At 68.3% G+C, this 56,381-nt stretch carries 52 protein-coding genes and 1 riboswitch (1 of these 53 only partly in view); of the genes, 23 read left to right on the top strand and 29 right to left on the bottom strand.

Features of this window, described 5'->3' with window-relative positions:
• Window positions 1–296: 296 nt before the first annotated feature.
• Both BLQ73_RS17560 and BLQ73_RS17555 read left to right on the top strand, forming a co-directional pair.
• Window positions 297–1,079, top strand: a complete 783-nt coding sequence (locus tag BLQ73_RS17560; protein WP_218125904.1) for a FadR/GntR family transcriptional regulator — start codon at window positions 297–299, stop codon at window positions 1,077–1,079.
• Window positions 1,080–1,419: 340 nt separating this feature from the next.
• The gene (locus tag BLQ73_RS17555) at window positions 1,420–2,589 is read left to right on the top strand and encodes an NAD(P)-dependent malic enzyme (protein WP_093171572.1); all 1,170 of its coding nucleotides are present in this window, start codon (window positions 1,420–1,422) and stop codon (window positions 2,587–2,589) included.
• Window positions 2,590–2,941: 352 nt separating this feature from the next.
• On the opposite strand, the gene BLQ73_RS17550 is transcribed toward BLQ73_RS17555, so the two are convergent.
• The 11 genes from BLQ73_RS17550 to BLQ73_RS17500 form a co-directional block, all read right to left on the bottom strand.
• Window positions 2,942–4,414: an amidohydrolase family protein gene (locus BLQ73_RS17550; protein ID WP_093171537.1), complete on the bottom strand. Its 1,473-nt coding sequence runs from the start codon at window positions 4,412–4,414 to the stop codon at window positions 2,942–2,944.
• Window positions 4,415–4,692: 278 nt separating this feature from the next.
• Window positions 4,693–5,217: a hemerythrin domain-containing protein gene (locus tag BLQ73_RS17545; protein ID WP_093171536.1), complete on the bottom strand. Its 525-nt coding sequence runs from the start codon at window positions 5,215–5,217 to the stop codon at window positions 4,693–4,695.
• 106 nt (window positions 5,218–5,323) lie between these two features.
• Window positions 5,324–6,517 (bottom strand): carboxymuconolactone decarboxylase family protein, encoded by a 1,194-nt coding sequence (locus BLQ73_RS17540; protein ID WP_218125903.1) that lies wholly within the window; start codon window positions 6,515–6,517, stop codon window positions 5,324–5,326.
• Between the two features lie 48 nt (window positions 6,518–6,565).
• A complete protein-coding gene (locus tag BLQ73_RS17535; protein ID WP_093171534.1) occupies window positions 6,566–6,913 on the bottom strand; it encodes a helix-turn-helix domain-containing protein in 348 nt (115 codons plus the stop codon).
• Between the two features lie 266 nt (window positions 6,914–7,179).
• Complete coding sequence (locus BLQ73_RS17530) at window positions 7,180–8,187, bottom strand: radical SAM protein (RefSeq protein ID WP_093171533.1); 1,008 nt, start codon at window positions 8,185–8,187, stop codon at window positions 7,180–7,182.
• A gap of 86 nt (window positions 8,188–8,273) precedes the next feature.
• Window positions 8,274–8,735: a hypothetical protein gene (locus tag BLQ73_RS17525; RefSeq protein ID WP_093171532.1), complete on the bottom strand. Its 462-nt coding sequence runs from the start codon at window positions 8,733–8,735 to the stop codon at window positions 8,274–8,276.
• A 180-nt stretch (window positions 8,736–8,915) separates the two neighbouring features.
• On the bottom strand, window positions 8,916–10,805 hold the full coding sequence (locus tag BLQ73_RS17520; RefSeq protein WP_093171531.1) for an asparagine synthetase B family protein: 1,890 nt from the start codon (window positions 10,803–10,805) through the stop codon (window positions 8,916–8,918).
• On the bottom strand, window positions 10,802–11,341 hold the full coding sequence (locus tag BLQ73_RS17515; RefSeq protein WP_176955514.1) for an AfsR/SARP family transcriptional regulator: 540 nt from the start codon (window positions 11,339–11,341) through the stop codon (window positions 10,802–10,804). Before BLQ73_RS17515 ends, BLQ73_RS17520 begins: the two co-directional genes overlap by 4 nt.
• A 376-nt stretch (window positions 11,342–11,717) precedes the next feature.
• Window positions 11,718–12,557: a carbohydrate ABC transporter permease gene (locus BLQ73_RS17510; protein WP_093171529.1), complete on the bottom strand. Its 840-nt coding sequence runs from the start codon at window positions 12,555–12,557 to the stop codon at window positions 11,718–11,720.
• Between the two features lie 52 nt (window positions 12,558–12,609).
• Entirely contained in the window at window positions 12,610–13,560 is a 951-nt protein-coding gene (locus BLQ73_RS17505) for a carbohydrate ABC transporter permease (RefSeq protein WP_093171528.1), read from the bottom strand.
• A 46-nt stretch (window positions 13,561–13,606) separates the two neighbouring features.
• Window positions 13,607–14,866 carry an extracellular solute-binding protein gene (locus tag BLQ73_RS17500; protein ID WP_093171527.1) on the bottom strand — a complete coding sequence of 420 codons (1,260 nt, stop codon included), beginning with the start codon at window positions 14,864–14,866 and terminating at the stop codon, window positions 13,607–13,609.
• A 99-nt stretch (window positions 14,867–14,965) separates the two neighbouring features.
• Between BLQ73_RS17500 and BLQ73_RS17495 the strand changes: the two genes are divergently transcribed.
• Entirely contained in the window at window positions 14,966–15,757 is a 792-nt protein-coding gene (locus BLQ73_RS17495; RefSeq protein ID WP_245691160.1) for an IclR family transcriptional regulator, read from the top strand.
• Window positions 15,758–15,949: 192 nt separating this feature from the next.
• Here the strand turns inward: BLQ73_RS17495 and BLQ73_RS17490 are convergent, their stop codons facing one another.
• Window positions 15,950–16,768, bottom strand: a complete 819-nt coding sequence (locus BLQ73_RS17490; RefSeq protein ID WP_093171526.1) for a metallophosphoesterase family protein — start codon at window positions 16,766–16,768, stop codon at window positions 15,950–15,952.
• A gap of 465 nt (window positions 16,769–17,233) precedes the next feature.
• Here BLQ73_RS17490 and BLQ73_RS17485 point away from each other — a divergent pair, with 465 nt between their 5' ends.
• Window positions 17,234–18,385, top strand: a complete 1,152-nt coding sequence (locus tag BLQ73_RS17485; RefSeq protein ID WP_143020308.1) for a cytochrome P450 — start codon at window positions 17,234–17,236, stop codon at window positions 18,383–18,385.
• Window positions 18,386–18,444: 59 nt separating this feature from the next.
• On the opposite strand, the gene BLQ73_RS17480 is transcribed toward BLQ73_RS17485, so the two are convergent.
• Window positions 18,445–20,034 carry an alpha/beta hydrolase gene (locus BLQ73_RS17480; protein ID WP_143020307.1) on the bottom strand — a complete coding sequence of 530 codons (1,590 nt, stop codon included), beginning with the start codon at window positions 20,032–20,034 and terminating at the stop codon, window positions 18,445–18,447.
• A 565-nt stretch (window positions 20,035–20,599) separates the two neighbouring features.
• On the opposite strand from BLQ73_RS17480, the gene BLQ73_RS17475 reads away from it, so the two are divergent.
• Together BLQ73_RS17475 and BLQ73_RS17470 are read left to right on the top strand one after the other, a co-directional pair.
• Entirely contained in the window at window positions 20,600–21,490 is an 891-nt protein-coding gene (locus tag BLQ73_RS17475; protein ID WP_245691159.1) for a Fic family protein, read from the top strand.
• A gap of 163 nt (window positions 21,491–21,653) precedes the next feature.
• On the top strand, window positions 21,654–24,110 hold the full coding sequence (locus BLQ73_RS17470) for a Tex family protein (protein ID WP_093171523.1): 2,457 nt from the start codon (window positions 21,654–21,656) through the stop codon (window positions 24,108–24,110).
• Between the two features lie 58 nt (window positions 24,111–24,168).
• On the opposite strand, the gene BLQ73_RS17465 is transcribed toward BLQ73_RS17470, so the two are convergent.
• The 12 genes from BLQ73_RS17465 to BLQ73_RS17410 all read right to left on the bottom strand — a co-directional run bounded on the left by BLQ73_RS17465 (window position 24,169) and on the right by BLQ73_RS17410 (window position 34,437).
• Entirely contained in the window at window positions 24,169–24,483 is a 315-nt protein-coding gene (locus BLQ73_RS17465; RefSeq protein ID WP_093171522.1) for a gas vesicle protein K, read from the bottom strand.
• On the bottom strand, window positions 24,431–24,724 hold the full coding sequence (locus BLQ73_RS17460) for a gas vesicle protein (RefSeq protein WP_093171521.1): 294 nt from the start codon (window positions 24,722–24,724) through the stop codon (window positions 24,431–24,433). Before BLQ73_RS17460 ends, BLQ73_RS17465 begins: the two co-directional genes overlap by 53 nt.
• On the bottom strand, window positions 24,711–25,529 hold the full coding sequence (locus tag BLQ73_RS17455; protein ID WP_093171520.1) for a GvpL/GvpF family gas vesicle protein: 819 nt from the start codon (window positions 25,527–25,529) through the stop codon (window positions 24,711–24,713). Before BLQ73_RS17455 ends, BLQ73_RS17460 begins: the two co-directional genes overlap by 14 nt.
• A complete protein-coding gene (locus tag BLQ73_RS17450; protein WP_093171519.1) occupies window positions 25,519–25,986 on the bottom strand; it encodes a gas vesicle protein in 468 nt (155 codons plus the stop codon). Before BLQ73_RS17450 ends, BLQ73_RS17455 begins: the two co-directional genes overlap by 11 nt.
• Window positions 25,983–26,369 (bottom strand): gas vesicle protein GvpO, encoded by a 387-nt coding sequence (gene gvpO / locus BLQ73_RS17445; RefSeq protein WP_093171518.1) that lies wholly within the window; start codon window positions 26,367–26,369, stop codon window positions 25,983–25,985. Before gvpO ends, BLQ73_RS17450 begins: the two co-directional genes overlap by 4 nt.
• A 7-nt stretch (window positions 26,370–26,376) precedes the next feature.
• Window positions 26,377–26,658, bottom strand: coding sequence for a gas vesicle protein GvpG (locus BLQ73_RS17440; protein WP_093171517.1), 282 nt, complete (start codon window positions 26,656–26,658; stop codon window positions 26,377–26,379).
• Window positions 26,649–27,464 (bottom strand): GvpL/GvpF family gas vesicle protein, encoded by an 816-nt coding sequence (locus tag BLQ73_RS17435; protein ID WP_093171516.1) that lies wholly within the window; start codon window positions 27,462–27,464, stop codon window positions 26,649–26,651. The genes BLQ73_RS17440 and BLQ73_RS17435 overlap by 10 nt, the downstream gene beginning before the upstream one ends.
• A gap of 1 nt (window position 27,465) precedes the next feature.
• Window positions 27,466–27,864 carry a gas vesicle protein GvpJ gene (gene gvpJ, locus BLQ73_RS17430; protein ID WP_093171515.1) on the bottom strand — a complete coding sequence of 133 codons (399 nt, stop codon included), beginning with the start codon at window positions 27,862–27,864 and terminating at the stop codon, window positions 27,466–27,468.
• Between the two features lie 37 nt (window positions 27,865–27,901).
• Entirely contained in the window at window positions 27,902–29,101 is a 1,200-nt protein-coding gene (locus tag BLQ73_RS17425; protein WP_218125902.1) for an SRPBCC family protein, read from the bottom strand.
• Between the two features lie 6 nt (window positions 29,102–29,107).
• The gene (locus BLQ73_RS17420) at window positions 29,108–29,611 is read right to left on the bottom strand and encodes a hypothetical protein (protein WP_093171514.1); all 504 of its coding nucleotides are present in this window, start codon (window positions 29,609–29,611) and stop codon (window positions 29,108–29,110) included.
• A gap of 278 nt (window positions 29,612–29,889) precedes the next feature.
• The gene (gene secA2 / locus BLQ73_RS17415) at window positions 29,890–32,124 is read right to left on the bottom strand and encodes an accessory Sec system translocase SecA2 (protein WP_093171513.1); all 2,235 of its coding nucleotides are present in this window, start codon (window positions 32,122–32,124) and stop codon (window positions 29,890–29,892) included.
• Between the two features lie 282 nt (window positions 32,125–32,406).
• Window positions 32,407–34,437, bottom strand: a complete 2,031-nt coding sequence (locus tag BLQ73_RS17410; RefSeq protein ID WP_218125901.1) for a copper-translocating P-type ATPase — start codon at window positions 34,435–34,437, stop codon at window positions 32,407–32,409.
• Between the two features lie 426 nt (window positions 34,438–34,863).
• Here BLQ73_RS17410 and BLQ73_RS17405 point away from each other — a divergent pair, with 426 nt between their 5' ends.
• The 5 genes from BLQ73_RS17405 to BLQ73_RS34110 all read left to right on the top strand — a co-directional run bounded on the left by BLQ73_RS17405 (window position 34,864) and on the right by BLQ73_RS34110 (window position 41,545).
• Window positions 34,864–35,757 (top strand): DMT family transporter, encoded by an 894-nt coding sequence (locus tag BLQ73_RS17405; protein ID WP_245691158.1) that lies wholly within the window; start codon window positions 34,864–34,866, stop codon window positions 35,755–35,757.
• Window positions 35,758–35,975: 218 nt separating this feature from the next.
• The gene (locus BLQ73_RS17400) at window positions 35,976–36,722 is read left to right on the top strand and encodes a nuclease-related domain-containing protein (protein ID WP_245691157.1); all 747 of its coding nucleotides are present in this window, start codon (window positions 35,976–35,978) and stop codon (window positions 36,720–36,722) included.
• 297 nt (window positions 36,723–37,019) lie between these two features.
• Window positions 37,020–37,862, top strand: coding sequence for a DUF4253 domain-containing protein (locus tag BLQ73_RS17395; RefSeq protein WP_093171510.1), 843 nt, complete (start codon window positions 37,020–37,022; stop codon window positions 37,860–37,862).
• Between the two features lie 124 nt (window positions 37,863–37,986).
• Window positions 37,987–40,272: a WD40 repeat domain-containing protein gene (locus BLQ73_RS34115; protein WP_245691156.1), complete on the top strand. Its 2,286-nt coding sequence runs from the start codon at window positions 37,987–37,989 to the stop codon at window positions 40,270–40,272.
• Window positions 40,273–40,285: 13 nt separating this feature from the next.
• Entirely contained in the window at window positions 40,286–41,545 is a 1,260-nt protein-coding gene (locus tag BLQ73_RS34110; RefSeq protein ID WP_245691155.1) for a WD40 repeat domain-containing protein, read from the top strand.
• Between the two features lie 5 nt (window positions 41,546–41,550).
• Here the strand turns inward: BLQ73_RS34110 and BLQ73_RS17385 are convergent, their stop codons facing one another.
• Window positions 41,551–41,850: an NIPSNAP family protein gene (locus tag BLQ73_RS17385; protein WP_093171509.1), complete on the bottom strand. Its 300-nt coding sequence runs from the start codon at window positions 41,848–41,850 to the stop codon at window positions 41,551–41,553.
• Between the two features lie 377 nt (window positions 41,851–42,227).
• Window positions 42,228–42,358: riboswitch (cyclic di-AMP (ydaO/yuaA leader) on the top strand.
• Window positions 42,359–42,727: 369 nt separating this feature from the next.
• Here BLQ73_RS17385 and BLQ73_RS34105 point away from each other — a divergent pair.
• Both BLQ73_RS34105 and BLQ73_RS17375 read left to right on the top strand, forming a co-directional pair.
• On the top strand, window positions 42,728–43,669 hold the full coding sequence (locus tag BLQ73_RS34105) for a hypothetical protein (RefSeq protein WP_245691154.1): 942 nt from the start codon (window positions 42,728–42,730) through the stop codon (window positions 43,667–43,669).
• Between the two features lie 200 nt (window positions 43,670–43,869).
• Entirely contained in the window at window positions 43,870–44,754 is an 885-nt protein-coding gene (locus tag BLQ73_RS17375; protein WP_176955513.1) for an alpha/beta fold hydrolase, read from the top strand.
• A gap of 196 nt (window positions 44,755–44,950) precedes the next feature.
• Here BLQ73_RS17375 and BLQ73_RS17370 read toward each other — a convergent pair whose 3' ends face one another.
• Together BLQ73_RS17370 and BLQ73_RS17365 are read right to left on the bottom strand one after the other, a co-directional pair.
• Window positions 44,951–45,187, bottom strand: a complete 237-nt coding sequence (locus BLQ73_RS17370; RefSeq protein WP_143020306.1) for a hypothetical protein — start codon at window positions 45,185–45,187, stop codon at window positions 44,951–44,953.
• 320 nt (window positions 45,188–45,507) lie between these two features.
• Window positions 45,508–46,797: a DUF4032 domain-containing protein gene (locus tag BLQ73_RS17365; protein ID WP_245691153.1), complete on the bottom strand. Its 1,290-nt coding sequence runs from the start codon at window positions 46,795–46,797 to the stop codon at window positions 45,508–45,510.
• Between the two features lie 366 nt (window positions 46,798–47,163).
• On the opposite strand from BLQ73_RS17365, the gene ngcE reads away from it, so the two are divergent.
• The 6 genes from ngcE to BLQ73_RS17335 all read left to right on the top strand — a co-directional run bounded on the left by ngcE (window position 47,164) and on the right by BLQ73_RS17335 (window position 52,514).
• Window positions 47,164–48,618 carry an N-acetylglucosamine/diacetylchitobiose ABC transporter substrate-binding protein gene (ngcE, locus tag BLQ73_RS17360; RefSeq protein ID WP_093171507.1) on the top strand — a complete coding sequence of 485 codons (1,455 nt, stop codon included), beginning with the start codon at window positions 47,164–47,166 and terminating at the stop codon, window positions 48,616–48,618.
• 3 nt (window positions 48,619–48,621) lie between these two features.
• A complete protein-coding gene (locus BLQ73_RS17355; RefSeq protein ID WP_093171506.1) occupies window positions 48,622–49,536 on the top strand; it encodes a carbohydrate ABC transporter permease in 915 nt (304 codons plus the stop codon).
• Between the two features lie 3 nt (window positions 49,537–49,539).
• A complete protein-coding gene (locus tag BLQ73_RS17350) occupies window positions 49,540–50,448 on the top strand; it encodes a carbohydrate ABC transporter permease (RefSeq protein ID WP_093171505.1) in 909 nt (302 codons plus the stop codon).
• Between the two features lie 133 nt (window positions 50,449–50,581).
• Complete coding sequence (locus BLQ73_RS17345; RefSeq protein WP_093171504.1) at window positions 50,582–50,875, top strand: 4a-hydroxytetrahydrobiopterin dehydratase; 294 nt, start codon at window positions 50,582–50,584, stop codon at window positions 50,873–50,875.
• A gap of 160 nt (window positions 50,876–51,035) precedes the next feature.
• A complete protein-coding gene (locus BLQ73_RS17340) occupies window positions 51,036–51,632 on the top strand; it encodes a superoxide dismutase family protein (RefSeq protein WP_093171503.1) in 597 nt (198 codons plus the stop codon).
• Window positions 51,633–51,725: 93 nt separating this feature from the next.
• Entirely contained in the window at window positions 51,726–52,514 is a 789-nt protein-coding gene (locus tag BLQ73_RS17335) for an SDR family NAD(P)-dependent oxidoreductase (RefSeq protein ID WP_245691152.1), read from the top strand.
• Between the two features lie 18 nt (window positions 52,515–52,532).
• On the opposite strand, the gene BLQ73_RS17330 is transcribed toward BLQ73_RS17335, so the two are convergent.
• On the bottom strand, window positions 52,533–53,357 hold the full coding sequence (locus BLQ73_RS17330) for a spermidine synthase (protein WP_093171502.1): 825 nt from the start codon (window positions 53,355–53,357) through the stop codon (window positions 52,533–52,535).
• A 97-nt stretch (window positions 53,358–53,454) separates the two neighbouring features.
• On the opposite strand from BLQ73_RS17330, the gene BLQ73_RS17325 reads away from it, so the two are divergent.
• The 4 genes from BLQ73_RS17325 to lat form a co-directional block, all read left to right on the top strand.
• Window positions 53,455–55,002, top strand: coding sequence for a penicillin-binding transpeptidase domain-containing protein (locus BLQ73_RS17325; protein WP_093171501.1), 1,548 nt, complete (start codon window positions 53,455–53,457; stop codon window positions 55,000–55,002).
• A 65-nt stretch (window positions 55,003–55,067) separates the two neighbouring features.
• The gene (gene trhA / locus BLQ73_RS17320; RefSeq protein WP_093171500.1) at window positions 55,068–55,718 is read left to right on the top strand and encodes a PAQR family membrane homeostasis protein TrhA; all 651 of its coding nucleotides are present in this window, start codon (window positions 55,068–55,070) and stop codon (window positions 55,716–55,718) included.
• Window positions 55,719–55,727: 9 nt separating this feature from the next.
• Window positions 55,728–56,105, top strand: coding sequence for a PPOX class F420-dependent oxidoreductase (locus tag BLQ73_RS17315; protein WP_093171499.1), 378 nt, complete (start codon window positions 55,728–55,730; stop codon window positions 56,103–56,105).
• Between the two features lie 243 nt (window positions 56,106–56,348).
• A protein-coding gene (gene lat, locus BLQ73_RS17310) for an L-lysine 6-transaminase (RefSeq protein WP_093171498.1) crosses the window boundary here: on the top strand, window positions 56,349–56,381 show its start. 1,275 nt of this gene lie beyond the right edge of the window; only the first 33 of its 1,308 coding nucleotides appear in the window; the start codon lies at window positions 56,349–56,351; its stop codon lies beyond the right edge, outside the window.

The following is a 56,381-nucleotide window of genomic DNA, read 5'->3' as shown; positions in this document are numbered from 1 at the left end:
CCCGTGACCTGTCGGTTCTTACGTGCGCAACTCGACGACATTAGCCCCCTTTGGTAAAGTGGCTTTGCCGCTTGCACAGTAAACCGGGGATTTGAGCCGCGTCAACACCCATCTTCCCCTGCTTGTCGGCGGTAAGACATGAATCCATCATGGATTGGAAAACTGCTCGAAACGAGGGGGCTCGTGGGCATGGAGTTCTCGTCGGCTCGCATTGTGCGCAGAGTGCCGCCAGTGGTTTCCGGGGCGTTTCGCGTATGCCAGGGCGTCACGCCCGTGCCTGGGGGGACGGTCCTTCGGTGAAGGCGTCGAACGACTCCGTCGGCCGTGCGGGGCGCGGCCGTCCCGGCCCCGTGGACCTCGGCCCCGTCCGCCCGGTGACGGTGAGTCGGCTGTCGGAGCTCGTGGCCGAGCAGATCCGCGAGTTCATCGTGAGCGAGGACCTCGCCGAGAACACCAGGCTCCCCTCCGAGCGCGACCTCGCCACCCGCTTCGGCGCGAGCCGCCCCACCGTGAGCCAGGCGCTGCGCACCCTGTCGCTCATGGGGCTGGTCGAGATCCGGCCGGGCTCGGGGGCCTATGTCGTCCACCGCCCCGACCGCATCATCACCGCCTCGGTCAGCCTCATGCTGGACCTCGACAAGGAGTCGGTCTCCGACATGGCCGAGCTGCGGCTGTGGCTGGAGACGATGGGTGTCCGGGAGGCCGTACGGCGTGAGCCCGCCGGCGACCTCGACGAGGTCCGCACGGCGTTCAAGCGGCTGAAGGAGAGCGTGGGCGGCGGCACGTCAGCGTGGATCGCCGCCGACACCGTCTTCCACGCCGCCGTGGTGCGGCGCTCGGGCAACCCGTTCCTCACCTCGATCTACGAGAGCGTGCACATGGCGGTGATCCGCTACGAGTACGAGCCCTGGATCCAGGCGGAGCGCGTGCCCGCCTGGCTCAAGCCCAACGCCGCCTCCAAGCTGATCGCCATCCACGAGCCGATCATGAGTGCTCTTGAGGAGGCGGACGAGGAAGCGGCGGTGGCCGCGGTGCTCCACCACCACGAGGTGATGCTGGACCACCTGAAGCGGCGTTAAAGCAGGCCGTAACCCTCGTGAGACCACGTGTGCAGTTCGACGCGCTCCGCACGGGCGTCCACGACGTTGACCGCGTGCTCGGCGAGGAGCGCGGCCTGGTCGATCACACCTACCTCGCAGGTTAGCGCGAGGCCGAGGGCAGGGAGTGGGGAGCCGGGGCCCCACCACACGCCTTGTGGCCATGCCAATTAGCCACTAGCCTTTCATGTGACTCCGGCCAGACGTGCGCCCCCACCACTCATGCGACGGCCGTACACACGGCGGGGGTGTCGGCACGAGAGGTCGTCCCCATCCCCGTCAGCCGAGAGGACCCGTCCGAGTGACCCCCGACTCTTCCGCCATGCCCGATCCCGTCTTCACCCTCCACGAAGGCGGCAAGCTGGAAATCCGCTCCACCGTCGCCCTCACCGGGCCCGAGTCGCTCGCCCAGGCATACACCCCCGGCGTCGGCCGCGTCAGCGCCGCCGTGGCCGAGGATCGCGACCTGGTCTGGGACTACACGGCCAAGGGCTCCACCGTCGCCATCGTCAGCGACGGCTCCGCCGTACTCGGACTCGGCGACGTCGGCCCCGAGGCCGCGCTGCCGGTGATGGAGGGCAAAGCCGTCCTGCTGAAGGAGTTCGGCGGGGTCAACGCCGTACCGCTCGTGATGCACCGCCGCGACATCGACAGCTTCATCGACGCGGTCGCCTCCCTCGCCCCTGGCTACGGCGCGATCCTGCTGGAGGACATCGCCGCCCCCGACTGCTTCGAGATTGAGCGCAGGCTCCGCGACGCCCTCGACATCCCCGTCTTCCACGACGACCAGCACGGCACCGCCGCCGTCGTGCTCGCCGGCATGTTCTCCGTCGAGCGGCTCACCGGCCGCCCCCTGGCCGACACCCGCGTCGTCATGCTCGGCTCCGGCGCCGCCGGGTCCGCCTGCGCCCACCTGCTGCTTGAGGCGGGCGCGCAGGACGTCGTGTGCGTCGACCGCGAAGGCATCGTGCACACCGGCAGGAAGGGGCTCAGCGGCCCCAAGGCGGACCTCGCCGCGACCACCAACCGGGCCGGCCTCACCGGCGGCCTCGATGTCGCCCTCACCGGCAGCCACGCCGTCATCGGCGTCTCCGGCCCCGGCCTCCTGCCGCCGGACCTGCTCGCCCTCATGAGCGACGACGCGGCGGTGTTCGCGCTGGCCAACCCGATCCCCGAGGTGCTGCCGAGCGAGGTGCCCGGCAACGTGCGGATCGTCGCCACCGGGCGCAGCGACTTCCCCAACCAGATCAACAACGTGCTGGCCTTCCCGGGCATCTGCCGGGGCCTGCTCGACGTGCGCGCCTCCGCCGTCACCGACGACGTGATCATCGAGACCGCCCGCGCCATCTCGTCCCTGGTCGGCGAGGCCGACCTCGCCGAGGGCGCCATCATCCCGAGCGCGTTCGACCCGCGCGTCGTCCCCGCGGTCTCCAAGGCCGTCCGCCGCGTCGCCACCGCCTCCGGCGTGGCCCGCGTCAAGGGCAAGGCATAACAGCCAAACGCTGACCGAGGCAAAAGAGGGCGCCTAGGCGCCCTCTTTGTTTTTGTACGGCACAGCCAGGCAGGCCAGGGCCCGTATTGTTCAGCCCGGCTTCGACCTGGCGGCTCGCACGGACGGGACACCCACCCGCCGGCCATGCCGGGAGGTGGCCGGGCGCCGGCGCAAGCCGTATGCCTCTGACGGGCGAACCCGCGACGCATAGCCGCGACGCATAGCCGCGACGCATAGCCGCGACATGGCACGGCCGTCCTGGGAAATGACGCGAGCCGGGCCGCGACCGATGGACTAGGTCGCAAGCCTGGCTCGCGCCGTCGGGGGCGGGCCTGGGGGCCACAGGGTGAGGTCAGCCCGCGTAGGGGGCGCCCACGCGCTCCTGGGCGGCTTCGCCGTGGTCGGCGCCGAGGTCCTTGGCGGGGGCCACGCTGTCCCACGCGGCGCGGGCCTCCTTCGGCGCCCACCAGACGCGGCGCACGCCCTCGATCGGCGTGCCGCAGATGCGGGCCGCCGACTCGTTCACCATGGCCCGGATGCGGTCGTAGTCCACGTCCACCAGCCGGCCGTCGCGCTTGCGCACCTCGCCGTTGATGATGACGGTGTCGACGCTCTGCCGGTCGGTGTCGTAGACGACGTAGGCGGCGGGGGAGGCGTGGGTCAGGCCGAACTCGTTCTCCTTGATCAGGACGATGTCGGCCTGCTTGCCCGGGGTCAGGCTGCCCACCTTGTCGGCGAGGCCCAGGGCGATGGCCCCGCCGAGCGTGGCCTGCTTGAGGATGTCGGCGGCGTCGATCAGCGGCAGACCGGGGCGGCGGATCTCACCGCGGCCCTGCATGCGCTCGGTCCACATGTCGCTCGACCGCTGCATTTCGCCGGCCAGGCGGATCTGCGACAGCAGGTTGCCCGCGCCGAACACCACGCTGTCGATGCCGTAGGACACGTTGAGGCCGCGCCGTACGGCCTCGGACACGTGCCACCACAGGCCGTGGCGGTAGTCGGCGACGGGGGTGATGTTGACCGACATCCCGTTGGCCTGGAGCAGGTCGTACTCGTGGGAGCTGAACACCCGGCAGTGCGACGGCACCAGGTCGGAGCCGAGCACGCCGAGGCCGTGCAGCTTCGTCATGTGGTCCTGGGAGGTGGTGTGGATCGTCATGAAGATCCCGTTTTCGCGGGCGAACTCCGCCTCCCGCGTCAGCCACTCCCAGCGGTCACCGGCAGCCTTGACGAACGGTACGTCGGTGAGCGCCATGCCCGGGTACAGCAGCCCGTTGTTGTCATCGGCGAGGATGCGGTCGCGGGCGTCGAGGACGGTGGCGAGCCGCTCGGCGTGGGTCGACGGGTTGCCCTCCGCGCGCGAGTTCATCGTGGGCGCGTAGACGGTGCGCAGGCCGGCCTCGCGCGTGCCCCGGAGGGTCGCGTGGGAGTGCTCGTTGCTCGGCACGTCGTGGCAGTGGTCGATCGCCGTGGTGGTGCCACCGGAGACGGCCTCCAACGCGCCGACGTAGTTGGCGACGTACTTGTCCTGCGCGGTGTAGTTCAAGCGCAGCCGCTTGACGTTCGCCTGGTACTCCGGCCCGATGATCTCGACCGCTGTGCCTCGTACCGTCGTCTGCCACAGGTGGATGTGCGTGTCGATCAGGCCCGGGATCACGAAGGTGCCGCGGGCGTCGATGACCTCGTCCGCCGGTTCGTCGATATGCTCGGCGACCTTGGCGATGCGCGTGCCTTCGATCAGGAGGTCGCCTGTCTCGAAGTCACCAAGCTGGTCGTCCATGGTGAGGATGTGTCCGCCACGGATGAGGATTCGACGTTCGGCCATGGATGATCCTTTTCTTGGTAGTGCCAGACATATCGGGGGCAAGTGCTCCTAGTGCCGCGTCAGAGGGGGATGACACTTCCGAAATGCCCACTAGTGGCTAATTGGCATGACCACTAACGCGTCAGTTTGGCGGCCCACTCTGATCCTTGTCAAGGATTCCGCGCACGCCGAGAGCTGTGAAAAGGCCATGAAACCGCGGCCGGATGGCCCCGTCGGGGAGACCGCCTCAAGCGCCGGCCGCGTCCGGGCCTCGCGTCCCCGAGAGGCCGCCGCGGCGGTCAGCCGTAATGCCAGTCGGTCTCCATCCGCGCGAAGTAGGGGAACAGGCTCTGCTCCTCGAAGTCCAAATGCTTCTCAAGGTGGGAGGCGAGCTCGGCCATCATGTCCCGGAGCGAGTCCACCGAGGCCCGGTCGTCGGAGGACATCGCCTGCGCCGCCCGCGCGATCTCCCGGATGAGCCGGTTCACCTCGTCGTGCTCGGTCCGCAGGCGGGCGACGGCCTCGCGCAGCTCGGGGAAGCGGCGTGCCATCGTGGGCAGCATGCGGGCGTCCTCGACCGCGTGGTGCAGTTCCAGGCCCTGGCAGAAATACTGGCAGTGGTATTGCAGCTGCCACGCCAGGTCCGCCACGGTCAACCCCTTCACCACCCTGTCCAACCGCCCCGGGTCGACGGTGGCCAGGGACAGCTCTCCCAGGGCGTCCCGCAGCACGGCGACGTCGGCGCGCAGCGGCCGGTGCATGGCGAGCAGGTCGGAGATCATCTTCCGGCCGGTCGGTGTGGCGATCGCGAGGTCGTAGGTCATCGGTTCGCTCCGGAAAGGCGCCTCTCTGGATAGTTTGTTGTGCAACTAACTACTCCAGAGCGTCCGATGCTCTCGGCCATGGGGTCTAGGGGCGCTCGTCCCGCGCCTACCGCGGGACGCCGGCCCCGATCCACTCGCCGACCCGCCGCGCCGCCGTGAGGCTTGCCCACGCGGTGAGCTCGACCAGCGTCCGGTCCGCCTCGCCGCCGCCGCCCAACTCATCCCGGCACGCGGCCATCAGCGACGGTGGAACCCGGTGGGACGCCATTGCGGTCAGCAGCGCGAGCCGCCCCTGCGCGCGCTCCTCCAGGGGCAGCAGCGACAGCGGCTTGTCGATCCACGCGCTCTCGGGCCCCGGCGGCAACCCGTCCCACGCCGCGAGCGTCTCCAGAACGGCGTCGCGCACCGGCTCGGTCACCGACCGGACCGCCGCGCCGTCGACCACCGCGTACGCGCGGCCGAACGCCCCGGCGACCGTTTCCGCCGGCCGCGCCCAGCTCAGGTCGGGCGGCAGCGGAGCGTACGGCACCAGCCCCAAAGACAGCCCCGCCACCGGCGGACGCCGCGCCCTCGACGCCGCCACCCGCCCGATGAGCGCCATGAAGCGCGACCGCGCCGAGGCCGACAGCGCGAGTGGGAGCAGCGACTCGCCCAGGAAGACGTTGACCATGCGGGTGATGTAGTGGGACGCCACCGCCACCCCCGCCATCCCCGCCGCCCGCTCGGGGGACAGCGAGGCGAGAGGGGCGGCGGGCGGCGTGTCGGCCGGTGCGGCCGGTGCGGCGGGCGCGGGGGCGACCGGCGAGGCCGCCCAGGGCGCCGCCCATGACATCGGCGGCGGCGACGGCGTGTCGCCTGCCGCGCCGCCGCGCCGGCCGCTCGCCCACGCCCACGTGGACAGGTCCCGAAGGCGCGGGTCGGCGACCGCCGTGAGGTCGCCCCTGCGGATCGCCACGGCGTCGCGCCCGAAGCCGAGGCCGCCGATCACCATGCTGTGCACGTCCACGCAGTAGGGGCAGGAATTGGCGAGGGACACCCCGGCCGCGACCGCCTCCGCGGCGGCGCGGTCGGCGGGATCGGCCGCGAGCAGCGTCTCCCGCAGCAGAAGCCAGCACGCGGCGAGAGGCCCGGGCGCCGGTGAATGCAGCATGACCGGGGCCGCTTGCATGCCGAGGTCCCGCTCCATCTGCTCGTAGACGCGCGCCACGAGGCCCTCGGCCGAGCCGGGCGGGACCGGGGTGACATGCCGGACCTGTGCCGTCGATCTGCCCAGCGTCATCCGCGTGAGAAGCCTGCCCAATCCGCGCTCCCTCCTCGCCGTGCGGTCCCGTGCGTCAGGTGGCCTGTGTCACGGGGCCGGGACCGCTCCCCGGCACCGCCGGTATTCCGTGGGGGCCACCCCCACGGAGCTCTTGAAACGGGTGCTGAACGTGCCCACGCTGGTGTAGCCGACGCGGCTGCTGATGTCGGCCACGCTCAGTGAGGTGGAGAGCAGAAGCCGCTTGGCCTCCCGCAGGCGCACGTCTGTGAGGAATCGTCCCGGCGATACTCCGGTGACCTGCCTGAACATGCGGGAGAAATGAAATTTGCTGAACATCGCCGTTCGTGCGATGTCCTCTACCGTCAGTTGTTGACCAATATTCTTGTACATCGTGTCGATAGCCCGGTTTACGGCTTCCTCGATGCCCTCTCCCATGTATTTCTCCTGTTCCGTAGAGACGTCACGCGTAGCGGATCCGCGTCGGCGAACAGGCCGTCCGATGGTCACCGCTTATTCTGTCCGGCTGAACAGGTGCCGCGTTCGCTGTTCCCCCCAGAAGACGTTCCGTGAGAGCGAGAGTGAGAGTCGTGGCCAAAGCGCGGGGGAAGCTTGCCCCCAATGGTGAACAATGCCCCTAATGTCGGCGCAATAATCTGCGGATTGGAGAATTTCCGGGGACTATGCGGTGAACGGCACCCGCGTCACCAGCGGCCGGGAATCCGGTGCCCGCACGCGTTGCACCGCCCGTCGGTCATCCGCACCGCCTCCGTCGTCCACACCCCGCGCCGTACGGCCTCGGCCCCGCATCCCGGGCACCTCGTCGCCCGGCCCGTCGCCCCGAGGGCCCGCTCGACGTAGACGTGCCGCAGTCCGGCGTCGCGCCCGATCGCCACGGCGTCCCGGAGCGCCTCGGGACCGGTGGGCACCGTACCGGTCCTCTGGAACGCCGGGGTGAAGCGCAGCAGATGCCAGGGGATGTCGGCGTCGATCTCCGCGATGAGCCGGGCGATGCGCGAGAGTTGGCCGGGTTCGCTGCTGCATCCGGGGATGAGGGGCGTGCTCACCTCGACCCAGACGCCGAGCTCCACCATCGCGCGGATCGTGGTCAGGACCGGGCGCAGCGGCGCGCCGGTGACGCGGTGGTGGGCGTGTTCGTCGCCGGCCTTCAGGTCGATGTTCACCGCCGCGAGGGCCGGGGCCGCGAGCGCGGTCGTCTCGGGGGTGAGGAAACCGTTGGACTTCCACAGCACGTCCACCCCGGCCGCCGCGCCGTACTCGGCCAGCGCGAGCGTGAGCTCGACCGCGAGCGACGGCTCGGTGTAGGACAGGGCGACGCTCGCCCCCTCCGCCGCGGCCGACGCGACGAGGCCGGCGGGATCGACCGGCGTGGCCGCCCAGGGCAGCCCGCCCTCCCTGCCGAACTGCGAGAGGCGGTGGTTGACGCAGTAATCACAGCGAAAGGTGCAGCCCGGGGCCGCGATGGTCAGTGCCGTGGATCCGGGCCTGTAGTGATAGAACGGCTTGCGCTCGACGGCGTCCTTATGGCGCACCGACGTGGCGAAGGTCGCGGTCTCCATGAGGTCGCCGCGCCGGCGGCGCACCTGGCACCGCCCGACCTCGCCGTCGTCCAGCACGCATCGCAGCGGACATAGGGCGCATTGCAGGCGGCCCGCCTCGACCGTGAACAACCCTGCCGGTGTCCAGTCCATAGGCTCTCCAGCGTCAGCGGCGGACGTGGCGCGTTGGAGGCTATCGTGTCGGCCGGACACCGGCCAGGGTCGCCTGCGATCGTCGATCACCAGGCGAGGGCTCCGACCGCCGTGACGTTGGCGGTGAAGGCCGTCAGCGTGAGGATCGCGCGTGCGATGTTCCAGCGTTCCCACCGTTCGCGCGGGTCCGCGTGCCGCCAGTCGTCGGGGACGCCGTGAGGGCCGACGACGAGGATCGACTGTCTGAGACGGGCGCTTCGCGTCGCCGATATCACCATCACCGCACTCAGTGCGCCGACGGCGACCCCCAGGGCCGCTTGGACGTGCACGGCGTGGGACAGGAAGATCAAGGTGGCGTCGGCGAGGAGCGCCCCGCTCACGCAGAAGTTCTCCAGCGGTTCGAGCCGCCTCAGCCAGAACTGGTGCAGCTCAAGGTAGTCGGCTCCGTTCAGTCGGCGCACCCACGGCGTGCCGCCGACCACCGACCACAGCAGCATCCCGGACAGCACGCCGTTGAGCAGCAGAGCGAAAGGCAGCAGCACGGCCATGTCATCGTCTCCTCACGGGTTGCTCGACGGCGGCCTCGGGCATCGGCCTGACAGTCCTCGGTCTGACAGCTATCGGTCTGACAGCCATCGACCTGACACTGTGTTGCTCCAACGCAACCGCCCTTCGCATGTCGCATGTCGCATGTCGTACGTGCATGTCGCATGTCCGGATGCGGCCCGCTAGAGGAGGACCCGCACATTGAAACGTTCCAACCACTGGTTGACCTGCAGGACCATCTCCATGTCCGTCACGTCCACCCAGGTGCGTGACGCGATGATCGGCTCCTTGATCAGGCGCCTGGCCGCGGCCACGTCCAGGAGCGGCACCACGGGGGAGCCGCGGTCGGCCAGCACGTGGGCGAGTTGTCTGCGCAGGAACACGCCGTAGGCGGGGTGCCGCCCGATCGGGAAGTGGCTGGGCGCGCGCTCCAGAACCGAGTCGGGGAGCAGATCGGCCGTCGCCGCCCGCAGCAGGCTCTTGGACCTGCCGTCGAAGCATTTCAACGCCCACGGAACGTTGAACAGGTACTGGACCAGCCGGTGATCGCTGAACGGCAGCCGCAGATCGACGCCTTCGAAAGAGCTGGCTCCGTCGTCGAGCATGTTGTCGAGCTCCTGGAGCCCCTGCAGCCTCAGGAAGGAGATCTCCCGCATCCGCCGGTCGTGGACGTCCTCCCCCGGCAGCCGCGGCACCGACGCGAGGTCGGTCCGGCACATGTCCGCGCAGTAGGTCGGGATGTCGAGCCGGCCCAGCAGTTCCTGGGAGAACAGTCCGGTTCCGAAGGCAGGCGCCGGATATCTCATCCTCATCGCGGAAATCCAGGGATAGGTGCAGGCGCGCGATCTGCCACCGCCGTCTCCCCGGTCCCCCCGCTCCGTCCCGTCTGGTCCCTCGTTCGAGCCGAACACGACCTCATCGTTCGAGCCGAACACGATATCCGCCCGATGCCCGCCGAGCGCGGCGTTCGTGTGCCGGGACACGTGTCGGCAGAGCATCCGCAGCGACGCGGGGAACTGCGGCATCGCCACCGGCGTGTCCTGCTGCGCCGACACCGCGCTGCTGCGGGTCACGACATCGGTCAGAGCCGCCGTGTCGAGCGGCAGATAATGGTGCTCCGTACGCAGGTGGCGGGCCACCACGGCTGCGTGCGGCCTGTCCTCGGGCCCCCGGATCGGCCCCGGAATCGCGGGCCCCACATCGGCGTAGCCGGTGGTGAAGGTGCGCAGCCGCCCCGCGTTCCTCCGCCTCAGCACCGCCGCGGCCAACGCGGCCACCGCGGACGAGTCGAGCCCGCCCGACAGGAGCAGCCCGACCGAGGGATCGCCGCCGATCTGGTTCTCGACCGACGCCTCCAGCAGCTCCCGCACCTTGCGCACCGTCCGGTGGAGCCCGTCGTGGTGCGGCTCCGCGGCGACCTGCCAGTAACGGCACTCCCGCATGCCGGACCTGTCGAAGTCGACCCGACCGCCGGGCAGGACCCGGCGCAGGCTGCGGACGATTCCCGCTCCCGGCGTCGAGGTGTAGGCGAACAGCTCCCGGAGCCCGCCCGCGTTGACGACCGTGTCCGCCAGGGGATGGATCAGCACCGCCTTCGGCTCCGAACCGAACAGCAGCCCGTCGGCGGTCCGCTGGTAGTAGAGGGGCCTGGTGCCCAGGCGGTCGCGGAGCAGCGTGAGGCGCTGGTGGCGCGGATGCCACACGGCGGCGGCGAACATCCCCTCCAGGTGCTCGGCGCACGCCTCCCCCCACTGCAGGTAGGCGTGGCCCACCAGCTCCGGGTAGCCGGGGCAGCCGACGGCTCTGCCGTATCCCGAGAGCTCGGCGTGCAGCGACGCCGCGTTGGTCAGGTGGCCGTCCATCACCACCACGGCGCTGTCGCCCTGTGCGGCGACGATGGCCTGGCCGCTCCCGCGCGGGCCGCCGCGGGACCCGAGCAGCGCGTGCCGCCCGATCCAGACGTTCTCGGCCCCCGGCCCGCGCGCCGCGAGCGTCGCGAGCTGGGAGAGTACGGCACCGCGCTCGACGCTCAGGTCACGGTGGAAGTCCACCCACCCGGCGATTCCGCTCATTCATCCACCTTTCTGTGAGGTGCCTGCAACCCTCGCCCCCGGGCACACGCGAATACGGGCATGTCTCCCTGAATGCACAAGCGTTCGCATGCTGACGTCTTGTCTTGGTCCTGCTCCAGCAGGGCCCGGCCCTGGCCGGCGACCTGGAGGAAGAGGTCGTGGTCCAGTTGGCCCTCGTGCCTGGCGAGCACGTAGCCGGGGGAGCGGGTGATCAGCGCGACCTCGCCGGGCGCGGCCTGCCGCCCGCGGGGATGGAGGACTTTGCGCAGTTGGTAGATGTACGACTGGGCGGTCGTGACCACGGTGGGCGGGGGGTTGTCGCCCCAGAGCTCGTCGACCAACGCGCTGGTCGACACGATGTGATTGGAGCGCAACAGAAGCAATGCCAATGTTTGTCGCGCTTTCGGTGCGGTCGGGGTGCATACGGCATCTTCCTGGACCACCTCCAGAGAACCGAGTATCCGAAAACTAAGCAATTGTCCTCCCATTCGCTGACGCCGGTGAATCCCGGCGTAGCCCCCGATGATGAGCGTCATGAATGACATCTCAATCCACATGACCTCTGGCATGTGGAGTTGAAGGGTGATGCAGGGCTAGGGGCCTGTCGAACAGCGAGGATTCGCTGGTGAAGCGCCCCTACTATGGACTGATTTGCTCCCTGTTGTGATGGGGCACGCCAACATATTCAGGTGCCCTTGATCTTGTCTCGGTTGAATAAATTACGCGCCCTCGATATCTGTGAGGATAACCAACACGCGCTTCCCGCCGTAAAGTTTGGCGTTTTAATCCCGTGTCCAAGCTAGGCCATGGGCGGTCGCCGGCGCGGCGGCCGTGCCGTACGGCAATGCCGAACGGCGGGGCCCGGGCCGTCCTCCCGGGCCCCGCCGAACGGGGTTTCCACACGTGGGTGGGTCAGTCCTTCACGGCACCGCCGAGGCCGCCGATGAGTCGGCGCTGGACCGCGATGAAGAACACCAGCACAGGGATCGTCATCAGCGTCGAGCCGGCCATGATGCCGCCCCAGTCCATCTCGTCGGGTTTGAAGAAGACCAGCAGCGCCGAGGGCAGCGTCTGGTTGTCCTTGGCCGAGATGATGAACGTCCGCGCGAAGATGAAGTCGTTCCAGGCCGTGATGAACGAGAACACGCTTGTCGCGACCAGGCCGGGCGCCACGAGGGGGAACAGGATCCGCCACAGGATCACCGGCCGGCTCGCCCCGTCGATCATCGCGGCTTCTTCCAGGGCCTCGGGCACCGCCGCGACGAAACCGCGCATCATCCAGATGGCGAACGGCAGCGAGAAGGCCAGGTGCACCAGCACGAGCGAGCCGAGGGTGTTGAGGCCGACCCCGGGCACCACGGCGCCGAGGTCGCGCACCAGGAAGAACAGCGGGATGGTGAGCGCCTCGATGGGCACCATCTGCGCGATCAAGAACATGATCAGCACGGTGGTGCGCATGCGGAACTTGAACCGGGTCACCGCGACGGCGGCGAGGAAGGCCACCAGTGCGGACAGCAGCACCACCGCGAGGGCGACGCCCAGGCTGTTGAGGAAGTAGCGCCCGAAGTTCTCGCCGCCGAGCACGCGCTGGAAGTGTTCGAGGGTGGGGGCGAAGGTCCAGGGGCGCACGTTCAGCGACTGGATCTCACTGGCCGGCTTGAAGGCGGACAGGATCATCCAGTAAATGGGGAAGAACGTCACGGCGGCGGCGGTCACCGCCACCACGTTCGCGATCCAGCGTGCTCGGGTCACGGCATGCCTCGGAACACGGCGGTCGGCCCTGCCGGGGGCTGGATGGTCTGCGTCAAAGCTTCTCCCCCGATCGGTAGAGCGCGCGGATGTAGAACAACGTCACGACCAGCAGGATCAGCGTCATGATCACGCCGATCGCCGAGCCGAGCCCGTATTCCGACGAGCCGAAGGCGGTCTGGAAGGCGTAGACGTTGAGGACGAGGTTCTGGCCCGCGATGCCTCCGCCGTTCGTCATGACGTAGATCTGCGTGAAGATCTTGAAGTCCCAGATGATCGACTGGATGACCACGATCGTGATCAGGGGGCGCAGCATCGGCACGATGACCCGCCAGAACGTCTGCCACGCGGACGCGCCGTCGAGTGCTGCCGCCTCCAGGACATGCCCCGGGATGGCCTGGATGCCCGCGTAGAGCGTGACCATGACGAACGGGAACGAGTGCCAGACGACGGTGGCCCCGACGATGCCGAAGGTCACCCACTGGTCGTAGAACCAGTTGTACCCCTCGATCCCGAGCACTTGGTTCACCAGGCCGAGGTCGGAGTCGAACAGGAACATCCACACCGTGGAGCCCGTCATCGACGGCGCCGCCCAGGCCGCCATGGCCGCCAGCGACAGCAGCAGCCTCGGCACGCGCCCGGCACGGGTCAGCACGACCGCCAGAGCGGCGCCCACGGCCAGCGTGGCGACGACGAGCACGGCGGCGAACGCCACGGTGGCCGCCAGCACCGACCAGAACTTCTCGTCACCGAACAGCGTCGCGTAGTTCTCGAACCCGATGAAACTCGTCGGCTCACCGCCGCTGACCTGAGCCTGCCGGTAGTCGAAGACCGACAGTAGGCCGAGCATGTAGATCGGGTAGCCGAACAGCGGGAGCAGTACGGCTGCCGCCGGCAGCAGGTATATCCACGGCCGAAGGGCGCCACGCGCGCGCCGGGGCCGGGCCGTACCGCCCCGGCGGACCGGGTCGCGCCGGTCCGCCGGGGCCTTGAGGGCCGTCGTCATGCGCCGTTTCCGCGCGACCGGCGCGTGTTGTGGTGGGAGTGGGTGCTCACTGGCCGAACGCCGCCTTCACCGCGGCCGCGGCTTCGTCGGTGGCCTGCTCCACGGTGGCCTGCTTGGTGGCGATCTTCTGAAGCATCGTGGGGATGACCTTCTGGTTGTCGATCTTCACCCAGGCGGGAGAGATGGGGACGAACTTCGTTCCGGCCGACACGTGGTCCAGGAAGGGCTTGAGGAACGGGTCCTTGGCCGCGAGTTCGTCCCGGGCCGTCCCCATGGTCGGAAGGTTGCCCATGGCCTCGAACATCTTGATCTGGTAGTTCTTGCTCCCCAGGATCTGCAGGAACTTGACCGCCAGCGTGCGGTGCTTGGAACTGCGCATCACGCCGAGGTTGTTGCCGCCCGCGAAGGCCGGAGCGATCGAATCCTTCTTCGATCCGGGCAGCGGAATCACCGAGTACTTCCCGGCGGCGGCCCCGGCGTCCACGGCCGCCCTGTTGAAGTTGCCGACGATGCCCATCCCCGCCTTGCCGCTGGCGAACAGGTCGACGGTCTTGCCGCCGGTCAGGCTCGCGCACGCCTGCGGCGGGCAGTTGTCATCGCTCAGCAGGTCGGTGTACGCCTTGACGCCCTTGCGGGCCTCGGGGCTGTTCAGCGATTCGATCTCGCCGCCCGCGTCCCAGACGAAGGGCAGCGCGGCGAAGGTGTACTCGCCACCCACGGCGAGGCCGTACATATCCGGCTTCTTCTTGCGGATCTCCCGCGCGGTTTTCGTCAGCTCCTCCAGGCTCGTGGGCGGCTTCAGCTTGAGCTCGTCGAAGACATCGGTGCGGTAGTAGAGCGCGCGAACGCCGATGAACCAGGGGAGGCCGTACTGCTGGCCGTCGACGGTCGCCGACTTCTTCAGGTCGTCATTGATGTCCTGCGCCTCGGCCCACCCCTGAAGGTCGGCCGTCAAGTCCGCGAACCCCTTGGCCGCGGCATATTCCGCCAGGTCGGTATTGCCGTACTCGGCGACATCGGGAGCGCTCGCCGGGTCGTTGAACGCGCCTTTGAACCTTTCATGCCGGGCGGGAGACGTGGGGATGTAGCTGACGTCGACCTTTACGCCCGGGTTCGCCTTGGTGAACTCGGCGATGGCCTCGCCCACCACTTTCTCCTTCGGTGCGCGGTTCGGCTCGTCGAAGAGCCATACGCGCAGCGTTCCCGAAGACTCGTCGCCGCCGGTCGCCTGCGGCGCTGTGGACGGCGCGCACGCAGCCAGGGCCAGTACGGCAACGCCCGTCGCGGCCCACGTGATGAACCTCATCCCTAACCTCCTCCTATATGGCGGCAGACCCTAAAAAGCCATGACCTGTGACGGGAAGAGGGGATGGTATTTGTTGTGCAATGCACAATGATGTGTACGGTGACCCTCAAACAGGACGTCGCAGGACGTAATCAATCCGCATCGCTCCGGCGGGGCCTTGCCGTACTGGAGTACATCCGTGATCACGCAGGTGCCGGCCAAGGGCTGTCCCTGACCAGGCTCGCCGAGGCCACCGGCATGTCCAAAAGCGCGGTGCTCCGCCTGACCACGCCCCTCGTCGAGCTCAACCTGCTGGCCCGCGACCGCAAGAACGGCGCCTACCGCCTCGGCCACGGCGCCCTCCGCCTGGGACAGGCCTACCTCGCCACCTTCGACCTGCGCACCGTGGCGGCCGAAGAGGCGTACCGCCTGATGTGCGAAGTGCGGGAAACCGTCCACCTGGTCGTATACGAGCCGCCCCACGTCGTCTACATCGACAAAGTCGAACAGGAACCGATGGTCCGCATGGGGTCGCGCATCGGCAGCCGCGCCCCCGCCCACTGCACGGGCGTCGGCAAGGCCATCCTCGCCTGGCAGGGCGACGAACTCATCGAAGACGTCATCGCCGCCGGACTGCCCCAGCGGACCGAACACACCATCACCGACGGCGAACGGTTGCGCGTCGAACTCGCGCGGATCAGACAGCGCGGCTACGCCGTCGACGACCGTGAGAACGAACCCGAGGTGCGGTGCGTCGCCGCCCCCATCTTCGACCACGCCGACGCCGCCACCGCCGCCCTCTCCATCTCCGGCCTCACCTCCCGCATCACCGCCGCCCGCGTGCGCGACGTCGGCCCCCTCGTCGCCCAGGCCGCCCTGCGCATCTCCCGCGCCCGAGGCTCCACCCGCTGACGCCCCCGCCGCGCCCCGCGGCGGCCTATCCTATTTCGGCGGCCTTCTCGCATGCTTCGGTAACTGGATTTGAGAAACGGTGGGAGCGGTATGGCTCTGGCCAACGAGAAAATCCCGCTGAACGGTAAGGCTCACCCACCTGTTGAGCCCTATTTGCCCCTCGAAGAATTCTGACGCCGGGGCCTGCTCGGATCAGGCGGGTGGGGGCATGATCTGGCGGGGGAGGTAGGGGCCGGTGCGGTAGCGCCATTCGCGGTAGTAGCCGAGGGAGACCTCCTCGAAGCGGACGCCGTCGATAACGTAGGAGCCGGGGATGTGCAGGTGGCCGTAGACCATGGCCTCGGCGTTGTATTTGCGGTGCCAGTCGGCGGTGAGGGTGGTGCCGCACCAGAGGGAGAACTGCGGAATGCGGGGGAGTTTCACCAGCGACGGGTGCAGGGGGTAGTGGTTGGCGAAGACGACGGGAAGGTCGCCGGGCAGTTCGTTGAGCCGCTGTTCGGTGATGCGGATCCGGTCGTGGCACCAGGCGGTGCGGTCGGGGTGGGGGTCGGGGTGGAGCATGAACTCGTCGGAGCAGACGACGCCCGTCTTGTAGCAGTCGGCCAGCGCCTGCTCGACCGTCGTGCCCGCCGGGCGTAGGCTGTAGTCGTAAAGCAGGAACAGCGGCACGAGCACGAATCTGAAACCTTCGCAGTCGAGCGTCTCGTAAGGGTCCTCCGGCGTGAGCACCCCAAGTGACCTGCACATTTCCACGAGCCGCTCGTAGCGTTCCACTCCGCGCGCCTGAAGGGTGTCCTTGGGAGTGGTCCACAGCTCGTGATTGCCCGGTGCCCAGACGACGCGGGCGAACTTGCGGGTGAGCACGCCGAGGGTTTCGGCGATGTCGTCGGCCGTCTCCGCGACGTCGCCGGCGACGATGAGCCAGTCGTCGGGGGAGGGCGGGATGGCCTCCACTATGGGACGGTTCATCCGATGTGAGACGTGGAGGTCGCTCACCGCGAGCAATTTCATCGCAGGGCACCTTTCTGGCGACAGCGTGGAGGAGGATGGAGGTAGGGCCCATCATATGGACTGCCGTATTTCGGTCTCACCACATGGGGTCCGCTGACTCGCCTGTTATGTCGCCCCGGCGATTAAGGACATATCCCTTCATTCTGACTAGTGTTATGAGTGCGAGGTCCGGGTAATCGCATTCATGATGCCCGCCGTACCACTGGCGCGCGGGGTTCGGACCCCGCGTCGCGGGCATCGCGCGTGAGCCGCCCTCATGCCGTTCCCCTCGGCATCCGCACGTGGGTCCGACCACCTCACAGCGGGAGGAGACCGACTGTGACCACGCCCCAAACCACGCCTCAAACCACGCCTCAAACCACGCCTCAAACCACGCCTCAAACCACGCCTCAAACCACGCCTCAAACCACGCCCCGAACCGCCCCCCGACCCCGGCTTCCCTATCCGTTCACCGATCGGGAAACCGTGCTCGACGCGCCCAGCACACTGCTGTGGTGCCGCGAACAGCCCGTCATGCGCGTCACCCTGCCGAGCGGCGACGCCGCCTGGCTCGTGACCCGCTACACCGACGTCAAGGCCCTGCTCGGCGACCGCCGACTGTCGCGCGACCTGTCGCGGCCCGGCACACCGCGCATGTCCAAGGAGAACACCCTCTTCCAGGACCCCAACGTCAATCAGGATCCGCCCGACCACACCCGGATGCGCCGCCTCATCGCCCGGGCCTTCACCGCGTCGCGCGTCGAACGGCTACGCGCCTACACCGAGGGCATCGTGGAGGAGATGCTCGACGCGGTCGAGGAGAAAGGGCCGCCCGCGGACCTGCACGCCACCCTCACCTTCCCCCTCACCATCCGCATCCTGTGCGAACTCCTGGGGGTGCCGACTGAGGACCAGCGGGAATTCACCGCCTGGACGGACACCTACCTGTCGCTCGGCAAGTATCCCAAGGAACTGGTCGCCGCCAACAATGCCAAACTCGACGCGTACATCAACGCGCTCATCGATACCAAGCGCGCGAACCCCGGCGAGGACCTGATCAGCGGGCTCATCGCCGTACGCGACGAGGACAGCAGCCGGTTCAACGACTACGAGCTGTATTACTGGTCGAAATCCCTGCTGATGGGTGGGTACGAGACCACCGCCAACCACCTCGGCGCCTCGATCATCACCCTCCTCACCAACCCGGACGCCCTCGCCACGCTCCGCGAGGACCTCACCCTCGTGCCGCGCGCCGTGGAAGAGATCCTCCGCGTCCAGGTCGTGTTCAGCTCGATAGCCTCCCTGCGCTACGTCAAGGAGGACATCGAGGTGGCGGGCACCACCATCCCCGCCGGCTCCGGCGTCATCCTCGCCATGGAGTCGGCGAACCGCGACGAAACCGTGTTCCCCGACCCCGCCACCGTCGACTTCGACCGCCCGCCCCGCCCCCACCTGACCTTCAGCACCGGCCCGCACCACTGCGCCGGTTCGGCCCTGGCCCGCATGGAGATGCAGGTCGCGCTGACCGGGGTGCTGAGGCGGTTCCCCGGCCTCACCCTCGCCTGCGACCCCCTCGAACTCAAGCGCTCCAGCGGAGTCATGATCGAAGGATTCGAGGAGGTTCCCGTCACCTGGTGATCCGTACCTAGCGTCCCGGCCGGGGCGGGAGCGGGCCCCGGCCGGGGCGGGAGCGCGGCCTACCTGCCGAGGCCGGGGGAGTCCGGCCGCGGCGCCGACCGCGCCGCGCAGCGCGTCACCTTCGCCGCCGGCAGCGTGCCGTCCCGCAGGTAGGCGGTGACATGGGCGTCCACACACGCGTTGCCCGTGTAGGACACGCCGTGCTCGCCACCGCCGTCCTCCAGCACCAGGCGCGCCGCCGGAATCAGGCGCAGCGTCTCCACCGCACCCGCGTACGGCGTGGGCCCGTCCTTGGTCGACTGCACCAGCAGCGCGCTCTTCAACCCGTCGCCCTTGATCCGCACCGGGTTGCCGTTCCTCGCCGACGCGGGCCAGAACGCGCACGGCGCGTTCATCCACGTATTGCTCCACGTGGCGATGGGCGCGCGCCTGAGCGAACGAAGCGTGTCCTTGCGCCAGGTCGCCCAATCGCGCGGCCACCGGGTGTCCGCGCATTCCACCGCGAGATACATGGCGATGCCGTTGTCGCTCTGCCCGTTCTCCCCGAACTTGCCGATCGAGGACATGAAGAACGCCATCGCGAGGGCGTTGTTCTCGTTCCGCAGATACTTCGCCGACAGGCTCTCGGCCACCAGGGACCACACCGAATGCGTGTACGAGGTCTTCATCAGAATGTCGTCGAGTTCCTTCGCCCCGATGGCCTTCTCCACCGGCGACGCCTTCAGTCTCGCTCGCACCACGGCGTATTTCGCCCGCACGGCCGCAGCCGTCCGGCCCAGCCGGAACGTGCCATGGTGCTTGGCCGTCCACTGGAAGAAGTCGTGGATCCGGCCCTCCATGGCCGCGTTCTGATCGAAATTCGCTTGATACCAGACCCCACTCGGCCTCACCACGCTGTCGAGCACCATGCGGTTCACCCGGTCGGGAAACAGCGTGCCGTAGACCGCGCCGAGATAAGTGCCGTACGAGATACCCATATAGCTCAGCTTCGGCTGCTTCAGCGCCGCCCTGATGGCGTCCATGTCACGCGCCGTCGACGCCGTGTCGAGGTACGGCAGAAGCCACCCGAACCTCTTCCCGCACGCTGCCGCATATCCCGAGGCGCGCTTCCACAGGGTCTTCAGCGCCGCCGCCCCCGACGGCACCGGGTCGGGCTCGGGGGAGCGTTCGTAATTCCTGTCGCACGACAGCGCCGGCTTGCTCGGCGCCACCCCGCGCGGGGCGAAACCGATGATGTCGTAGCCCGCCACCGCTTCCGCGCCCTTCCCCCTGAACCACGTGTTCGGCGCGTCCAACCCAGACGCCCCCGGGCCGCCGGGATTCGTCAGCAGAATCCCCCGGTATTCACCCGCCGGAGCCGTCGCCTTCTTCCTGCTGACCGCGATCTTGATCTTCCGCCCCTCGGGCTCGGCGTGGTCCAAGGGCACCTCCACCTCGGCGCATTCCAACTCCCTCAACGCCACCCCGCTGCACGCCGCCCACACCGGGGCCGCCGGAACGTAGGCGTCAGCCGTACCGGAAGCGCCCGCCGTCGGCGCCGGTGCGGCCGGGCCGGCCGCGGGCGGCGCCGGGGCCGCGGCGCCTGCCTGGGCCGCCGCCGAGTGTGTGAACGCCACGGCCACGGCCGCGAACGCCGGAAGGAACCTCATCGTCACCTGTCCCCGTAAGTCCTGTCACTGATCGTCTTCATCCCGTGATAGCCCGAACCCCGGCCGCGGGCTCGCCCCTCTACCCGAGAATCGAAAAACCTTTCCCTTGACCGGATGGAACGGCCTCCCGGCGACCGGGGTGACGCCCGCGCCGCCGAGGTCGGCCGGGTTCGGGCAGCCTGAGACCGATGGCGAAGGTGACTGCCGAGAAGAGCGACAGCAGCACGAGTACGGTGATCGCGCCCGACGCGCCGCACCCTCCTCTGACCTGCGGAACGCCCCAGGCGGCTCCCGCGACAGGCCTAGTTTGATAAGTTCAATTGGGTGACTGTCCGGCTAATCAAACTGTCCGGTTTGCGCATTGATGGGGAGTTCTGTGGTTGGTAGGGGGCGTCCGAGCCGAGCAACCGTCTACACGAGACTTGACCGGGCCATTCGTGAGCTCCACCAACGCCTCGGAGGGCTGCCCAGCCCTCTTGAGGCACAGGAAATCTGGTCCGACATCTGGCACCTCGAAGCGCATCACTCCACCGCGCTGGAGGGAAACACCCTGGTGCTTCGGGAGGTGCAGACGCTGCTGGACCAGGGCCGGGCGGTCGGAGCCAAGTCCTTGCGGGAATACAACGAGGTGAAGGGTTACGGAGACGCTGCGAAGTGGGTCTATGGTCAGGCGCTGGAGCCTGAGGTCTGGAATGACGGGCAGCTCTTGAGCTTGAGCGAGCTGCGTCATATCCACCACACGGCAATGACAGCTGTGTGGGATGTCGCTCCCCACGCGGATGCCTCAGATCAGGAAGGGCCGGGCAACTTCCGTCAGCACGACATTCATCCCTTCGCCGAAGGGATGACGCCTCCGTCGTGGCCGTTGGTGCCAGGTGAGATCCAAGGCTGGGTAGACGAGGTCTGCGAGGTCGGCAGAAAACTTGAAGAAGAAGATCTCGGACACCCGCTACCTGAAGAGCTTGCCCGGCTGCACAATGGCTTCGAACGGATTCACCCGTTTATTGATGGGAACGGGCGTGCTGGAAGACTGGTTCTCAACCTTATCCTGGTGAGGCTCGGTTACCCTCCGATCATCATCTTCAAGAAGCAGCGTGATGCCTATCTCGCCTCCATGCGTCATGCCGACGCGGGGGACTACGGTTCCCTTGGCGAGCTGATCGCCCGCGCCATGGAGGACAACCTCAACCGTTTCATAGTGCCCAATGTGGCAGGCCCAGCCAGGCTGGTTCCCCTCGCTGCGCTGGCCAATGAAGAGTTCAGCATCCACGCTCTGCGCCAAGCCGCCCAGCGGGGGCGTCTCAACGCGGTCCAAGGGCACGATGGAGTGTGGAGATCTTCCCGCAAGTCCGTTGACGCCTACCGCGCCGACAAGCATAGATCAGCGGCTAAATCGAAAACCAAGGCTGCTGATCAGGATCGATCTCGTCCTTCGAGCTACGGCGGTGCTCCCTGAGAGGCGGGGGCTTTGGCGGGGGCGCAAAGGGAGGGAGCGGGCGGCGCGGAGGGCGTGACGCCGGTACGGTGACCCGGGGGCGCCACTGGAGGGGCGCGGGAGACCGGGAGCAGGTAGGGCGCTCTCCCCCCGGAACCATTGGTGAGAAGGCGGATCTTTCATCGTGACGATCTCGATTCATGAGCGTATCGCCGGGGAGCTCGGCGTGCGGGAGCAGCAGGTGGCGGCGGCGGTCGACTTGCTCGACGGCGGGGCCACCGTGCCGTTCATCGCGCGCTATCGCAAGGAGGTGACGGGCACGCTCGACGATGCGCAGCTGCGCACGTTGGAGGAGCGGCTGCGCTACCTGCGCGAGTTGGAGGAGCGGCGTACGGCGGTGCTGGAGTCGATCCGCTCGCAGGGCAAACTGGATGACGCTCTCGAAGCGCAGGTCATGGCAGCCGATTCCAAGGCTCGCCTTGAGGACATCTACCTCCCTTACAAGCCGAAGCGCCGCACGAAGGCCCAGATCGCCAGGGAGGCGGGTCTGGAGCCGCTGGCCGACCTGCTGCTCGGGGACCCGTCGCAGGACCCGCAGGGGGCCGCGGCGGCCTATGTGGACGCGGACAAGGGAGTGGCCGACGCGCCGGCGGCACTTGAGGGCGCTCGGGCGATTCTGGTGGAGCAGTTCGCCGAGGACGCCGATCTGATCGGCGCGCTGCGCGAGGAGATGTGGGGGAAGGGCCGCCTGGTGGCGGCCGTGAAGGAGGGCAAGGAGGAGGCCGGGGCGAAGTTCTCGGACTACTTCGACTTCCAGGAGCCGTTCACCAAGCTGCCTTCGCACCGGATTCTCGCGATGTTCCGCGGGGAGAAGGAGGAGGTCCTCACACTGACGCTCGACCCGGAGGAGGAGTCGGGGGAGAGCGCGCCCGCGGGGCCGAGCGGTTATGAGCGGCGGGTCGCGGAGAGGTTCGCGATCGCCGATCGGGGGCGGCCGGCCGACAGGTGGCTGACCGACACGGTGCGGTGGGCGTGGCGCACGCGCATCCTCGTGCATCTCGGCATCGATCTGCGCACGCGTCTGTGGCAGGCCGCCGAGGACGAGGCCGTGGGGGTGTTCGCCGCGAACCTCCGCGACCTGCTGCTCGCGGCCCCCGCGGGGACGCGCCCCACGATGGGCCTGGACCCGGGACTGCGCACGGGCGTGAAGGTCGCCGTGGTGGACGCGACCGGCAAGGTCGTCGCGACCGAGACGATCTATCCGCATGAGCCGCGCCGCAAGTGGGACGAGTCCATCGAGACCCTCGCTGCGCTCGCCGCGCGGCACGGTGTCGAGCTGGTCGCCATCGGCAACGGCACGGCTTCGCGCGAAACCGACAAGCTCACCGCGGACCTCATCAAGCGGCATCCGCAGCTCGGCCTCACGAAGGTGGTGGTCTCGGAGGCGGGCGCCTCGGTGTATTCCGCCTCCGCCTACGCCTCGCAGGAGCTGCCCGGCCTCGACGTCTCTCTGCGCGGGGCGGTCTCGATCGCGCGGCGGCTGCAGGATCCGCTGGCCGAGCTCGTCAAGATCGACCCCAAGTCCATCGGCGTCGGGCAATACCAGCACGACCTGGCGGAGACGAAGCTGTCGCGTTCGCTGGATGCCGTCGTCGAGGACTGCGTCAACGGCGTGGGGGTGGACGTCAACACCGCTTCGGCTCCGCTGCTGACGCGGGTGTCGGGCATCGGCGCCGGCCTGGCGGAGAACATCGTCGCCCACCGCGACGCCCACGGCCCGTTCCGGTCGCGCCGGGCGTTGAAGGAGGTTCCGCGGCTCGGCCCGAAGGCTTTCGAGCAGTGCGCGGGCTTCCTGCGCATCCCCGGCGGCGACGACCCGCTGGACGCCTCCAGCGTGCACCCCGAGGCGTATCCCGTGGTCCACCGCATCCTCGGCGGCACCGGCGGCGACATCAAGGGCCTGATCGGCAACAGCGCGGTGCTGCGCAAGCTCAAGCCCGCGGACTACGTCGACGACACCTTCGGCCTGCCGACCGTCACCGACATCCTGAAAGAGCTCGACAAGCCGGGGCGTGACCCGCGGCCCGCGTTCAAGACGGCGACGTTCAAGGAGGGTGTCGACAAGCTGTCCGACCTCACGCGCGGCATGCTCCTCGAAGGGGTCGTCACGAATGTCGCGGCTTTCGGGGCCTTCGTCGACATCGGCGTCCATCAGGATGGACTGGTTCACGTGTCGGCGATGTCGAGGTCGTTCGTCAAGGATCCGCGTGATGTGGTGAAGCCGGGGGACATCGTCCGCGTCAAGGTGCTTGACGTGGACATTCCGCGTAAGCGCATCTCGTTGACCCTGCGCCTCGACGACGACGCCCCGCAGGGCGGCCAGGGCGGCCAGGGCGGCCAGGGCGGCCAGAACGGTCAGGGCGGCCAGAACGGCCAGAACGGCCAGAACGGCCAGGGCGGTCAGCGCGGCGGCGAGCGCGGCGACCGCCGTGGCGGCGGCCAGGGCGGACGCCGAGGCGGCCGTCCGGGCCAGAACGGCAGGGGCGGCTCCTCCCAGCCGCCGCCGAGCGGGGCGATGGCCGATGCCTTCCGCCGCGCCGGCCTCGACCAGGGCGGGCGGGGCCGCGGCCAAGGCCGCTGACGCCGATCCGGCACGGCCCCGGCGGCGACGCCGCCGGGGCCGTGCCGTACGCGAGGCGTCAGGAGTCCTTGGGCAGGAGCGGCCCGAGCGGGCCGAGGTCGATGTTCAGGTCGGACGGCGACAGATCGAAGCGTTCGCACAGCTCCGTCATCGACTCATCGAGGCGCATCAGGGTCAGACCGAGCGTCTCGATCTGCTCCTCGGTGAGGTCGCCCTGCTCCATGCGCCGCAGGCTCTGCCGTTCCACGAGTTGGCGCACCAGCTCGACGAGGGTGAGCACGAGCCGGGACAGGTCGCGCTCCACCGCATCCCGGTCGGCCTCAAGGCGCAGGCGGTTCGGCCGTGTCTCCCGCACCGGTTCCGATGGGTCCATGTCCTCTCATCTCCCGCTCCACGTGCCGCCCGGCCACCGTGTCCGTCTCGCGCACCGACATGATCAACGCACGCAGCGAGATGCGCACCAGGTCGATGTCGGCGATGGTCAGGATCAGGTCTCCGCTGACCACGACGCCGCCCGCCAGCAGCCGGTCCAGCAGGTCCACCAGGGCGATCCGCTCGGACGGGAGGCGGCCCTGTTCGGCGAGTGCGGCACCGCGGGGTTCAACGGTCCTCATCCGGATCCGCCTCCTCCGGGGTGTCGTCGAGCACCGTGAACGAGTACGGCGCCCAAGGCCCGGTGAGCTCCACCTCGATGCCGGGCCCGCTGAGATCTCTCACCAGGCGCGCGAATTCGGCGCCACGGTCATGGTCGACCAGGTAGGCGCCGTTGAGCACCATCCACTCGGTGTGCCCGGAAAGCTGTGGATCCTGGGTGTGGTGGAGCCGACTCGCGACCGCGAACGAGGTGAGGGCCTGGTGGATCCCCTCGGCGGAGGCCGCGGCGCGGCGCCGCTCGTCGTCGCGGTCCCGCAGGTTCGCCTGACGGCGCTTCAGATACGCGGTGCCGGGACCGGCGGAGACGTCGGCGGGCGCGGGCGGCTCCGCGGCGGCCTTCGCGGGAGACTCCGCGGCGGCCTTGGCTTCGGCGTAGACCTTCACGCCCCACTCGTCCCGCCCGGTGATGCCGGTGAGCATGGCGTGGAAGTCGTCGTGCCGCCGCTCCAGCAGGTCCTCCACCTGCTTCTCCCCGCTGTATACCGTGACCAGCCTGACAGGGGCCGTCGGCGCGGCCCTGCTCACCGCCTCGACGACACGGTGGTGGGCGCGCGCCGTACGGCTGAGCCAGCCGAGGTCCTCCATCGACTGCCGCAGCGGCTCCTCCCCGAACTCGCTCAACGGGACGCTGCTCACATAGGCCGCCAGCCCGCCGCGCGTGATGGTCCGTACGGCCTCCCCGGCCACCCCGGTCAACTCCCGCGGCGGCGGCCCGCCCACGTCCAGCGCGACCGCGTAGAGGTAGGTGCCTGCCTCATCCGCCATACTCGTCGTCCTCTTCCAGCTCGGGCTCCCTCCGCTCGGGCTCCCTCCGCTCGGGCTCCCTCCGCAGGGGCTCTCTCCGCCGAGCCGGTCGTTCGTCGGGTTCGACCCGCCCCTCTATCGGCCTTCGCGCGGGGTGCGCCTCCTCCACCTCGGCGAGCCGTTCGCGGAGCCGGCGGTTCTCCTCGACGAGTCGGCGGCTGTCACCCGTCAGCCACGGGTCGTGCTCCCACCAATCGATGCCCATCTCCCTGGCCGTGTCGACCGAGGCGATGATCAGCCTGAGCTTGATGGTGAGCAGTTCGATGTCGAGCAGGTTCACGCGGATGTCGCCGGCGATGATGATGCCGCGGTCCAGAACGCGTTCCAGGATGTCGCCCAGGTTCGCCGGCTCGTGCCCCGCGAGAGAGGTCGACGAGGCCCGGCGTGCCGGAACCCCCTGGTATCTCGGCTCGGTCATCGCGATGTCCCGTCGATGTCGCCGCTGCCGCGCCGGTAGCGGCGCAGCCGCCGATAGGATTCCAGGTCTCCCTCGGCGTCGAGCTCGGCCTCGTACAGCGCGAGAATGTCCCCGGACGAGGGGATCCGGCGGTCCTCGACCACTTCCACGTCCACGATCCAGCCGTCTTCGACGGGCTTGACGAGGGTGACGCCTTCGGCCTCCCGACCGGTGAGTCCGGTGATGTGGCGGAGACCGGCCCCGCCGGCCTCCCCGGCGGACAGGGTGTGCGGCCTTCCCCCGCGGGGCCGCCGCTCTCGAACATCATCACGGGAATCGTCACGGGAGTCGCGGTAGTCGTCTCGGTATTCGTCGTCGTCGCGAAGCCTCCGCCGTTCTGCCATGGCCTTCTCACCTCCCCTGACGCTCCTGCCGCTCCCGCGGAACACCGAGGTCGTCCAGCGGATGAGACCCTGCCGACATGTCCAGAAGGATGTCCTCCATGGCGCGTTGCTGTTCCTCGTCGGAGATGTGCCCCGCCGCCCGCGCCTCCTCAAGCTCCTCCAGACGCCGCCTGACCACGGTCGGATCCCGCATGTGACGCTCGGCCTGTTCCTGGATCAGCTCACCGAGCCTGATCACTCCCCGCACCGGCGCGACGGGCCACGTGAAGATAAGACTGATCAGTCCCATGCGCCCTCTCCCTCCTGGGGAGCCATGACGAAGTCGTACGGCGCGAGCGGCCCGAGCAGCCTCACCTCGATTCGTCCGGCGTTGCGCTTGGCGAACTCGTCCACCGCGCGCTCCAGATCGGCCCGCCGTTCGTTCTCCACGAGCACGGCCACGTTCGCGGCGTCCCGTTCGTGCGTCGGCTCCCGGACGGCCGCCGCCACGCTGTACGGCGCGAGCTCATCGACGAGCGCCTCGGTGTCGGCCTCCCGCCTGGCGGTGATCGCCTGGTTCACCAGCTCGCCGAGCCTGATGCGGGCGTCGCGTGTGACCTCCTCCGGCAGGGCGCGGATCTCGTCGCGCAGCCGCCTCGCCTCCGGTTCCTCGTCGAGCACCTCCTGCAGCACCTGTTTCTCCGGGTAGCGTCCCCGCACGACGAACTCGGTCCGTCCTTCCAGTTCCCCGAGGGCCTCAAGGAACTCGTCGTGGTAAGGCGTCAGCAGTTCGTCGATGATCGCGTCGGCGTCGGTCATCACCGCGCCGAAGCGCATCGGCAGGACGGGCACCTCGGCGGCGCTCTCGTTCAGGAGGCGCTCGTGGGCCACCAGGTTGTCGGGTGTGCCCAGGGGGCGGTTGAGATCGATCTCGCTCACGAGGGCCGCGATCTCGCGGTGCCGGATCAGGGTCACGGGGAATGTCTCACCACCCACCCCGTGCGCGTCCGGCGTGACCTCGACATCCGCCGGCACCAGGCCGTAGATGTAGAAACCACTTCCGTGATCGTCCTGGGGGGTGGAGGCGGGTCCCCGCTCCGCGGAGGTCCGCGACATGTCAGTCCTCCTCTCCGCGTCGGCGCCGCCGCGAGGGCTCCCGCTCGCGTTCGCCGCCGAGGTCGTGCAGTTTCTCTTCTGCGGCCTCCAGTACTCCTTGGACCACGCCCTTGGTCTTGTGGGCGCTCGCCCCCTGCGTCATGTTCTGCATGATCTCGGGCAGGCCCTGACCCGACTCGGCGAGGTCGAGCCGGTTCACCGCCTCGGCGAAGCGCAGGTAGGTGTCGACACTGGCCACGACGATCCGCGCGTCGATGGTCAGGAGCTCGATGCCTACGAGGGAGACCCTGACGTAGGCATCGATCACCATGCCCTTGTCGAGGATCGTGTCGATGACATCGGCCAGGCCGGTCGGCGACGGGCGTTCGGCCACGCCTCCCGACACGGGCTGCACACTCATGGTCTTCCGTCCCTTCTCGTTCGTCGGGAACGGGTGTTCACTCGCCGCGGGTGCCCGCCGTCCTGCGGCGCACCGGGCGCGGACGGCGCTCTTCCTCGGCTTGCTCCTCGGCTTCGCCGTACTCGCGTGATCGCCGGGACTCCCGTGATTCGCGAGGCGCTGGAGCCCTCCGAGACTCGCGGGGCTCTCTGTACTCGCCCTCCGGTTCCCGGCGCCGAGGCCGGTCGCGGTCCTCGCCCCGCCTCTTCGACGCCGGCGCCTCCGCGTGCTCCCGCTCCTCTTCCACTTCCTCATGTTCGTCGTGCTCGCCGCGGGCCTTCTCCTCCCGGGGCTTCTCCCGGGGCTTCTCCTCCCGGGCCCCGTGCCCCGCCGACTCGGATTCCGCCGGCTCGGGTTCCTCCTCGGAGTGCGGCTTCGTCACCCGGCCGTCGTGGATCTCGCCGCGCCACCCTCGGGCGAGCGCCTCCTCCGGGTGGAGCATGGTGCGCGTCATGACATGCCGCCTGAAGTGTTTGAACTCCAGTCGTGCCCGACGCCCCTGTGCACGCCAGATATTGCCGACGTGCTCCATGAACCCCTTGGGGTGGTATTCGAGGACCATCGTGACGCGGGTGAGTGTGGGAGTGAGTTCGTGGAAGGTCACCGCCCCGTCGACGTAGCCCTTCTCTCCCTGAGAGCGCCAGATGATGCGGTCGTCGGGCACCTGCTCCAGGATCGTCGACTGCCATGAGCGATGGGACCAGAACACCTGCGCCCGCCAGGTGAGCTTTTCATCGGACTCCTGCTCGACATGCTCGACCTTTTTCATATAGGTCGGAAACCGCTTGAATTCGGTCCACTCATTGTAAACAACCCGAATTGGCGCACCTATATCGAGGGATTCGACGACATTGATCACCTTGACGGATTCGGCGTCGTTCTTTCCCTTTCTGAGCCCCTTGGCCACGCCACTCAGGGCGTGTTTCACCGCGTCTTTCGCTCCCGCCCCCAAATGCGGGCCGCCCTTGGTCTTCTCGCCGGCCGCCGCGGTCTTCCCGGTCACGGCGCTCACCAGGCCGCCCTTGCCGCCGCTGTCGGCGTAATCGCTCAGCCGGTCCGTCATGCCTTCGATCTTGTCGCTCAGGGAGTTCAATCCCCGCTCCACCATGGCTTGGGCCACGTTCTGGATCTCGTGGACGAGCAGGCTTCTCACTGGTTTCTCAGCGGCCTTCTTGACCGTCTTCAGCGCCTCCGTCACTCGATCTCACCTCCCGGCCCTGCTCAAGGGCCGTCCTGAGCGTTCCTGTCCGGCTCTGGATCTCGGCTCGCGCTGCCGCTCCCGGGTCCCCTCGGGCTCCTCTTCGTACTCGCCTTCCTCGTATTCGTCGTATTCCTCGTACTCGTCGCGTCCCCGCTCGTGTCGGCGAGGGCGCTTCTCCTCGGCCTCTTCCTCGGTCCGTCCGCCGGGCTGTCGCAGCGCCTCGGCGCGATCGTGCAGCTTCGAGGTCAGCGAATCGATCTGCCGGCCCGCCGCGGCCACCGCGGCCGCCTTGCCCACCTCGGTCAGGTCCGAGCGCAGGCGGGACGTGATCTTCTCCAGTTCGGGGGAGGAGCCGAGTATCTTCGCCCCGTGCTTCAGCACGCCGCTCTTGTGCCCCAGTCCGCCTGCCACTCCGGCCGCCGCCAACGCCGCGGCCACGCGCAGCTTGTGATGCCGACCGAGGTAGTAACCTGCCGCGATGGCCAGCGCTATGCGCACTCTGCTCATTCCGGTGCTCCTCACCCTCCCGGAGCGCCACCGCCTCCAACGTCCGTGGTAATGCGGGCGGCGGTGCTGCCAAGAGCTCTCGCCCGTTGCCCTGCGGGTGGCAATCGGTCCACGAACGGACTCGTCCCCCTCTACCCGAGAAGGTGATGGGAAAACACATATCAGGAAAAACCGGGCGCGCTTAGCGTTTGATTAGCTGAGAGTTGGTGTCCCGGATGAGTGGATCAAACCCGCGGCCGGGTGAGCCGCGGGCCATGAACCGCTGCCCGTCGTGCCCTTCAGCCGCGGACCGATGCGCTGATCCGCTTGAAGACGCGGTCCCACTCCGAGCCGAACGGGTTGTCCTGGACCAGGTAGGTCCAGGTGCTGCTCGGCCGCTTCAACTCGCCCGGCATCGTCAGCCCGTCGGCGGTGATGTCGGCCTCGGCGAAGGTCGTGAGCGCCTTGCTCTCGACCTCGGCCATGAAGGTGGCGTACGCCGGGACGGCCTCCCGGTGGAACTCGTCGATGGGGCTCATCCGGCCGAGCGCCCGCAGGTGGATGCCCTCCCGCAGATCATTGAGGAAGGCCAGGTGGTCGGCCCAGCCCCGGTCGAGGTGGTAGAGCACGATGGCGCGGGCCGCCTCCTGGAGCACCTCCTCGGGCACGGTGTCGAGGAGTTCGGCCCAGCGCTCCGGAGCCGCCTCGGCGAGGCCGTCGCCGGCCGAGTCGCCGCGCAGCACCTTCTCACGGCGTTCCAGGACGAGCTCGCGCTGCTTTTCGAGCAGCCGCGTATAACGCCAGGTGTTGCGGTGGATCTCCAGGTTGACGCCTTCGGCGACGCGCTGGGCGTGGCCGACGAGGTAGGCGGCGCGGCGGTGCCGTACGACACCGTCGGCGTCGGGGGCGGGCGGGCGCTCCTCGGGCGCGTACTGCGTGATCAGGTCGTCGTCGAGGGCGACGAAGAAGGCGGAGCCTCCGGGGTCGCCCTGGCGTCCGGCACGCCCGCGGAGCTGGTCGTCGAGCCGGCTGCTGGCGTGGCGTCCGCAGCCGATGACGTAGAGGCCGCCGAGCTCGGCGACACCCTCGCCGAGGCGGATGTCAGTGCCGCGCCCCGCCATCTGGGTGGACACAGTGATCGCGCCGTGCTCTCCGGCGCGGGCCACGATGGACGCCTCCTCGGCGTCGTTCTTGGCGTTGAGCACCACGCACTCCAGGCCGCGGGCCCGCAGCAGGTCGGCCAGCTCCTCCGACTCGGCGACGTCGAGGGTGCCGATCAGGATCGGCCGACCCAGCGCGTGAGCGGCGGCGATCTCCTCGACGAGCGCGCGGCGCTTGTCGGCGATGGTGGCGAACAGCCGGTCCTCCTCGTCGACGCGCACACACGCCCGGTTCGGGGGGATGACGGCGACCGTGAGGTTGTAGAACTCGCGGAGCTGCTCGCCCACGGCGACCGCCGTGCCCGTCATCCCGCACACCTGGGGATAGCGCGTGATCAGCCCCTGCACGGTCACCGAGTCGAGGATCTCGCCCGTCTCGCTCGCGGGGATCGCCTCCTTGGCCTCCACCGCCGCCTGGAGGCCGTCCGGCCAGCGCTGGAGCAGGGCGACCCGGCCGCGCGAGGGGTTGATCAGGTGGACCTTGCCGTCGCGGACGATGTAGTCGACGTCCTTGGTGAGCAGGGCGTGCGCGTGCAGCGCGAGGTTGACGTCGGTGATCTGCGCGGGGTCGCCGTAGAGGTCGGTGACGCCGAGGGCCTGCTCGACGGCGTCGATGCCCTTCGACGTGAGGTAGACGTTACGCGCCTGATCGTCGATCTCGTAGTGGTAGCCCCGCACGAGCCGCCGCACGAGCGCCGCCGTCTGCGGTACGGCACCGCCCCGGTCCGTGGCGCCCGCCATCACCAGCGGCACCCGCGCCTCGTCGACCAGCACCGAGTCGGCCTCGTCCACCAAGGCCACGTTGGGTTCGGTCATCACCAGGTCGGCCACATCCGTGGAGAGCCGGTCGCGCAGGACGTCGAACCCGATCTCGCTGACCGAGCCGTAGGTCACCTGCCTCGCGTACGCCTCGCGGCGCTCCTCCCGGGTCGAGGTCTGGCCGATCCAGCCCACGCTGACCCCGAGGGCCTCGTAGAACGGCCCCATCCATTCGGCGTCGCGCCGCGCCAGGTAGTCGTTGACCGAGATCACATGCACCCGGTGCCCCTGGAGCGCGTAACCCGCCGCGGCGATCGCCCCCGACAGGGTCTTGCCCTCGCCGGTCGCCATCTCCGCCACATGGCCCGCCAGCAGTGCGAGCGCCCCGGTGAGCTGTACGTCGTACGGCCTGAGCCCGAGAGTGCGGTCGGCGGCCTCACGGACGATCGCGCAGAACTCGGCCAGATCGCCGGCGGGGGGCGGGGGCAGCTGATCGAGTGCCTTGACCCGCTCCTCGCGCTTGCCCGCCTCGGCGACCACTTTCAGGAAGGGGGTGAGATTCACTGAACCCGGACGGTCCAGAAATCGCCTGAACAGATCTGATATCGAGGCCATAATCCCTCCAACGACCCGCCTGTTCGGGCCGTTCCCGTGTGAGGTCGTGTACGGCGACCGCCGCACCGGACCAGGATTCCAGGTCCGGCCTCCGCCGTACATGATCGGCCGAACGCGAGCACCTGATCGCGAGCAGCCTGATGCGATCAGCTTGATGCGATCAGCCTGATGCGATCAGCTTGATGCGATCAGCCTGATGCGATCAGCGGAGCCGCAACGGGAGGCGGGCGAGAGGACGCCTCCCCCCGCCCGCCCGGGACCCCGGGACCCCGCGACCGCGGCTCAGCCGTGCAGCTTGACACCGCGCAGGAGCTGCGCGTTGAGCGCGACCACGATGGTGGACAGGCTCATCAGCACCGCGCCCACCGCCGGGGCCAGCGTGATGCCCCACCCGGCCAGCACACCCGCGGCCAGTGGGATTGCCACCAGGTTGTAGCCGGTGGCCCAGCCGAGGTTCTGCAGCATCTTGCGGTAGCTCGCCTTCGACAGCCGCAGGATGCCGAGCACGCCGCGCGGGTCGTCGCTCGCCAGGACCACGCCGGCGGACTCGATCGCCACGTCGGTGCCGGCGCCGATCGCGATGCCGACGTCCGCCCGCGCCAGCGCGGGGGCGTCGTTCACGCCGTCGCCGACCATGGCGACGGTGAGGCCGCGCTGCTTCAGCTCGGCGACCTTGGCGTCCTTGTCCTCGGGGAGCACCTCGGCGAACGTCTCGTCCACCCCGAGCTCGGCGGCGACGGCCTCGGCGACCTGGCGGGCGTCACCCGTGATCATCACGACCTTCTTCCCCAGCGCGTGCAGTTCGCGGATGGCCTCTCGCGATTCAGGCCGGATCGCGTCCTCCAGTGCGAGCGCTCCCACGACCCGTTCATTGGCCACCACATGGAGTACGGCGGCGCCGCGGGCGCGCCACTCCTCCGCCGGGAGCTCGGCCAGGCCGAGCTCCCGCAGGAGCGCGGGCCCGCCGATGGCGACCGTGCGCCCGTCCACCTCGGCCTGCACACCCCGCCCGGTCATCGAGCGGAAACCCGTGGCGCGGGGGAGCGGGCCGGCCTCCTTGGCCGCCTTGACGATGGCGCGGGCCAGCGGGTGCTCGCTGTCGGACTCGACCGCGCCGGCCAGCGTCAGCAGCGCCGACTCGTCGCCGTCCACGGCGGCGACGCCGGTGACCTCGGGCTCACCCTTGGTCAGGGTGCCGGTCTTGTCGAACAGCACCGCGTCGACCGTGCGCATGCGCTCCAGGGCGACGCGGTCCTTGACGAGGATGCCGTTGCGCGCGCTCAGCGCCGTCGAGATCGCGATGACCAGCGGGATGGCCAGCCCCAAAGCGTGGGGGCAGGCGATGACGAGAACCGTGATCGTGCGTTCGATGGCCTCATCCGGATGCCCGAGCAGGATCCACGCCGCGAACGTCAGCACACCGGCCGCCGCCGCCACATAGAACAGCAGGGCCGCCGCCCGGTCGGCCAGCGCCTGGGCGCGGGACTTGGACGCCTGCGCCTCCTCCACGAGCCGGCGGATGCCGGCGAGCGTGGTGCCTTCGCCGACCGCGTCGATCCGCACCCGCACCGCCGAGTCGGTCGCCACGGTGCCCGCGACGGCCCGGTCGCCCGGCCCCTTGGCGACGGGCTTCGACTCGCCGGTCAGCATGGACTCGTCGAACTCGGCACCGCCTTCGGTGATCTGGCCGTCGGCGGGAACCCTGCCGCCGGAACGCACCAGCACCACGTCGCCCTCGTGCAGCTCGCTGACGGGCACCGTCTCGGTGCCGTCGGGGGTCACCCGGTCGGCCTCGTCGGGGAGCAGCGCCGCGAGCGCGTCCAGGGCGCTGGACGCCTGCCCGAGCGCCCGCATCTCCAGCCAGTGGCCGAGGAGCATGATGTCGATCAGGAGCGCGAGCTCCCACCAGAAGTCGAGCTCCAGCATGCCGAGCGCGGTCAAGCCGCTGGCGGCGAACGCGACGACGATCGCCAGCGTGATCAGCAGCATCATGCCCGGTCTGCGGGCCTTGGCCTCGTCGAACCCGCCCTTGAGGAAGGGCCATCCGCCGTACAGGAACACGACGGTGCCGAGCACCGGCGCGATCCACTGCGAGCCGGGGAACTGCGGGGGCGTGAACCCGAGCCACATCTGGATCATGTGGCTGTAGACGACGATCGGCACCGTCAGAACCAGACTGATCCACAGGCGGTCCCTGAACACGGCCGCGTGGTCGCCGTGACCGCCGCCATGACCGGCGCCGTGACCGCCGTGCCCCGCGTGCGCGGCATGCCCCGCGTGCCCTGCGTGCCCTGCGTGCCCTGCATGGGTCATGCGGGTCTCCTGGGTCCCGTGGGTCGCGTGTCCAGCGGGCGCGGCGTGCTTGCCGTGCGCCCTCTGCCCGGCGGGTAAGGCCGATCCGTGGCCGCTGTGTCCGGCGTGCTCTGTGTGTCCGGCGTGCTCTGTGTGTCCGGCGTGCTCTGTGTGTCCGGCGTGCTCTGTGTGCTCGGTGTGCCCTGCGTGCCCGGAGTGATCCATGGCGTGGTGCGTGGGGGCATCTGCATCGCGGTGATGAGTGTCCGGTCCGTCAGGTCTCATGTGGGTTCCTCCGTACGGTTCTATGTATATACCCCTGGGGGGTACCTCGCCAAACGATGCCTCCCACCAGCCCTATTCCCCCTGTTTCGCGGTGGCGATCCTGTGTGTGCTGAGTCCTTAAGCTGTGGGGGTGACTCATGAGACCCTCTTCCCCATCCCCCCGTGCGCGTTCGGCGGCAGCCGATGACGTGGGTGGGGGTGTCCATCGCCCTGATCGGAGCCCTTGGATACGCGCTCGGCGCGGCGCTCCAGCAATACGAGGCGGTCGACCTGGGGGCGTCGCTGAAGCTTATGCGGCGACCGCGATGGTGGATCGGCGGCGCCATCGGATTCACCGGCGCCTGCCTTCACGCCGTCGCGCTGAGCTTCGCCCCCCTCGTCGTCGTGCAGCCGGTGAGCGTGGCGACGCTCGTCTTCGCGGTGCCGCTGGCCGCGATGCTTCACGGAAGGAAACCGCATCGCGCCGAGATCCTCGGCTCCGTCGCGGTGACCGTAGGGTTGATCGGCATCATGTGGCTCGTGCCCCGGCACAGCGCCGAACCTGTGCTGTCCGACCGGGCCGCCATCGGCTTCCTCGCCACCATCCTGCTGATCGTGCTCGTGAGCAACCTCCTCGCCAGGAAGGCCAAGGGGCCGCACAAAGCGCTACTGCTCGCGATCGGGGCCGGCGCCGTCACCGCGACCGTGTCCACATTCGTCAGGGTGGTCGGCGGCGGTTTCGGGGGTGACTTCGGGGAGCTCCTCCACTGGTTCTCCCTCGTCATTCCGGTCATGCTGATCTTCGCGGTGGTCCTGCTCCAGCATTCGTACGCCGTGGGCTACTTCGGCATCGCCTACGCGGGAGTCCAGGTGGTCGACCCGATCACGTCGGTGCTCGCCGGCGCGGTGCTTCTGGGCGAGCCTCTTCCAAGCGGCACCGGCAACATCGTGCCGGCCCTTCTGGCGGCGGCCCTGCTGATCGGCGGCACGATCACACTCGGCAGGCTGTCCCCGGACCATTCGCACAAGGCGCCGGCCAAGGAGCCCGCCCCGGCCACCGAGGCCACCGTGAGCTGAGGCGCCGCTCGGCCCGGTGAGCGGTGGCGGAGTCCACCTCGAACACCCGCGAACCTGGCGAAGGTGTGTTACTTCCATCACCTTTGTCGAGCCCGTGATGCGGGGGCGCCCTCGATGGGTATTTCATTGCCGGTGGATCTTCAGTGTGGCAGATCCGTGACCGTGACCCATCCAGCCCATCTTCTCGGGGGTTCGCTGTGCCCGGCGGATCGATTTATGTGCCCCGCGACGACAAGTTCACCGGTCAGTCGCCGCCGCAGATGTATGAGAAGTTCTGGGTCGAGGCGAGCAAGGCGCGCCAGCGGTCGCGGGCCGTCAAGGCCGGCTTCGGCGCCGTCGCCGGCTTCCTGCTGGCCCTGCGATTCTCCATCCCCGCTCCCGTCGTCGCGGCCTTGGTCTTCGCGGCGGGCACCGCGGCGGTGGACCTGTTCCTCGTCTGGCGGGCCCACGAGGCCACCGGTGTGTGGCGGGGCAAGCGCAAAGGCGAGGCCATCACCGGCCGCCGCCTCAGGCGCAGCCTGGTCCGCCACGGCTACATGGTGCTCAACGGCCGTGCCGTCCGGGGCAAGACCTCCATCGACCACCTGGTCATCGGCCCCGGCGGCGTATGGATCATCGACAACGAGGCGTGGGGCCCCGACATCGACATCGCCACCTACAACGGGCGGCTGTTCCTCGGCGAGAAGTACGGCTCCGCCGTGGCCAAGGGGCTCGTCGACGCGGCCGACACCTTCGCCGAGGTGCTGGTCCGGGAAACCGGCATCCAGGTCGAGATCGAGCCGCTGCTCAGCGTGCACGGCGGCGTGCTGCCCCGGGGCGGAAAAGTGACCGCCGAGGGTCTCACCCTGCTCAAGCCGTCGCTGGTCGCCCGTCACATCCGTGGGCGCGAAGGCGGCGTGCTCTCCAAGGAGCAGGTCGAACTGCTGGCGCGTACGGCCGCGCGGGAGCTTCACAAGCTCACCTGATCCGGGGTAACCGAGGTCACGGTGTGGCACGGGGGTGGCACGACGGCACTGTCGTGAGCCAAGGTGTACAGGTGGTCATTGAGCCTTTCTCTCCTCGGCGTGCGGTCGGCCCGGGCCCCGCGCGGGCCCGGACGGCACGGGTCGCGTGGGCGCCGCCATCAGAGCCGGCCTGGAGGATGAAAAGCGCGCGATGGTTCCGGCGCCTGTTGTGCTGGGGTTGACTCCACCCGGCCGGAGGTGACGGGAATACCATCTCCGGAGCGCCAAGATCCTGTTGACCAGCACCGGAACGACCACATGGATGATCATGAAGTGCGTGAGCGCCGCGACAGCGCGGACGAGCTGCGCCACCTGTTCGCCGATGGGCAGCCCGGACGGATGTTGTCGGTAGAACTCCCGCCGGGCTCCGTCGTGTGGCCCGACCCTGACTACACCGAGCAGGTGCCGACGCGGCCGGCGTTCTGGCTGAGCGACGAGCCCGTCTCGGGCGAGCTGTGGTGCCGCCTGCGCGCGGAGCATGCCGGCACCGGCCTGTGGCCGGTGCTGCTCGACGACTCCGCACAGCCCTGGTGGGCCGGCCAGGTGGCCCCCGAGCCCGTGGGCGAGATCGACAACTACACCCCCTCGGCCTTCATGGTCGAGGTCTGGGCCGACATGTTGGAACCGTCGCGTGCGGGCTGGGAGGCCGACCTCAGCGACCTGGAGCCCTTCGGGCGCTCATGCCCGGGGCTGGCCGAGCCTGGCCGACCCGTCTACGACCCCGACGAACTCGCCGACGCCTTCGCCCGCAGCCTCGACGACGGAGGCACCCCCCTCGGGCTGGTCGCCGCCCGGCGAGGGGCCGACTCCCTGGCCGTCATGGGCTGGCAGGGCGCCCTCAACCACAATCGCTGGACGGCGCCCCTGGCCTCCGTGGTGCGAAGCTGGGAGGAGCGCTTCGGGGCCCGCGTCGTGCGCCTCGGCTTCAACACGATGGACCTGAGCGTGGCCGCCCCTCCGGTCACCATGCGCCACGCCCTCCACGTTGCCGCCGAGCACTGGACCTTCTGCCCCGACATCGTCTACCAGGGCCCGGGCACGCTGGCGGACTACGCGGAGGTGATCCGCGGGCGTACAGCGTGGTCGTTCTGGTGGGACTGAGGTAGATATTTTGACGAGGACGGATGAAATGGGTTTCCTGCGACTAGGGAAAAACGCAGCGGTATCGCGCTAAAATTTCGGTTTACCTTGCCGACCGTCCGCAGGTTGTAGATCATGAGTGACTATGAGACGGCGACAGCGCCTGGCGCTGCTTTTGCAGATGCTGCTTGTGTTGATCGCCGCACTTCTAGGCATTCTCACCAATTACGCCACTGATGTCGATGAAGCTCCTCAGTTCTTGGTGCTGCTTCGTGAAGTGGCGGTTCCCGGCGTCCTCGTGCTGCTCATGGCGTTGTTGATCGGGCATCTGGTCATGTACCGAATTGACCGCCCGCCGAAGCCTAAGCGCGTATGGGATGCGCAACGGCCGCCCTATCCCGGGCTCGACGCCTTCCGCGAGGATGAGGCTGCGGTGTTCTTTGGGAGGGACCCGCAGGCCGCGGAGGTCGTGCGCAGGCTGCACGAGACGGCAGAGCGACCCTACGAGCGATTCGTGCCCGTGGTGGGCTCATCGGGAAGTGGAAAGTCGTCGCTGATACAGGCAGGAGTGGTGCCTCGCCTGCGTAAACGGCGATGGGCCGTCTTACCGGTCATGACGCCCGGGACCAACCCGCTTGGGGCGCTTGCCCGCTCTCTGGCCGAGGGGGCGGATCTCGATTCATCCGCCCAAGCGCTGCGGAGGCTGCGGCAGTCACCACGGGCTCTGGAGTCGTTGGTCGCCCAATGCCGTGGCGGGAGCCGATTCAATCGGGTGCTTTTGGTGGTCGACCAGTTCGAGGAACTACTGACCCTGTCCGGTGATCGGGAGAGAGATCTCTTCCTGAGCCTGATTTCGGAGGCCCTCCGTGCGGATCAGCGGTTCTTCGTCGTGGCCACCGTACGCATAGAGTTCTTGCGCGGACTGCTCGAGACCTCTCACTCGGCGCTCTTCCAGAGCCCGCTGGCATTGGGTTTGCTCGCACGGGACGAACTTGTGCAGGTTGTGGAGGAGCCGGGGAAACTCGTCGATCTCATCTTTGAACCGCAGTTGGCGGAAGAGATCGTGGATGATGCGGGGACGAGTGACGCCCTTCCCATGCTTGCCTACTTGCTGCAGGAACTGTATTTCCTCTCGGGAAGCGCCGGCAGGGTGACTCGAGAGCACTACCGGCGGCTCGGTGGTGTCGCTGGTGCGATGGCTCGCCAGGCGGATCAGGTCGTGGCGGAAATGCATGGCACTGATCGTGTCGATCTGATTCTGGCGGTGCTCCTGAAATTCGTCACCGCGGAGGGGAGGCAGGTGGCCCGCCGCAAGGTCGCATTGCACGAGCTGGAAACGGGCGAGAGGCGCATTGTCGATGCGTTCGTCGATGCGCGCCTGCTTGTCACTGGAACAAGCCAGGGAGAGCCGATCGTTCAGGTGGCCCACGAGGCCCTGTTCAGACAGTGGCCGCCTCTTCGGCAAGAGGTGGAGGCCAGATCGGAGTTGCTTCGGCAGCGTGCGGAGTTGGAACGGTGGGCTGTCGACTGGCAAGGGGCTGACCGCAGTGCCGACTACCTCCTCACAGGCGAACGGCTGACTCTGGCTCAGCAGTGGCTGAGCGGTTTGGAGGCCGTCGGCCAGGCGTCGGCGGCGATGCGCGATCTCGTTGCTGCCTCAAGGCGTAAAGATCACGCGTTCCTGTGCCGCGTCTCTGAGAGCGTGGGACGCCATGTGTTGGCAAATGCCCAGCTCTATCCAGAGCTATCTATTCTGCTTGCCTTAGCCGCCCTCGATGAATGCGTCCCGACACCGATCGCCGAGCGTGCATTGATGAGCGCTCTCGGGTTCAGTCATCTCCGGGTCGTGCTGGCGGGACACAGTGACACCGTTCGCAATCTCGCATGGTCGCCTGATGGCACGCGAATCGTCACGGCTTCCCGGGACGGGACCGCGCGAATCTGGGAGAGTAATTCCGGCCGTGCTCTGGCGGTGCTTGAGGGCCACACCGGCATGGTGGAGATGGCCAAGTGGTCTCCTGACTCGGCCAAGGTCGCGACGGCATCCCGAGATCAGACAGTGCGAGTATGGGACACCCGTACGGGTAGGTGCCTCCTCACGTTAGCAGGGGCTCGGGACGTGGTGCGCGGCGTCGCGTGGTCGCCAGATGGCATTCAGATCGCCGGGGCCTCCCGGGACCGAGTCGTTCGGATCTGGGACACGTCAACGGGGGCCCTGCAACACGAGCTCAGGGGTCATACCGACAACATTCTGGGCATCGACTGGGCACCCGACGGTCGTCGACTGGTGACGGCGTCGCACGACAGGACCGCGATCGTGTGGGACCTCGCGACACTCTCCCCCCACGTCGTGCTTCAGGCACATACGAACTTCGTCGAAGGGGTGGCTTGGGCGCCGGACGGTCGCCTGGTGGCGAACAGCTTCAGGTGATCACACCATACGCATGTGGGATGCCGAAACCGGACAGCAAACGCTCCTGATCCGCGGGCATGAGGACCAAGTGTGGAACGTCGCCTGGTCGCCTGATGGACGGTATCTGGCTTCGGTCTCGACCGACAGGACCGCCCGCATCTTCGATGCGGCCCAAGCCCGGCCGATCTCGGTGTTCCGGGGACACACGGACGTCGTGTGGGGAGTCGCGTGGTCACCTGACGGCGGCCAGATCGCCACGTCGTCCGAGGATGGCACAGCGCGTGTCTGGGACGTCGTGCCCCGAGGCGGGGAGGAACTCTTGTTCAGCGGCCATCAGGCCACAGTCACCTGCGCGGTCTGGTCGGCCGGGGATCGATATGCGGCGACCTCCTCGGAGGATGGCACCATGCGGGTCTGGGATGCGCGATCCGGGGCTCCTCTCGGACACGATGTCCAGCACCGCGATCGGGTCAAGTGCGTGGAGTTCATGCCGGATGGCATGCGTGTGGCCTCCGGCTCCAGCGATCGCCTGGTCCTGGTGTCGACCATCGGTGAGCGGAACGATGTTCTTGCCCTGGATCACGGAGCCGCTGTGGAGGCGGTGGCCTGGTCCCCTGACGGCGCCCGGATAGCTTCGGGCGGACATGACGCCGCCGTTCGTCTCTGGGATGCGGTGACGGGGGAGTCGTTGAGCACGTTCCACGGTCACCAGGACTGGGTCACTTCGCTTGCGTGGTCACCGAGTGGCCGTTTTGTGGCCTCGACCTCCGATGACCGCACCTGCCGGATTTGGGAGATCAGTACGGGGGAGCAGATGACAGCACTGAGAGGGCACGACAACTGGGTGGATTCAGTTGCGTGGTCTCCTCAAGAGCAGTACGTCGCGACTGCGTCTGCGGATTGGACGGTTCGGGTCTGGGAGGTCTCCACGGGCCGCTGCGTCGCATCGCTGCGTGGCCACGAAGGGCGCGTGCGTTCCGTGGCGTGGTCTTCTGACGGTGGCCTGATGGCGACTGGATCCGACGACAGGACCATACGGATATGGAACGCCGAGGATTACACCGAGATCGCCATCGCGGGCGTTCATCGGGACAAGGTCACTTCAGTGGCCTGGTCCGAAGACAACTCGCGACTGATGAGTGGGTCTTTTGACGGGACCGCACGGGTATGGCAGGCGGAGGTGGACCTCACGCGCCTACAGGCCATGGCTCGAAACCGGGTGTATCGCTCGCTCACGGAGGAAGAGCGGCGGGAGCACATGCTTCCATCGGACAGCTCGGGCGGCCAGTAGGAGTATCAAAGAACCTTCGAGACGAATCTCACATCACGCGCGACTAGGTAATCCTTGGGATCGAGACCCATGGCCGTCCTTTTCGGTGATGCCCAGTAGGCGGCGTTGCGTTCCTCGAAGCTCCCGGCGCCCGCGTAGGAGATCGTCCATATGAATTGGCTGCGTTCTCGGTCGATCCAGGCACCGCCGATCTCGAAGCCGAACTCGAGACGCAGCGGTACGACCAGGTCGGCCCACCGGTCCACCCATTCATCGAGCAGCCCTTCACGGATGGTGTAGGTTCTGAGCTGCGTGATCTTGGCCATGGCGCTGCTCCTTCTACCGTAAGGCGGTGGATCGGGGAACGATGTGGCGCGAATCATGCTCTTCGACTTCGAGATCAGAAACTTGAGATCACCCTAATCGTGATCGGATGCCTAAGTCTGCTGAGCTCCCCGTCGCATCCGGTATCGGTCTGTCGGTGGTGTCGGACGCCGTCTGGATGACCTTGGTGACGGGCGGGAAGGACGAGTCGTCGACCTCATTGATCGTTAAACCGGAACCCCGTGTTCATCGGGATTTCTTGGCGTTAGAAGGTAGATCTTCTGGGTATTTCGTGGTGCTCTGTTTGCTTTGTCCGCTTTTGTGAGTACAGTTCATAACCAAAGTTATCGGTCGGTGACCTCGACCTTCATGAGAAGGCGGCCGGCCGGCGCCGAATCCCGACAGGGAGCCGGGGACCCAAGATCCCTGGGGTGAATCCGCATATGCGGTAGGGCAGCACCTCCAGCCCGAACCCGTCAGCTAACCCGGTAGGCGTGATGGAGAGGAGACACCCCCATGCGTCGTATACCGCGTGTTCCACTCGTCCCAGCGGGACGCGGATACTGAGCCTTCCCCGCATCCCCGCGTGAGCCCTCCCTCGGCACGCGCGCGTAGGGATGCCCGCTCAAGCCCGACCGGCTGAGCGCCGTCCGAGCCGTGATCCGGCCGTGCGGTGTGATCTCCAGCACGGGTCCGCGCGGCGCATGAGCGGCTTGTCCATCCCCTGATCGTTCCAGCCCCTATAGGCGTGTTCCACGCCGTTCCGGTGTGTTTGCCCCGGCGGCGTTTCGCTTGCTTTTTCCGTGAGCGCGCCCGGCCCGCATGTCCGCCCCCCGACGTGCAGCCCCGCCCTGTTCCCTCACGAAAGACCCCCGCAAAGTGATCTTCAGTCTGCGCAAAAACCGTGCTCTGCTGTCCTCCCTCCTCGGCCTCACCCTCGCAGGCGCGATGGTGACGGGCACTGCCACCGCCTCCCACGCCGACTCCCACCGCATCCTCCTCCAAGGTTCGACCAAGGCGTCCTACTTCTGGGACGACTCTTCCGGCCGCAACGGTGACACGGGCCTGCCCGCCAGCGGAAAGCCCATGCAGAAGGGCATGTTCGCCAGCCCGAGCTGGCCGCTCGGCACCGAGGGCTACGTCGTTTACAAGGGCCAGAAGGCCCCCTTCTTCATCGGCGACCGCGGTCCGGGCAACCCCTCCAACTACGGCGTCATGCTGGACATCGACGCCAAGACCTTCGCCGACCTGACCGGTGGGCGGTTCAACGCCGGCAGCCTGACCGTGTCCGGTAACGGTGGCCTCGGCCACATCAATGTCGAGTACGTCGTGACCAAGTGGGGCGACGGCTACGGGAAGAAGAACCACCCTGTGGCCTTCTCCACCGGCTGGTACCAGCGCTACGACAGGAACCCGGCCACCCCGCCGAAGCTGGACACCGTCCCGCTGAAGGCCGAGAGCGGGAAGGCCGAGAAGGCGTCCGCGTCGGCCGGCGCGGGTGCCGAGAAGGGCGCGGCTCAGGCCGGCACCGAGGCGGGCGCCGCAGCTGCGGACAAGGCGCAGGACAAGGCGCAGGAGCAGGCGGCGCGGGACAAGGCGGCCGATGCCGATGGCGCCGGGTCGTCCTCGGCGGCCGAGCAGAAGCAGGCGGTGGACCTCGGCGGCACCGTGGCCGCTGCGGTGAAGACGCCGGCGGACGAGTCCGGCGGTATCGTCAGCCTGGCCGTACTCGGTGTGCTGATCGCACTGGGTGCCGGGCTTTTCTTCGGACGCGACCGCATTAGGGCGCTGCTGGTGGGCAGCGGCAGCCACCGGGCGTGATCATGCTGGAGCCGACGGGCCGACCGATCGGCTGACTGGCTCACGAAACGGGCGTATCCCCCATCGAACTCATCGAGGGGGTGCGCCCGTTCGGCGTTCCCGCGCGGTGACGTCGAGCGACATGCCACGCCCGAACAGGCGTTGGCCTTGCTCTCCACGCGACAGAATGTGATTCTGTCGATCACAGGGGAGGGAGGACCATGATCGGTCGCGTACGGACAAACGGTGTCGAGATCGCCTACGAGAGTTTCGGTTCCCAGGAGGGGCGTCCCCTCTTACTCATCATGGGTCTTGGGTCCCAACTGATCCACTGGGATGAGGACTTCTGCGGGAGCCTCGTGGATCTGGGGCACTATGTCGTGCGCTTCGACAACCGCGACGCGGGGGAGTCGACGCACTTCCACGAGGCGGGGATGCCCGATCTCGCCGCCGCGCTCGGCGGGCAGGTCGATGCGGCTTATCTGCTGACAGACATGGCGGCCGATGTGATCGGCCTGCTGGACGCGCTCGACCTGGCGAACGTCCACCTGGTCGGCGTGTCGATGGGCGGCATGATCGCGCAGACGATCGCCGTCGCCGCACCGGAGCGGGTGCGCAGCCTGACCTCCATCATGTCCACGCCCGCCCCGCACATCGGCGCGCCCACGCCCGAGGCCCTGGGCGCGCTGCTGTCGCCTCCCGTCGGAAACCGTGAGGCCGCGATCGAGCGGGCCCTGCAGGCATGGTCGCTGATGGGCTCGAAGGGCTATCCGATGGACGTGGAGCGCATCGCGAGGGTCACCGGCCTGGCCTACGACCGGGCCTACGACCCGGCGGGGACGGCCAGGCAGCTGATGGCCGTGCTGGCGTCGGGTGACCGCAGCGAGGGGTTGCGCGGGCTCGACGTGCCCGCGCTGGTGATCCATGGGGAGGACGACCTGCTCATCCAGCTCCCGGGGGGTGTCGCCACCGCCGAGGCCATCCCCGGAGCCAAGCTGCTGACATTTCCCGGGATGGGCCACGATCTGCCCCGGGATCTGTGGCCGGTCATCACCGACGCCATCGCTGGTCTGACCGCGCTGGCCGAGCGGGAGGCCGCCGTCTGACCGCGGACGGCGAAGCCGTCCCGCCGCGCTGCGCTGCTCGGACACGCTGCGCTGCTCGGACACGCTGCGCTGCTCGGACACGCTGCGCCGCTCGGACACGCTGCGCCGCTCGGACATACTGCGCCACGCAATGATGTACGGCCCGCACCCTGTGCGGGCGTGGGCCGTACATCCCCCTCCATATGAGCTCGGTCGGCTATCTGAGCGCCTGCAGCGCGTTCTTGATCCGGATCAGCAGCGCCAGGTCGTGCGGGTCGCCGCTGACGAGCGGCCAGTCGATGGGATAGGGCGTGCGGCTGCCGTGGGCTCCTGGGAGATGCCTCGGGCCGGACTGGTCCGTCCGCCGGGGCAGGTTCTCCATCATCACGTGCATCGCGGACTCCCTCTGGGTTTGCTCTGGCACGGCCGACAGCCCGGGGTCGCGATTCGGCACGGACACTCCCTCGCCATGGACGCGGACCGTCTCACACTTCCGACCCGACAGCGTAGGTGCCGATGCTGAAAGATCACCTGTCAGTCTTGGAGTGGAGTTATCAGCAGAAGGAAGGATCGATCACTTGGTGTAAAGAACCACACCCGGCTGGAGAGATGCCGCCGAATACCTTCACCAGGAAATCGAAATATCGACTGATATAGCCCCAGTTGATCGATTGTTTGGTTGATGCTCCTGCTTGAGGTGGCTTTGGACACGTGTTCGTCGAGCCGCCGGCGCTTCACAGTGACGTACGGCACAGCCCCGCACCGCGCGGAGGATTAATCCTCGTATTCCGCCTTGGGAAGCACGGCCTGCTCGTCGGGTTTGTAGACGAGCACATTGTTCACGTAGGACGCGACCGAGTGCTCAAGTCCGACATCTCGCCCCGCCGCCTCGGAGAGGAACCACCGGTGGTCGAGCAGCTCATGGAAGAGCTGCGCCGGGGTGAGTTTGTGCCGCAGCTCGGTCGGCACGCTGTCCACAGCCGGGTGGAACACCTCGGCCAGCCAGCGGTGGGCCACGATGGCCTCGTCCTCGTGCCGCAGGTTTTTGGCCACCCGGAACGAGTCGAGGTCATTGAGCAGCCTCCTGGCCTGGTTCTCCTCGACGTCCAGCCCGGTGAGGCGCAGCAGGCGGCGCTGGTGGTGGCCCGCGTCGACGACTTTGGGCCGGACGATGAGGCGGCCGGTTCCGACCTTGCGCCGCACCATCATCTCGGCCACGTCGAATCCGAGGTCGTTGAGCCGCCGTACCCGCTGCTCGACACGGTGCCAGTCGAGCTCCTCGATGATCTCGTCCTGGGTGATCTCCGCCCAGAGCCGCTGATAGCGCTCGCAGATCAGCTCGGCGACCTCCATGGGGTCGGTGGACGGGTGCAGCAGTCCGCCCGCTTCGAGGTCGAGCAGCTCGCCGAAGATGTTCACGTGGGCCAGCTCGATGTCGTGCGCGCGCTGCCCCTCGCTGATCATCGGGTGCAGTTCGCCGGTCTCCGCGTCCACCAGGTAGGCCGCGAACGCCCCGGCGTCCCGGCGGAACAGCGTGTTCGACAGCGAGCAGTCGCCCCAGTAGAACCCGTTCAGGTGGAGTCTCACCAGGAGCACCGCGAGGGCGTCGATCAGCCGGGTGAGGGTGTCGGGGCGAAGTGTGCCCGACATCACTGCCCGATAGGGGAGTGAGAACTGCAGGTGTCTGGTCACCAGGGCCGAGTCCAGGGGCTCGCCGTCCACTCCGGTGCGCCCGGTGATCACCGCGACGGGCTCCACGGCGGGCGCGTCGAGCCGGGCCAGGTCCCAGAGCAGGCGATACTCCCGTCTCGCGTAGCGCTCGCTGATCTCCTTGATCGCGTACACCTTGCCGCTGAGCCGGGCGAACCTCACCACGTGGCGTGAGATGCCGCGCGGCAGCGCCACGAGGCGGTGCTCCGGCCAGTTCTCCAGCGGGACGTCCCAGGGGAGGGTGATCAGGTCGGGGTCGCCGGGAGCGCCGATCAACTGCAGGGAGGCCGCGCCCATGGCACGCCCGATGAGCTGTCTTTCCGCTCCGCCATCCGGATGAGATTGCCGCACCATGGCTGCTCTTCGCCTTTCAGCGTGCTGTGTGGGGCTTAGGGGGTGACTGTTGGGGTTCGTGGTGGAACGACGGTATCGCTTGCCGGAGAGTTCCGGTTCAGGGTGGCGGGGCACCCCTGCGGTGAGGCAGGCTGGGCACGGTCTAGACCAAGATGGGCCTCCAGCTTCACCGACATATGCCTTATTTCCGGACAAATCTGGCAGGGGTGTACTACGGTTTCCTTTGTTCTCGTCGGAATGTCGCGGCTCCGTTACAGCTCGGTCTAGACCGCGGACTTCCTCTTGACGACTCTCGGCGGGGATCCGTACGTTGCGGGCAAACGTTTAGGAAACTTTCCTATTTGTCCTGTACTCCAGGAGGGCTGCATGTCCCACTCCGCCGGCACGCCCCGAGACATCGACCGGCGGCAGGCGCTCCGCCGTATCGGTCTGACCGCCTTCATGGCAGGCCCAGGCGCCGGCCTCCTGGCCTCGTGCGCCACAGGCGGTGGCGGCACGTCCACGCCCACCCCTGCGGGCAGCGCCGCCCCGATCTCGGCGGACAACCCGTTCGGGGTCAACGCGTCGCAGCAGCTCGAAGTCGTCATCTTCAGCGGCGGCTACACCGACGCCTACGCCACGGAGATCCACCAGCCGCTCTACAAGAAGGCGTTCCCCCAGGCCGCCATCAAGCATGTCCCCACGCAGCGGATCGGCGGCCAGCTCCGCCCGCGGTTCGTCAGCGGCGACGTGCCCGACGTCGTGAACAACTCCGGACCGGAGTCCATCGACACCTCGGCCCTCCAGCAGGCGGGCCACCTGGCCGACCTCACCGCGCTCTACGACGCGCCCTCCGTCCACGACCCGAGCAAGAAGGTCAGAGACACCCTGGTGACCGGCGTGATCGAGGAGGGCCTGATCGCCGGCAAGCCGTACATCCTCAACTACACGCTGTCGCACCGCGGGCTCTGGTACAACGCCAAGCTCTTCGCGGACAAGGGCTACCAGGTGCCGACCACCTGGGACGCGTTCCTCGCGCTCTGCGAGCAGCTCAAGGGGGCGGGCATCACGCCGTTCGCCTACCCCGGGCAGGTCGGGCCGTACTACCAGACCTGGAACCTCCTCTACACCGCCGCCAAGATCGGCGGCAACCAGGTCATCATCGACATCGACAACCTGGTCGACGGCGCCTGGCAGAACCCCGCCATGCTGCAGGCCGTCACCGCCTGGGCCGACCTGCAGAAGAAGTACGGCGACAAGGCCTACTTCGGCCTCAACCACACCGAGACCCAGGTCAGGCAGCTCCAGGACAAGGTCGCGTTCTACCCGACCGGCTCCTGGATCGAGAACGAGATGACCAAGGAGATCCCGGCGGGCAAGTTCGAGTACGCCGTCATGCCCATCCCCAGCGTGACCGCGGCCGACAAGATGCCGGCCGAGGCCATCTTCGCGGGCGCCGGTGAGAACTTCTTCGTCTCGGAGAAGGGCAAGAACAAGGCCGGCGGGATGGAGTACCTCCGCCAGATGCTGTCCCTTGAGGGGGCCAAGGCGTTCACGGAGAAGACCAAGAACCTCACCGTGGTGGTCGGCTCTTCCGACGGCGTCGACCTTCCCCCGGGGCTGAAGAGCGCCGCCAAGGCTCAGGAGGTGGCGGGACAGAACATCATCACGCCGGCGCGCTACGAGGGCTGGTACCGCAAGCTCTACGACTACTCCCAGACGCAGACCAACGCGGTCATGGCCGGTCGGATCACGCCCGCCGAGTTCTGCGAGAACATGCAGAAGAAGGCCGACGAGACCAAGAAGGACAGCAAGATCACAAAGCAGACGCGGACGGCCTGATCCATGAGGCGACTGCGCGAGTACGGATTCATCACCGGGTTCCTCGCCATACCGGTGATCCTGTACGTGGTTTTTGTGATCAGCCCGTATGTACAGGCGTTCTACCTCTCCTTAACCGACTGGGGGGGAGTGTCGGCGTTCCCGAGCTTCTCGGGCTTCAGCAACTACACGCGGCTTTTTGAGGACGAGGTCTTCTGGAAGGCCGTGCGCAACCACGTGCTGCTCCTGATCGCGCTGCCGCTTCTCGTGCTCTCACTGGCGCTCTTCTTCTCCTTCCTGCTCAACCTGGGAGGGGGCAGCAAGGGCGGAAAGTTGCGCGGGGTCTGGGGGTCGAAGTTCTACCGGGTGGTGTTCTTCTTCCCCCAGGTCCTCGCCGTGGCCATCGTCGGCGTGCTGTTCCAGGCGGTCTACCGCCCTGACGAGGGCGGCATCATCAACGGCGCGTTGATCGCCATCGGCCTAGAGCCCATCGGCTGGCTGACCGAGCCGAGCATCGCCTTCTGGGCGATCATCGGGGTCATGGTCTGGCAGGCCGTCGGCTTCTATGTCGTGCTGTTCTCCGCCGGCATGGCGGCGATCCCCAAGGACGTCTTCGAGGCCGCCGCGCTGGACGGCGCGGGCCGGTTCCGGCTGTTCTTCAGCATCACGCTCCCGCTCCTGTGGGACACGCTGCAGGTCGGCTGGATCTACCTGAGCATCGCCGCCTTCGACGGCTTCGCCCTCGTGCAGGTGCTCTCGGTGGACCGCGGCGGACCTGACAACTCGACCGCGGTGCTGCCGCTCGAAATCTGGAAGACGGCGTTCAGCTACTCCGAGTTCGGATACGCCTCGGCGATGGGTGTGGCGCTGTTCTTCATGACGATCACCTTCGCGGTCCTGGCCCTGCGTGTGTCGCGCCGAGAGAAGATCGAGTTCTGAGCCATGGCGATCAAAACCCACGATGCTTCAAGCACCCGGAAGCCCTCGCCCGCGGCCGGAGGCGGCACTCGCCCCCCGCGCCCGAAGGCCAACCCCCTCAGCGGCCTCGCCCACGCGGCGCTGGCGCTCTGGGGGGTCATCACGATCTTCCCGCTGATCTGGACGTTCCTGTCCTCCTTCAAGACCAACACGGAGATCTTCGGGAACTCCTGGTCACTTCCCGCCGAGCTCCGGACCGAGAGCTGGGGGCGGGCCTGGGAGACCGCCCAGGTCGGCAAGTACATGCTCAACACCGTCATCGTGGTGAGCGCGGGCACCCTCCTCACCATGCTGTTCGGTTCGATGGCGGCGTACGTCCTCGCCAGATACACGTTCCCCGGTAGCAAGATCGTGTATGTGGTGTTCGTCTCGGGGCTGGCCTTCCCGGTATTCCTGGCGATGATGCCGCTGTTCTTCGTCGTGGAGGACCTCGGCCTGCTCAACAGCCACATCGGGCTGGTCCTGGTCTATGTGGCGTACTCGATGCCGTTCACCGTGCTCTTCATGACGGCCTTCTTCAGGAACCTGCCCACCTCGGTGGGGGAGGCGGCCATGATCGACGGAGCGTCGCACACGCGCACGTTCTTCCAGATCATGCTGCCCATGGCCAAGCCGGGTGTGGTCAGTATCACGATCTTCAACGTGCTCGGCCAGTGGAACCAGTACCTCCTGCCACTGGTCCTCCTTGCCGAGGACAGGGATAAATGGGTGATCACCCAGGGCATCGCTGATATCTCGGTCATCGCCGGCTATGAGGCCGACTGGCCCGGGCTGTTCGCGGCCCTGAGCATGGCGATCATCCCGATGCTCATCGTGTACGTGGTGTTCCAGCGCCAGATCCAGTCCGGCCTGACCTCCGGCGCCGTCAAGTAGGGGCAAGGAGGGGTTCGGGAAAGCACCCTGCCGTACGGCGTGAGCCGTACGGCACGGGCCCCTCGATCTGGCCGGGCGATCATAGGGCGGGGCCGGTTGACGCGACGGGGCCGCCCCGTGATGTCCTGGTGCGATGAAACTGCTTGACGACGACGCGGTGAGCGAGCGCCTCGCGGGCGTGCCCGAGTGGCGGCGCGAGGGGAACGAGATCCGCCGCACGGTGGCGGCGCCCGACTTCCCCACGGCGATCCGCATTGTGGACGCCATCGCCGTACGCGCGGAGGAGATCAACCACCACCCCGACATCGACATCCGGTGGCGCCGGCTCCACCTCGCCCTGACGACGCATGACGCGGGTGGCCTGACCGGGCGCGACTTCGAGCTCGCGGCCGACATCGACCGCATCGCCGCCGAGCACGGGGCATAGGGCCATAGGGGCACAGGGGCACAGGGGCACAGGGGCACAGGTAGGTGGAGTCCCAGGGTCGCGTCAGGCTTCCCGGCCCGGCGGCGCTTCACGGTGCGTAACGGCTCGACCACTCATTAGAGTGGTCGAGCTCACACGTCTGCTCACCGAGGAGAGGGAAATGCGAGTCGCCGCACTTCTCATGGCCATATTGACCACAGGGTGCGGGGCGGCCCAGGAGGCCGGCCGTCCCGAGGCCCACGATCCGACGCCGACCGTCCACCCGATGGCGATACGCCTCACCGGGGGTGGCACGTTCGAGCCCTACAAGCCCGGCGCCACCGCCGTCGCCTACGACCCGAAGCTCGTGCCCAAGGGCGCGGAGGGCGCGGTGGTCTCCGAATCGGTCGACTCCACCACCGTCTCGACGCTGACCGTCAAGGGCATGCTGCCCTCACGCACCTACGGCGCGCACCTGCACACCAAGCCCTGCGGTGCCAAGCCCGACGACTCCGGCCCGCACTACCAGCACGCGCAGACCCCCGGCGCGCCGAGCCACCACATGGCCAACCCCCACAACGAGGTCTGGCTCGACTTCACGACCGACGGCACGGGCGCGGGCACCGCGACGGCCCGCCAGTCGTGGGCCTACACCCCCGACCGGCTGCCCGGCTCCCTGATCATCCATGAGCGCAAGACCACCCCTGAGGGTCCGGAGGCGGGCACGGCCGGGGCCAGGGTCGCCTGCCTCACGCTGAAGCCGCACGCCGCCTCCTGAGCGCGCGGGCCGCGAGCACCCGGAAAGACCGACCGCATATCTTCTTATCTGCTGTGTGAGGGTGTGTGAGGTCTCTCGAAGGGTGTTGACGCGGTGACGTTCAAAGGCGCGGTGAAGCTCACAGACGCGGTGAAGCTCAAAGACAAGGTGGCCGTCGTCACCGGAGGCGCGTCCGGGATCGGGCGCGCCACGGCGCTGCTGTTCGCGCGGGAGGGCGCGGCGGTCGTGGTGGCCGACCTCGACGGCCCGGGCGCCGCCTCGGCCGCGCGCGACATCGCCGAGGCGGGCGGCCGGGCGGTGGCGGTGACGGCCGACGTGTCGGTCGAGGACGACTGCGCACGCGTCGTGCGGGCCGCGGTGGACACCTTCGGCGGTCTGCACGTCCTGTTCAACAACGCGGGGATCATCCGCCGTGCCGACGCCCTCGGCACCACGGTCGAGGAGTGGGACCGCGTGATGGCCGTCAACGTGCGATCGGTCTTCCTGATGTGCAAACACGCCGTTCCCGCGATGACCTCGGGCGGCTCGATCGTCAACACCGGCTCGGGCTGGGGCCTCAAGGGCGGCGGCAACGCGCTGTCCTACTGCGCCTCCAAGGCCGCGGTCGTCAATATGACCCGGGCCCTGGCCATCGACCATGCCAAGGCCGGCATCCGGGTCAACTCCGTCAACCCCGGCGACACCGACACCCCCATGCTGCGGGACGAGGCCAGGCAGCTCTCGGAGGACTGGACCGCCTTCGCCGCCGACGCGGCGGACCGGCCGATGGGCCGGGCGGGCTCACCCGAGGAGATCGCGCGAGCCGTACTCTTCCTCGCCTGCGAGGACGCGAGCTTCGTCACGGGCAGCGCCCTGGTCGTGGACGGCGGAGGGCTCGCCTGAACCCCGCGTGGCCGCCGTTCAGTCGCCGAACACCGACGCCGGCGGCACGGGGGCCACGACGGGCTGCCCTTCGCGGATGGGGGCGGCGCCCGCGATGAAGTTCACCAGGGCCTTCCCGTGGGTGCAGCGCGCCTGCGTGAGGCCGCCGGCGGCGCGGCGGGCCAGTGTGTCCACGGGTAGTTCCCGCACCGAGGCCGCCACGATCAGGTTGCCGAAGCGGCGTCCCCGCATGACCCCCGGTTCGGCGAGCAGCACCACATGGGGGAAGGCGCCGTGCACGGTCGCCAGCACCCGTCTGGTGAACGCCAGCCCTTTGCCGTCGGCGATGTTCACCAGCAGGGTGCCGCCGTCGCGCAGCACCCTCGCCACATCGGCCATGTATTCGACCGTCGCGAGCTCGACCGGCATGACGGCGCCGCTGAACGCGTCGAGCACGAACACGTCGGCGGAGTCGTCGTAGAGCGCGGTGACGGCGCTCCTGCCGTCCAGGATGCGCACTTTGAGCCGGGGGACGGATTTCAGCTGGAGTTGGTCGCGGACGAACTGCACCAGCCCGGCGTCCGGCTCGGCCACGATCTGTCGCGATCCGGGCCGTGTCGCGGCCAGGTAGCGGGGGAGCGTGCAGGCGCCGCCCCCCACGTGCACGGCGTCCACGGGGCCCTCGGGCAGCGCGTCGATGACGTCGGCCATGAGACGCACGTATTCGAAGTCGAGATAGGTGGGATCGTCGAGGTCTACATAGGACTGGGGAACGCCGTCCTTGGTGAGAATCCAACCCCCCGGACGGTCGAGGTCGCGCAGCAGCTCGATCTCGCCGAAGGTCACGGAGTAACGACCCGGCATCGGTTCACGAGATTCACGCCTGACCGTCAAATTAGTCCCCTATCAAGTGGATAGCACTGGTATACCCCTGAAAGACCATTCTTCCGGGAGAAACCGTATGCCTAGACGTGGGTTTTACGTGCTCCTCGCCACCGTGCTCACCCTGATGGGTGCCGGCGCGTACGCCCTCGTCACAACGCTGACAGCGCCCCCGGAGGTGCTGGGCAGCCCCGAGGAGACGGCGCGAGACTACCTCGCGGCATGGGAGCAGAGCGACCTGACCGCGATGCGGCGCCTGGTCGCCAAGCCGCCGAATGACTTCCAGGACCGGCACCGCTCTTTCGCCGAAACCATGAGGGTGACGGAGTTGACACTCTCCGCGGGCGTCCTCAAACGCACCGGTGAGAAAAGCGCGGAACTCCCTTTCCACGGCGAGCGCATACTGCGCGATATCGGTTCGTGGCCGTTCTCCTCGACCCTGCACCTGGTCGTCGACGACGACGCGTGGAAGGTCAGATGGGCGCCCGAGACCCTCCACCCCGACCTCAAGGGCGGCGGCAGAGTGTGGCTGACACCGATCGAGGCCCCCGGCGTCGAGCTGGTCACCAGATCCGGAGATCCCCTCCCCAAGGACAGCGCGGCCGACTTCTATGTCAAGGCCCTCATGAAGGGGCACGAGGACTCCAACACCGGCTGGGTGGTGGAGGCGGAGCAGCCGGGCGCGGCGCCCACCAGGCTCGCCGAGTTCAAGCCGCCCAAGGCCACCCGCGTCAAGACCACGTTCGACCAGCGCGTCCAGGCCGCGGCGGCCCGTGCTCTCGACGGGGTGGACCGGCCCGCCGCGATCGTGGCGGTCAAAGCGGGCACGGGGGAGATCCTCGCGCTCGCCGACCGCCTCGGAAGCGAGCACAACGTGATCGTCTCCCAGTTCCCCCCGGGCTCGGCGTTCAAGGTGGTGACAGCGCTCACGCTGCTGTCGTCGGGACTCACCCCCGACACCCAGGTGGCCTGCCCGGCGACCTACACGATCCGCGGCCACCGGAGCTTCCAGAACGACAATCACATCGACCGGGGGACGATCAGCCTGAGGTCGGCCTTCGCCCACTCCTGCAACACCACGATGATCGAGCAGATCACCCGCCTCCCCTCCCGCCGGGCGCTGTACGACACGGCGCAGTCCGCGGGGCTCGGCCGATCGCTCGCGCCCGGCGGCGCCAGCGGGCGCTGCGGCCAGATCAGCGAGCCCTCCGACGCCGACTGGCTCGGCGCCGACGCCATCGGGCAGGGGTCCGTGCGCGTCACGCCGCTGTGCATGGCCGTACTCGCCGCCGCCGTGGCCGACGGCACGTGGCGCGCGCCCCGGCTGATGCCCCAGCGGGTCGAGGACATTCCCGGGCAGCCCGCGGAGGTGCCGTTGCCCGCCGGGCCCGTGGAGGGGGTGCGGTCCATGATGCGGGCCGTCGTGAGCGAGGGCACCGCGTCATCGGCCGGGCTGCCGGCGGGCACCGCGGGCAAGACCGGTACGGCTGAAGCCGACGCCGGCCCATCCCACGCGTGGTTCATGGGATACAAGGACGATCTCGCCTTCGCCGTGCTCGTGCTCGGGGGCGGCTCCGGGGGCCGCGTGGCGGCGCCGCTGGCGGCGCGCTTTCTCGCGGGGATGTGACGTGTAACGAGGGTCACAAGCTACGCGTGCGTAACTTACGGTACCGTAGGTTCGGGAGGTTTTCGATGAGCACGCTCGGGCTTTCCAAGCCCCGACTACGAGGATGGTTGCACGCGGGCGCCCTGCCCGCGGCGGTTATCGCGGGTTTCGTTCTTGTGGCCTTCGGGCCGACGCTCCAGGCGCGGATCGGCGCCGCGATATACGCCGTGACGTCGGGGCTGCTGTTCGGGGTCTCGGCCACCTATCACCGCGGCACGCTGTCCCCCCGCCTCGCGGAGGCGTTCCGCAGGATCGACCACGCGAACATCTACCTGATCATCGCCGGCACCTACACGCCGTTCGCGCTGCTCGCCCTGGACGGCGTCGCGCGGGTGACGCTCCTCGCGGTCATCTGGACGGGGGCGATCGCCGGGGTCCTGTTCCGCGTGGTGTGGATGAGCGCCCCCCGATGGCTCTACACCGCGCTCTACATCCTGCTCGGCTGGACCGCGATCTTCGTGGTCCCCCAGTTGCTCCACGGCGCCGGCGTGGCCGCCGTCATCCTGGTCCTCATCGGCGGTGTGCTCTACAGCGCCGGAGGCGTCATCTACGGCCTGCGCCGCCCCGACCCCTCACCCCGATGGTTCGGCTACCACGAGGTCTTCCACTCCTTCACCATCGCCGCGTACGTGGTCCAGTACATCGCCGTGTCGCTGGTGGTGTATTCCGCCGCATAGTCTGCGTCCATGGCGATCCTTGACCAACTTGGTGCGGAGCAGTACGTATCCGTTACGACCTATCGCCGTAACGGTCGTGCTGTGTCCACACCCCTGTGGGTCGCGTCCGACGGTGGGGCGCTGGTCGTCTGGACCGTCGAGGGATCCGGCAAGGTCAAACGCATCCGCAACAACCCGAGGGTGAAGATCGCCCCGTGCGACGTGCGGGGACGGGTCCTGGGCGAGAGCCACCCCGGCACCGCCGAGGTGCTCCCGGCGGCGCACACCGAGCGAGTGCGCAGGCTGATCGTGAAGAAGTACGGCATGGCGGCCCGCGTGCTGGTCCTCAGCAGCCGCCTGCGCCGCGGCCGTGCCGGCACCGTCGCGGTCCGCATCACTCTCGACTGACATTTGGGACGCACTTGGTGTCTCTGCCTCTCTCCACAGGCAACGATCGTGGTGAGCGGGAGAGGCGTGGTGAGTGGCAGAGAGGCGGCGTTCTCCTCCAGGCTGAAGCGGCTGACCGCGCCTCGATGGGAGCCATGACAGGAGATGGTTGAGTGAAGCTGCACTTCTGATGGAAACTTTCAGATAGATGTGGCCAAACGGGGGAATATCTAGCGCGTGTGTCCGACTCAACGTGGAGGGGACATGGACGTGCACGACCGTCTCGCCCGCCATCTG

The sequence above is a fragment of the Sinosporangium album genome (genome assembly GCF_900100605.1).
GTDB classification, from domain to species: domain Bacteria; phylum Actinomycetota; class Actinomycetes; order Streptosporangiales; family Streptosporangiaceae; genus Sinosporangium; species Sinosporangium album.
The sequence above is the reverse complement of the archived record's forward strand: the minus strand, read 5'-3'. Positions and strand labels throughout refer to the sequence as shown.

Excerpts from the sequence above, each read along its gene's own strand:
- gvpO (WP_093171518.1), bottom strand. The coding sequence starts at position 26,369 with ATGGCAGAACGGCGGAGGCTTCGCGACGACGACGAATACCGAGACGAC.
- BLQ73_RS17345 (WP_093171504.1), top strand. The coding sequence starts at position 50,582 with ATGAAACTGCTTGACGACGACGCGGTGAGCGAGCGCCTCGCGGGCGTG.
- BLQ73_RS17530 (WP_093171533.1), bottom strand. The coding sequence starts at position 8,187 with ATGGACTGGACACCGGCAGGGTTGTTCACGGTCGAGGCGGGCCGCCTG.
- BLQ73_RS17550 (WP_093171537.1), bottom strand. The coding sequence starts at position 4,414 with ATGGCCGAACGTCGAATCCTCATCCGTGGCGGACACATCCTCACCATG.
- BLQ73_RS17375 (WP_176955513.1), top strand. The coding sequence starts at position 43,870 with ATGATCGGTCGCGTACGGACAAACGGTGTCGAGATCGCCTACGAGAGT.
- BLQ73_RS17480 (WP_143020307.1), bottom strand. The coding sequence starts at position 20,034 with ATGAGGTTCCTTCCGGCGTTCGCGGCCGTGGCCGTGGCGTTCACACAC.
- BLQ73_RS17455 (WP_093171520.1), bottom strand. The coding sequence starts at position 25,529 with ATGGCGGATGAGGCAGGCACCTACCTCTACGCGGTCGCGCTGGACGTG.
- BLQ73_RS17545 (WP_093171536.1), bottom strand. The coding sequence starts at position 5,217 with ATGACCTACGACCTCGCGATCGCCACACCGACCGGCCGGAAGATGATC.
- BLQ73_RS17395 (WP_093171510.1), top strand. The coding sequence starts at position 37,020 with ATGGATGATCATGAAGTGCGTGAGCGCCGCGACAGCGCGGACGAGCTG.
- BLQ73_RS17325 (WP_093171501.1), top strand. The coding sequence starts at position 53,455 with ATGCCTAGACGTGGGTTTTACGTGCTCCTCGCCACCGTGCTCACCCTG.
- BLQ73_RS17500 (WP_093171527.1), bottom strand. The coding sequence starts at position 14,866 with ATGAGGTTCATCACGTGGGCCGCGACGGGCGTTGCCGTACTGGCCCTG.
- BLQ73_RS17315 (WP_093171499.1), top strand. The coding sequence starts at position 55,728 with ATGGCGATCCTTGACCAACTTGGTGCGGAGCAGTACGTATCCGTTACG.
- secA2 (WP_093171513.1), bottom strand. The coding sequence starts at position 32,124 with ATGGCCTCGATATCAGATCTGTTCAGGCGATTTCTGGACCGTCCGGGT.
- BLQ73_RS17465 (WP_093171522.1), bottom strand. The coding sequence starts at position 24,483 with ATGGACCCATCGGAACCGGTGCGGGAGACACGGCCGAACCGCCTGCGC.
- BLQ73_RS17535 (WP_093171534.1), bottom strand. The coding sequence starts at position 6,913 with ATGGGAGAGGGCATCGAGGAAGCCGTAAACCGGGCTATCGACACGATG.
- ngcE (WP_093171507.1), top strand. The coding sequence starts at position 47,164 with ATGTCCCACTCCGCCGGCACGCCCCGAGACATCGACCGGCGGCAGGCG.
- BLQ73_RS34115 (WP_245691156.1), top strand. The coding sequence starts at position 37,987 with ATGAGACGGCGACAGCGCCTGGCGCTGCTTTTGCAGATGCTGCTTGTG.
- BLQ73_RS17515 (WP_176955514.1), bottom strand. The coding sequence starts at position 11,341 with ATGACGCTCATCATCGGGGGCTACGCCGGGATTCACCGGCGTCAGCGA.
- BLQ73_RS17385 (WP_093171509.1), bottom strand. The coding sequence starts at position 41,850 with ATGGCCAAGATCACGCAGCTCAGAACCTACACCATCCGTGAAGGGCTG.
- BLQ73_RS17440 (WP_093171517.1), bottom strand. The coding sequence starts at position 26,658 with ATGGGACTGATCAGTCTTATCTTCACGTGGCCCGTCGCGCCGGTGCGG.
- BLQ73_RS17525 (WP_093171532.1), bottom strand. The coding sequence starts at position 8,735 with ATGGCCGTGCTGCTGCCTTTCGCTCTGCTGCTCAACGGCGTGCTGTCC.
- BLQ73_RS17355 (WP_093171506.1), top strand. The coding sequence starts at position 48,622 with ATGAGGCGACTGCGCGAGTACGGATTCATCACCGGGTTCCTCGCCATA.
- BLQ73_RS17450 (WP_093171519.1), bottom strand. The coding sequence starts at position 25,986 with ATGACCGAGCCGAGATACCAGGGGGTTCCGGCACGCCGGGCCTCGTCG.
- trhA (WP_093171500.1), top strand. The coding sequence starts at position 55,068 with ATGAGCACGCTCGGGCTTTCCAAGCCCCGACTACGAGGATGGTTGCAC.
- BLQ73_RS17410 (WP_218125901.1), bottom strand. The coding sequence starts at position 34,437 with ATGACCCATGCAGGGCACGCAGGGCACGCAGGGCACGCGGGGCATGCC.
- BLQ73_RS17340 (WP_093171503.1), top strand. The coding sequence starts at position 51,036 with ATGCGAGTCGCCGCACTTCTCATGGCCATATTGACCACAGGGTGCGGG.
- BLQ73_RS17505 (WP_093171528.1), bottom strand. The coding sequence starts at position 13,560 with ATGACGACGGCCCTCAAGGCCCCGGCGGACCGGCGCGACCCGGTCCGC.
- BLQ73_RS17460 (WP_093171521.1), bottom strand. The coding sequence starts at position 24,724 with ATGAGGACCGTTGAACCCCGCGGTGCCGCACTCGCCGAACAGGGCCGC.
- gvpJ (WP_093171515.1), bottom strand. The coding sequence starts at position 27,864 with ATGAGTGTGCAGCCCGTGTCGGGAGGCGTGGCCGAACGCCCGTCGCCG.
- BLQ73_RS17520 (WP_093171531.1), bottom strand. The coding sequence starts at position 10,805 with ATGAGCGGAATCGCCGGGTGGGTGGACTTCCACCGTGACCTGAGCGTC.
- BLQ73_RS17350 (WP_093171505.1), top strand. The coding sequence starts at position 49,540 with ATGGCGATCAAAACCCACGATGCTTCAAGCACCCGGAAGCCCTCGCCC.
- BLQ73_RS17555 (WP_093171572.1), top strand. The coding sequence starts at position 1,420 with ATGCCCGATCCCGTCTTCACCCTCCACGAAGGCGGCAAGCTGGAAATC.
- BLQ73_RS17435 (WP_093171516.1), bottom strand. The coding sequence starts at position 27,464 with ATGTCGCGGACCTCCGCGGAGCGGGGACCCGCCTCCACCCCCCAGGAC.
- BLQ73_RS17490 (WP_093171526.1), bottom strand. The coding sequence starts at position 16,768 with ATGAAATTGCTCGCGGTGAGCGACCTCCACGTCTCACATCGGATGAAC.
- BLQ73_RS17330 (WP_093171502.1), bottom strand. The coding sequence starts at position 53,357 with ATGCCGGGTCGTTACTCCGTGACCTTCGGCGAGATCGAGCTGCTGCGC.
- BLQ73_RS17420 (WP_093171514.1), bottom strand. The coding sequence starts at position 29,611 with ATGAGCAGAGTGCGCATAGCGCTGGCCATCGCGGCAGGTTACTACCTC.
- BLQ73_RS17365 (WP_245691153.1), bottom strand. The coding sequence starts at position 46,797 with ATGGTGCGGCAATCTCATCCGGATGGCGGAGCGGAAAGACAGCTCATC.
- BLQ73_RS34110 (WP_245691155.1), top strand. The coding sequence starts at position 40,286 with ATGTGGGATGCCGAAACCGGACAGCAAACGCTCCTGATCCGCGGGCAT.